The sequence below is a fragment of the Amycolatopsis sp. FBCC-B4732 genome (assembly GCF_023008405.1).
In the GTDB taxonomy this organism is placed as follows: Bacteria; Actinomycetota; Actinomycetes; order Mycobacteriales; family Pseudonocardiaceae; genus Amycolatopsis; species Amycolatopsis pretoriensis_A.
Window position 1 is genome coordinate 5,592,583 of the sequence record NZ_CP095376.1, and the last position, 56,391, is coordinate 5,648,973.

A 56,391-nucleotide genomic window follows, 5' to 3' on the forward strand; every position below is an offset into this window, starting at 1 on the left:
GCCCCGCGGCGCGTCGCCGGCGTCATCCCCGGCCTGACCCGCGCCGGCGAGATCCGGCACCCCAAGGGCGTCGTCGGGATCATCTCGCCGTGGAACTACCCCCTGGCGCTGACCGCGATGGACGTCCTGCCGGCGCTGGCCGCGGGCAACGCCGTCGTGCAGAAGCCGGACAACCAGACCGCGCTCTCGGCGCTGTGGCTGCACGAGCTCGCCGAAGAGGCCGGGCTGCCCGCCGGGACCTGGCAGATCGTGCTCGGCCGCGGCTCGAAGATCGGCACCGCGCTGGTCGAGGAGTCGGACTACCTGTGCTTCACCGGTTCCACGCCGACCGGCAAGGAACTGGCCGGGCAGGTGGCGAAGCGGCTGACGTCGTACTCGCTGGAGCTCGGCGGCAAGAACCCGATGATCGTGCTGCCCGACGCCGACGTCACCAAGGCCGCGACCGGCGCGGTGACCGCGTGCTTTTCCTCGGCGGGCCAGCTGTGCGTGTCGGTCGAGCGGATCTACGTCCACGAGGACATCCGCGAGGAGTTCACCCGCGCGTTCGTGGCGAAGACCGCGGCGCTGCGGCTCGGCGGCGCGCTCGACTACCAGGCCCAGATGGGGTCGCTGACGTCGGAAGACCAGCTCGCGACGGTGTCGGCGCACGTCGAAGACGCCCGCGAGAAGGGTGCTTCGGTGCTCACCGGCGGACGTCCCCGGCCAGACCTCGGCCCGCTGTTCTACGAGCCGACGGTGCTGTCCGGCGTCACCGCGGGCATGCTGCCGTTCGCGGACGAGACCTTCGGGCCGGTCGTCTCGATCTACGGCTACACCGACGTCACCGAGGCCATCGACCGGGCCAACGACACGCCGTTCGGGCTCAACGCCAGCGTCTGGTCCCGCAACGGCCGCGCGGGCTGGGAGGTCGGCGCGCGCCTCAAGGCCGGCACGGTCAACGTCAACGAGGGCTACGCGGCGACGTTCGGCAGCGTCGGCGTGCCGATGGGCGGTATGAAGGACTCCGGCGTCGGCCGCCGCAACGGCGCCGAAGGCCTGCTGAAGTACACCGAATCCCAGTCGATCGCACTGCAGCGCGGGCTGGCGTTGCGGCCGCCGCGCGCGGTGCCCGGTTCGCTGTGGTCGCGCGGGATGACGTTCGGCCTCAAGGCCCTGCGCCGCCTCCCCCGCTGACTCTCGTGAGTGTTCAGGGCGGTTCTAACCGCCCTGAACACTCACGAGCGGCCCTACGCGTGTTCGGCGGCCGGGGCGGTCAGCAAGCCCCGGTCGTAGGCGATCGCCACGGCCTCCGCGCGCCGGCTCGCGCCCAGCTTCGCCATCACCCGGGACAGGTGCACGCTCACCGTCTTCTCGCTGATGTAGAGCTCCTCCCCCACCTGCCGGTTGGTCCGGCCCAGCGCCACGCGCTCCAGGACGTCGCGCTCGCGGTCGGTCAGCGGGTCGGTGACCGACCGCGCCGGGGCCGCGGGTTCGACGCCGGCCAGCTCGACGCGGGCGCGGTGTGCCAGGTCCCGGACGGCGTCGCGCAACGGGATCGCGCCCAGCCGGTTCGCCACCGCGTGGGCCGCTTCGAGCGCGGCACCGGCGTCGGCGTCACCGGCCAGCAAGGCCTCGGCTTCGTGCCAGCGGCAGACCGCCTGCTCGTAGACGGCGCCGTAGCCGAACGCCTCGGCCGCGACCGTCCACTTCGCCGCGTCGCCCCGGCCGGTCAGGCAGGACGCCGCCGCTTCCAGGCGGGCCAGCCAGGCCCGGCCCTCCGGCCCGAGCTCGCCCGAGCGCGGCTGCCCGACGACCGAGCACATCCGCCCGTGCGCCAGCATCCGCTCGCCCGCCGCCACCGCCGCGTCCACCGCCGCCGAGTCCCCGCGGACCCGGGCGTCGGCGGCCAGCGCGGCCGCGGCCGAGACGCCGAGCGCGGCCACCCGGATGCCGGCCAGCAGCCCGGGTTCGATCCGCTCCAGCCAGCCGATGAGGTCTTCGGTCCGGCGCACCGCCTCGGCGTGCTCGCCCCGCCAGTACGCCAGCTCGACGCCGGAACCGCCCACCGCCAGCGGGATCTGCATGTCCGCCGTCCAGTGCTGCCGCAACCCGGCGACGAGCTTCGCCGCTTCGTCGAACCGGCCGCGGCCGACGAGGAACAGCGACCAGATGGCCAGGATCCGCGCGGCGACCGCGCTGGACACCCCGCGCCCGGCCCGCCCGGCGCTCTCGTCCGGCCAGTCGCCCATCAGGTAGCGCAGCATCAGCTGCCGCGCCCGCAGCTCCAGCCCGTAGACGCTCCAGCTCAGCCCGGCTTCTTCGGCGCGGGCGACACCGCGGGCGGCGTGCGCCAGCGCTTCGGCGAACTCGCCCTGGTCGTCGTGGCTCAGCGCCAGGAAGTAGGTCGCGCGGATCTCGGTGTTGAGCGCCCCGGCGTCCCGCGCCTTGCGTTCGGCCTGCCGCAACCGCTCGCGCGCCTCGGCGGCGTCGCCCGCGGAGTCGGCCAGCGTGCCCAGGGTGACCAGCGCCGACGCCTCGGCGCCCGCCGCGCCGGCCGCCTGTGCGTCGGCGACCGCGGACAGCGCGCTGTCCAGCGCCTCCTCGGGCTTGTCGAGGATCCGCAGGAACCCGGCCCGGCTGGCCAGCACCCACGCCCTCGTGCCGCTCGGCCCGCCGTCCTTGACCAGGTCCCACGCCCGGTCGATGGCCGCCGTCGCCTCGTCGAGCGTGCCCTCCAGGGCCAGCAGGGACTCGGCCAGCCGCCGCCACGTCTTCGCCGCGCGGTCCACCGGCGTGTCCGGGGTCAGGGCCCGGGTTGCCGAACGCGCGAAAGCCGCCGCCCGGTCGGGCTCGCCGGAGGTGCCCGCGAAGTACGAGGCCTCGTGCAGCAGCCGCAGCTCGTCGTAGCCCTCGGGCCGGTCCGCGGCCGCGACGGCGTCCCAGATGGACAGTGCCTGTTCGACGTGCTGCAGCGCCGAGCCGGGCGCGCCCAGCTTCTCGGCCTCGTCCATCGCGCGCAGCAACGCCGGCAGCGCGGTGACCAGGTCGCTGCTCTGCAGCGAGTGGTAGGCCAGCTTCGCGTCGTGGCCGCGGCCCTGCGGCCGGGCCTGGATCCGCGCGGCGTAGGCGGCGTGCGTGCGCGACCGCTCCCCCGGCAGCAGATCGCCGTACACCGCTTCCTGCAGCAACGCGTGCCGGAACGTGTAGGAGCCATCCGAGAGCACCACGAGCACGTGGTGCTGGACGGCTTCGCGCAGCGCCTCGTCGAGCTCCAGCTCACCCAGCGCGGAGACCTCGGCGAGCGCGCCGTGCATCACCGGCTCGTTGGCCACCGAGATCACGCGGACCACCCGGCGGGTGTCCGGCGAGAGCCGCTCGAGCCGGGACAGCAGCACCTCGGCCAGCCCGGCGGGCAGGTCGTTGCACTCGGTCTTGGTGGCGAGCAGTTCCTCGGCGAAGAACGGGTTGCCCTCGGAGCGGCTGACGATGTCGGCCACGACGCCGGCCGCCAGCGGCTCGTCGGCCAGCGCCTCGACGAACTTGCGGGCGTCGGCGGTGCCGAAGGGGTGCAGGTCGACGCGCTCGACGGTGGCGAGGCGGACCAGTTCGGAGAGGAGGCCGCGCAGCGGGTGGCGCCGGTGGACGTCTTCTTCGCGGTAGCTGCCCACGACCAGCAGCCGCTGCGCGCGCAGCCGGCTCAGCAGGAAGGACAGCAGGTTGCGGGTCGAGGCGTCGGCCCAGTGGAGATCCTCCAGCAGGATCACCACCGGGCGCGCCTGGGCGACCTCGGTCAGCACCCCCAGTACCGCGTCGAACAACTGCAGCTGACCGAGGTCCTGTTCCGGCCGGGGACGCACCATGGTCTCCCGGTCGTTGGAAGTCATCGGCGGGTGCTCGGCCGCCCGCGGCTCCTCGAAACCCTGCCCCTGCGGCAGCAGCCGCCCGAGCGCGGGCCGGGCCCGCACCGCGGCCGCGACCACCGCGTCCGTCGCCACGCCGAGGGGGGCGAGCGCCTCGGCGAACGGAAGATAAGGAAGACCGCCTTCGCGGACGTCGATGCAGCGGCCGGTGAGCACCAGCGCACCGCAGCCGTCGACGTGCTCGCCGAGCGCGGTCAGCAGCCGGGTCTTGCCGACCCCGGCGTCCCCCGAGAGCAGCACCGCGCCGGCTTCGCCACGTTCAGCCCTGGCGAAGGCGGCGCGGAGCCGCCGCATCTCGTGGGTACGGGCGACGAGCGGGATTCCGGAGCCGAGTCGGGGCACGAGGAGCATTCTGTCTCACCCCACCGACAATCTCGCGGGGGTTTGGGTGGCGAAGCCCCCAACCTGGGGCGAAGCCCCGGATGTCACCGACAGTTTCCGACCGCTTATCGCCATCGACACCATCTCGCCGCCCCCTTACCGGGCGGTCTCGCCGACGCCCGCGGTCTCCCGCGTGGCTTCGCGGCGCTCCTGCGCCGGTACGTCGACGTCGGTGCGCCCGGCCCGGAAGTGGCGGGCGGCGCGGCGGGCGCGGATCGCCCAGGCGCTGCGCCCGGCCTTCCGCAGTTCCTCGGCCCGGTAGGCCGCTTCGGCCCGGACCGCGTCGAGCATGAGATCGCTGTACATCGTGTTCCCCTTGGTTCCCGAGTTCACCGGTTGGTAGGACTCAGGTTCGTCCTGAGGGGGCGGCCCAGGCATCGGGTGATCACGCAGCTCTGGTCGGCAAAAGACCCCTTACTCCCGGTCGAGCCCAGCTCGGCGGGGGTAAGGGGTCTTCGTGGACTGCCTCAGTCGTGCGTGTGGCCGCCGGTCCGCACCGCGGCCAGCAGCCCCCGCCAGCCCGACGCGGGCAGGCGGAAAGCACCACCTTCGGGGTCCTTCGAGTCGCGCACCGCGGCGCCGCCGTCGACGAATGCGACCTCGACGCAGTCGTTGCCGCCCCCGCTGTGGCTGCTCTTGCGCCACCGCGCCCCGGACAGATCTGCTTCCATGGTCCCCACTCCTTACTGTGTCCTCGGTTCCAGATGGTGCACCGGAGCCGGAACGGCAGCCTGTTCGGCGAACCGTCCGGCGGCCTCGGCGATCAGATCCACCGAGTCGTCCGGCTTCAGTGCGGCCGCGCGCAGATGGTCGAACATCAGCCCGTAGCGCCGGACGTCTGTGGGTTCCTCCAGGTAGAGGCCGCTGGACGTGCTGTCGTCGACGTAGACGACGTCCGGGTCGGCCTGTTCGGGGAAGCCCATGATGAGGAAGGGGCCCTCCATACCGGGGTGCGCGCCGGCGCCGAACGGCACGACCTGGACGGTCACGTTCGGTTTCTCGGCGAGCGCGACCATGCGGTAGAGCTGCTCGGCCATCACCTCGGGGCCGTCGACCACCCGGCGCAGCACGGCCTCGTCCATCACCGCCCAGTACTCCGGCGGCGGGGTTTCCGAAAGCAGTTCCTGGCGCGCCATCCGGGCGGCGACGCGGCGGCGGATCTCGGCGTCCTCGGCGTCCGGCCGCAGCGCGCGGATCACGGCGCGGGCGTAGCGCTCGGTCTGCAGCAGCCCGGGCACCAGCAGGGCCTGGAACGCGCGCAACGAACTCGCATCGGCTTCGAGCCCGACGAAGGTGCCGGTGAAGACCTCGTTGTAGGCGTGCCACCAGCCGCGCTTGCGGGCCTCCCTGGCCAGCTGGACGAGCGCTTCCTGCTCGTCACCGGTGATGCCGTAGAGGGCCAGCATGTCCCGCGCGTCACGCGGGGTGACGCCGACGTGGCCGGTCTCGATGCGACTGATCTTGGAGGCGGAGCATTCGAGCTTTTCGCCGACCTCGTCGATGGTCAGGTCGGCGGCTTCCCGCAGCCGGCGAAGCTCGCCCGCGAGCCTCCGGCGGCGAACCGTGGGGCTCTGTCCCCTTGCCATCGCGCACCTCCGGATGTCGACGGCGTCGTAGCCGTTCGGTCGCTGCCAGTATCCAACCACGGCGGTCGTGCAATAACACCGGCACTATTCCCGCCCGGCCGTTCGGGCGGAAATCTGCAATTTGCAGAATGCTCTTGTATGCTCACGGCCTGCACTGCCCAGGACGCGAGCGGGGCCCGGCGGCTCCCGCCCCAGTTCCCGCCCGGCCCTGTTGAGCAGCGTAGACGATGGATCCGCGGCTCGCCGCGTGATCATCGGGAGAAGAGGTCCGGGGCCGTCCCCCGATCGGCCCCGGCCCTCTCCCTCCGGTCGGCTGCCTTTTGCGGCGGGGGAAATTCCGCCAATTTGTCGCCCGTAGGGGTGATTTCCGGGCCGCGTTCAGAGGACGCGCAGAAGTCCTTCTTGGACGACCGTCGCGAGGAGCGTGCCGTCCTCGGCGAAGAACCGGCCCGTGGCCAGGCCGCGGGCACCGGACGCCGTCGGCGAAGCGCTGTCGTAGAGGAACCACTCGTCGGCGCGGAACGGCCGGTGGAACCACAGTGCGTGGTCGAGGCTCGCGCCGAGCACCTTGTCGGTGTCCCAGTAGACGCCGTGGCGCGCGAGCACCGAGTCGAGCAGCGTCATGTCCGAGGCGTAGGTCAGCACGCAGACGTGCAGCAGCTGGTCCTCGGGCAGCTTCCCGTCGGCGCGCATCCACACCTGGTTGCGCGCGGGCCGCTCGCCGGTCTCGCGGGTGACCCACGGCGGCTCGTTGACGTAGCGGACGTCGATCGGTCGCGGCCGGCTGTGCGCGCCGATCGCGTAGCCCTCGGCGCGTTCCATGAGCGTCGGCAGGGTCTCCGGCGCGGGGATGCCCTCGGGCATCGTCTCGGCGTGCTCGATGCCCGGCTCGTCCTTCTGGAACGACGCCGAGAGCGAGAAGATCGCCTTGCCGTGCTGGACCGCGACGACCCGGCGGGTGGTGAACGAGCGGCCGTCCCGGATCCGGTCGACCTCGTAGACGATCGGCACGCTCGGGTCGCCACCGCGGATGAAGTACGCGTGCAGCGAGTGCACCCGGCGTTCCTCGGGGACCGTGCGCCCGGCCGCCACGAGCGCCTGGCCGGCCACCTGCCCGCCGAACACGCGCACCGGCGAGTGGGCCGGCGAGACGCCGCGGAAGATGTTCTCTTCGATCTTTTCCAGGTCGAGCAGGGCGACCAGGCGATCGAGCACGGGCTGGCCGCCACCGGGCTGTTCGAGTTCGGTGGCGGCCGTCCTGGCCATTTCAGTCATGGCTGGAGCCTATGTGCTGCGGGGGCAGGACGTCCCTTATGCGTGGTCGTCTTCACCGAGGCGGTGCACGTGGATGAGGTTCGTCGAGCCCACGGTGCCCGGGGGCGAACCGGCCACGATGACGACCAGGTCGCCCTTCTGGTACTTGCCCATCTCGAGCATGGCGTGGTCGACCTGCTGGATCATCTGGTCGGTCGAGTCCACCCGCGGCACGATGTGGGTGTTGGTGCCCCACGTCATCGACAGCTGGCTGCGGACGCAGTCCTCCGGCGTGAAGGCCAGCAGCGGCAGCCGGGTGTGCAGCCGGGCCAGGCGGCGCACGGTGTCGCCGGACTGCGTGAAGGCGACCAGCGCCTTCGCGTTGAGCCGCTCGCCGATGTCGCGGGCGGCGTAGGAGATCACGCCGCGCTTGGTGCGCGGGACGTGGGTCAGCGGCGGCACGATCGGCGAGTCGGTCTCGACCGCCTCGACGATCCGGGCCATGGTCTGCACGGTCTCGATCGGGTACCGGCCGACGCTGGTCTCGCCGGACAGCATCACCGCGTCGGTGCCGTCGAGCACCGCGTTCGCGACGTCGGAGGCCTCGGCGCGGGTCGGCCGGGAGTTGTTGATCATCGACTCGAGCATCTGCGTCGCGACGATGACCGGCTTCGCGTTCTCGCGGCAGATCTGGATGGCGCGCTTCTGCACCAGCGGGACCTGCTCCAGCGGCAGCTCGACGCCGAGGTCGCCGCGCGCGACCATCACCGCGTCGAAGGCCAGCACGATGGCTTCGAGGTTGTAGACGGCTTCGGGCTTCTCGATCTTGGCGACGACCGGCAGGCGCCCCTTGCCGACGCGGTCCATCACCTGGTGGACCAGGTCGATGTCGGCCGGCGAGCGGACGAAGGACAGGGCGACGAAGTCCACGCCCAGCTCGAGGGCGAACTCGAGGTCTTCGATGTCCTTCTCGGACAGCGCCGGCACGGAGACGTCCATGCCGGGCAGCGAGACGCCCTTGTTGTTGCTGACGGGACCGCCTTCGGTCACCTCGCAGACCACGTCCTGGCCCTCGACGCCCTTGACCACCAGGCCGACCTTGCCGTCGTCGACGAGCAGGCGGTCACCGGGCTTGGCGTCCCGGGCGAGGCCCTTGTAGGTGGTCGAGACCCGGTCGTGGGTGCCGGCGACGTCTTCGACGGTGATCCGGACGATGTCGCCGTTGTGCCACTCGACCGGCCCGCCCGCGAACGTGCCGAGCCGGATCTTCGGGCCCTGCAGGTCGGCGAGGACACCGACCGCCCGGCCGCTCTCGGCGGCGGCGGTGCGGATGAGGTCGTAGACCTCCTTGTGGTCGCCGTGGCTGCCGTGGCTGAAGTTCATCCTGGCCACGTCCATGCCAGCGTCGACGAGGGCCCGCATCTTCTCCGGCGTAGCGGTGGCGGGGCCCATGGTACAAACGATCTTCGCGCGTCGGCTCACGTTCGCACAGCGTAGTCCCTCTTCGGGCGTTCGTCTGTACCGATCCCGAAAAGTTCAGAGAAACTGTTCAGAAACCCGCCCCGTCCAGCTGGTCAACGGCGGGGTTGCTCGCTGGGGCCGACCCGGTCACGGGCCCACTCGTTGAACTCGCGCACTTGGCGCCACGCCTTTTTCACCCGATCGAGCGCCCCTCGTTCGTGCAGGACGTCGTCGGGCTCCCAGCCGCGCACCGCGTAGACCGAGCGGTAGCGCAGCAGGTCGAGGCGGGGGTGCTCGGCGTCGAAGCCGCGGGGCTTGGACTTGAGCCGGTCGCCGCGGACCTCCCAGCCGGTGCGTTCGAGCTTCTTGAGGATCTTCCCGAGCGCTTCGCCGTGCAGCTCGGTGTCGACGGCCTTCCGGAACCGGGCGATCTGGTCGGTGGCCAGGTGGAAGCAGCCACCGCCGACGCGCAGGCCCTCGGGGCCGACCTCGACGTAGTAGGCGCCGCCGCCGCGGCCCTGCTCGATCACGCCGCCGCAGTGGGTCTTGTACGGCGTCTTGTCCTTGGCGAAGCGGACATCGCGGTACGGGCGGAACACCTTGGGCTCGCCGAAGCCGTCCGAGAACTCGGGCGCGAGCTCCGCCAGCAGCGCCTCCATCGGCGCGCGGATGTCGGACTTGTACGTCTCGACGTGGTCGTCCCAGTAGGGCTTCGAGTTGTCCTCGACGAGGCCGTCGAAGAAGTCGACGGCGTACTCGCCGAATCCGCTGAACTTCACGGGGAGGAACGATAAACGGGGACACCGACGGTTTCCGCGCCGGTGTCCCCGGGGTCGGAACCCGGTGCGGCCGGCGCACCGCGCGCGACCGGCCGCACCAGGAGCCCTACTTGGCGACGGCCGTGATCAGCTCGCCGTTGGCCGTGTCGCCCGACAGTTCCCAGAACATCGCGCCGCCGAGGCCCTGCGTCTTGGCGTAGGAGACCTTGCCGGCGATGGTCGACGGGGTGTCGTAGCTCCACCAGTTGCTGCCGCACTTGGCGTACGCGGTGCCGGCGACCGTGCCGGTCGACGGGCAGGACGTCTTGAGCACCTTGTAGTCCTCGATGCCCTGCTCGTACTTGCCGGGCGCCGGGCCGGTCGCGGTGCCGCCCGGTGCGCTCTGCGTGACACCGGTCCAGCCGCGGCCGTAGAAGCCGATGCCCAGCAGCAGCTTGCCCGACGGGACGCCCTTGCTCTTCAGCTTCTGGATCGCCGCGTCGGAGTAGAAGCCCTGCGTCGGGATGCCGCTGTAGCCGGTCAGCGGCGAGTGCGGGGCCGTCGGGCCCTGCGCGGCCCAGGCGCCGAAGTAGTCGTAGGTCATCACGTTGTACCAGTCGACGTACTGCGCGGCGCCGCCGTAGTCGGCCGCGTCGATCTTGCCGCCGCTGGTGCCGTCGGCGGTGATCGCCGAGGTGACGAGCTTCGAGCCGAACTTGGCCCGCAGCGCGCCCATCAGGTTCTTGTACGCCGCCGCGCCGCTGGTGTCGCAGCTCAGGCCGCAGGAGTTGGGGTACTCCCAGTCGATGTCGATGCCGTCGAAGACCCCCGCCCAGCGCGGGTCGTTGACGAGGTTGTAGCAGGAGTTCGCGAACGCCGTCGGGTTCTGCGCCGCCTGCCCGAAGCCGCCGGACCAGGTCCAGCCGCCGAACGACCAGAGCACCTTCAGCCCGGGGTGCTTGGCCTTGAGCTTCTTGAGCTGGTTGAAGCTGCCGGCGAGGGGCTGGTCCCAGGTGTCGGCGACGCCGTCCACGCTGCCCGCGGCGTCGTAGGTCTTCTGGTAGTCGGCGTAGGCGTCGCCGATCGCGCAGCCGCCGTTCGTCACGTTGCCGAACGCGTAGTTGATGTGCGTCAGCTTGCTCGCCGAACCCGACGTCTCGATGTTCTTGACGTGGTAGTTGCGGTCGTAGACACCCCATTCGGTGAAGTAGCCGACCACCTTGCCGACGGAGGCTTGCGCGGTCTCGGTGGCGGCGGTGGCGGCCGGGGCGGTCGCGGCCCCCGCGACCAGGCCCGCGGCGGCCGCCACGGTCAGCAGCGCCGAGAAGCTCTTCCTGCGGAAACGGGACATGCGTTCTCCCTCCGGAGAATTACTCACGGCGACGGTGCCGGAGTGGTGGGGACCACACCACCGTAAATGGACTAGACCACTAGGTCAATGGTTCAGACCAAGCAGCCCGGTGGTCGGTCCGTGCATGCCTTGACAGGAATATGCCCGCCGGAGCACATTCCGGGGGTGATGCAGACCTTCGAGGTGCTGGCCGAGCCCCGCCGCCGCACGATCCTGGACCTCCTGCGCGACGGGGAGCGCTCGGTCGGCGAGCTGGTCGACGAACTGGCGCTCAGCCAGCCCGCGGTGTCGAAGCACCTGCGGGTGCTGCGGGAAGCCGGCCTGGTGACGGTGCGCGTGGCGGCCCAGCGCCGGTGCTACGCGCTGCGGCCCGAGCCCCTGGCGGAAGTCGACGCGTGGCTGGCGCCCTACCGGCGGTTCTGGGGCGAGCGCCTCGACGCGCTGGAGCGGCGCCTGGACTCGACCGACCCGCGCTAACCGGCGGGCGGCTCGAACGTGATGCCGCGCTCGGCCGCGCGGCGCTCACCCCACTCGTACAACGCCGTCAGCGCGGGCCGCAGTTCCTCTCCCACCGCCGTCAGGTGGTACTCGACGCGCGGGACCCGGTCGTCGAACTCCACGCGGCGCACCAGCCCGTCCGCCGCCAGCTCGCGCAGCTGCTGGGTAAGCATCTTCTCGCTCACCCCGGGCACCCGGCGCCGCAGTTCGCCGTAGCGGTGGGCGCCTTCCTTCAGGTGCGCCAGGATCACCGGCTTCCACTTGCCGCCGATCAGGTCGACCGCCAGCTCCGTCGCGCAGTGGTACCGCTTCATGACGCTCTCCCTACGCACCGGAAATTACGTGCTTGCCCCCGCCACCCCGCCGCTGGTTGCCTGGCCGGGTGATCGTCGAATACCTCCGCTACACCGTGCCAGAAGCCGCGCGGGCCGACTTCGAGAAGGCCGCGGCCGGGCACCACGTCGAGCGCGCGCCCGGCCGGTACCTGGTGCGCGCCCCGTCGCCGTTCGGCGGCATCGAAGGCTTCACGCCCGAAGGCGAGCCCGAACGCTACGAAACCACCACCCCTTCCCTCTACGACTGGGCGGGCGGCCGCGAAGCCCTCGTGCGCCTGCTGACGATCTTCTACGGCCACGTCCTCGAAGACCCGCTGCTCGAACCGGTCTTCCGCACCATGGACCCGCACCACGCCGAGCACGTCGCCGACTGGCTCGGCGAAGTCTTCGGCGGGCCGCCCGCCTACACCGGAAGCCACGGCGGGCACGCCCACATGATCGGCCGCCACCTCGGCCGCGCCATCACCGAACCGCAGCGCCGCCGGTGGGTGTCGCTGCTGCTCGATGCCGCCGACGAAGCCCAGCTCCCGGACGACCCCGAGTTCCGCGCGGCCTTCGCCGGCTACGTCGAGTGGGGCAGCAGGCTGGCCGTCGTCTTCTCCGCCCCCGGCGCCCGGCCCAACCCGCACGAACCGGTCCCGCACTGGGACTGGCCGAGGCCACCCTGGCCGACGGACGGCGCCTAGCCGCATAGTGAGGGCAGTCGGAAGGAGGCTGCCCTTGATCCGGGTGGACGGCCGGACCCTCCGGTGCGCGGACGTCGTCACGGCGGCGCGCACCGAGGGCCCGCTGGGCATCGACGTCTCGATCGCCGCGCAGCGCGCGGCCGAGCACGCGTGGAAGCTCGCAGAAGACCTCAGCACGCGCCGCGTGGTCTACGGCCGGACCACCGGTGTCGGGGCCAACAAGGACGACGCCGTCGAGAGCTCGACGGAGCACGGCCTTCGCCTGCTGCGCAGCCACGCGGGCGGCAGCGGCGACGTGCTGCCGCCCGGGCACGTCCGCGGGATGATGCTGATCCGGCTGAACCAGCTGCTCTCCGGGCGGTCCGGGATCAGCCCCGAACTGATCGGCGCGCTCGCCGAAGCCGTCCGCACCGGCGCGCTGCCGCTGGTGCACCGCCTCGGCGCGATCGGCACCGGCGACCTCGCACCCCTGGCGGAGACGGCGCTGGCACTCACCGGCCAACGGCCCTGGGTCACCGGGCACGTGCCGCCGGTCCCGGTGCACGCCGGCGACGCACTGGCGTTCATGAGCAGCAACGCCGCGACACTCGCCGAAGCGACGTTGGCCGCGATGCGGCTGGACACGCTGACCCGCGCGAGCCACGCGGTCGCGGCGCTGACGTACGTCGCGCTCGACGGCAACCCCGAGGCGTACGCCACCCCGGTGCACGAAGCGCGGCCGCACGCGGGGCAGGTCGCGTGCGCCGCGGAGATGCGGCGGCTGCTCGGCATGCACCAGACGCCGAAGCCGGGACGCCGCATCCAGGACCCCTTCGGGCTGCGGGCGTTCCCGCAGGTGCAGGGCCCGGCGCTGGACGCGATCCACTACCTGCGGGACGTCCTCGCCGTCGAGATCAACGCGAGCACCGAGAACCCGATGATCTCGACGGTGCACGGCGACGCCTACCACCACGCGCACTTCCACACGGCGTACGTCTCCACGGCGCTGGACCAGGCCCGCGCGACCGTGCACCAGGTGGCGGAGCTGTCGGTGGCGCGGCTGGGCGACCTGGTCGAGCCGGAGTTCACCGGCCTGCGGCCGTTCCTCGCGGCGGGCCCGGCGGCCAGCTCCGGCGTGATGATCCTCGAGTACGTGGCCCACGACGCGCTGACCGAGCTGCGGCAGGCGGCGCTCCCGGCCACGCTCGGCACGGCCGTGGTGTCCCGCGGCATCGAGGACCACGCGAGCTTCTCGACGCAGGCGGCCCGCGCGGCGACGGCGGCGTGCGCGGCCTACCAGCAGGTACTCGGCTGCGAGCTGGTGGCCGCGGTCCGTGCCCTGCGGATGCGCGACGCGGACCTGGTCGACCTGCCGGTGCGCGACGCGTTCGAGCTGGCGTCGGAGGTCCTGGACCCCAGCACCGACGACCGCCCCCTCACCGACGACATCGCCGCCGCGGTGGGCGTGCTGGACCGGCTGGCCCGGATCTAGCGTGAACCCGAACCGCCCGAGCCGCCGATAACGGGAGCAGGTGACGGACGACAGGCGGGCGGTTCACGAGTTCACCAGGCGCGGCCGACGCGGGGGTCATCGCGGCGTCGCTGCGGCACCCCGAGCGGTTCGCCGCGGTCTTCGACCGCCACGCCGCGCACATCCACCGGTACCTGGCCCGGCGGCTCGGCGGCCAGCTCGCCGACGACGTCATGGGCGAGACGTTCCTGATCGCCTTCACCGGCCGCGGCCGCTACGCCCCGGCTTTCCCGGACGCGCGGCCGTGGCTCTACGGCATCGCCACCAACCTGGTCGGCCAGCGCCGTCGTGAGGAGGCGCGCGAGTACCGGCTGCGCGCCGCGCTCGGGGTCTCCCGCTGCCCAGGAGGGGCATGCGGACCGGGTGGCCGCGCGGGTGAGCCGCAGCTGATCGCCTGGGAAGGCCTGGCCTACGACGAGGTCGCGGCGGCGCTGGGCATCCCCGTCGGCACCGTCCGGTCGCGCCTGAACCGGGCCCGCAAGAAGGTCCGCGCGGAACTCGCGCCCGCCGAGGAGGTTTCGACCCGTGGATGGGATGCAGCTGCTGCGCGACTTCGCCGGACCGGCGCAGCTCCCGGCGCACGACGACCTGGACCGGCAGCGAACCGAGCTGCTCGCCGCCACGACCGCGCGCCGACCGGCTCGGCGCTGGGTGTGGGCCCCGGTCACCGCGGCCGGGCTCACCGCGGCCGCCACCGCCGTCTTCGCGCTCACGCCGGCGGCGGCGCGCGCCCAGCCGGATGTCGAGCCGCGGCCGGACCAGTTCCTCTACACCAGGACGCGGCTCGCGGACGGCCGGGAGAACGAGTTCTGGGCGTCGGCGGACGGCACCCACGACGGGCTCCAGATCCTCTTCGGCCACGAAGCGGAAATCGCGGGCTGCCACGACGGGAAGCGCGTGCAGAAGGAAGGCCGCGGGCGCACGGTGACCAGCCGGTGCGAGCCGCGGCCGGCCACCCACCCGGACCTGCCGACGGACGCCGACGCCGTGCTCGCCTACCTGCACAAGAGCACGTACGGCGAGGGCGACACCCTGCACGACCTCGGCAACGAGGTCGCCGGCCTGGCCGGCGGCCACCTGCGGCCGGCGGCGCGGGCCGCGCTCTACGAGGCGGTGGCGAAGGTGCCCGGGCTGGTCGGCCGCCCCGACGCGAGGGATGCCGCGGGCCGCCCGGTCCTCGGGATCACCTGGAACAGCACGACCGAGCACGGGATCGGCAACCAGGACGAGTTCCTGTTCGACCCGGTGACCTTCGCCTATCTCGGCGACGGGACGACCGGCACCGTCGTGAGCCAGGGCATCGCCGACGCCGTGCGGCAGCGCCCCTGAACGCGCGAAGGGCCGCCCCGGACTCCCGGAGCGGCCCTTCGCGGGAAACTCAGCCGAAGAAGACTTCGGCTTCCTGGTAGCGCTCGGCCGGGACGGTCTTCAGCTCGGCCGTCGCCTCGGACAGCTTCACGCGGACGATGTCCGTGCCCTTCAGCGCCACCATCACGCCGAAGTCGCCGTCGGCCACCGCGTCCACCGCGTGGAGGCCGAAGCGGGTCGCGAGGACGCGGTCGTACGCCGTCGGGGTGCCGCCGCGCTGGACGTGGCCCAGGACCACCGCGCGGGACTCCTTGCCGGTGCGGTGGGCGATCTCGTCGGCCAGCCAGGTGCCGATGCCGCCGAGGCGGACGTGCCCGAAGGCGTCCTTCTCGCCGGTCAGCAGCCGCTCCTCGCCGCCCTCGGGCAGCGCGCCCTCGGCGACGACGATGATCGGCGCGTACTCCTTCTCGAAGCGGCTCTCGACGTAGGAGACGACCTGGTCGACGTTGAAGTGCCGCTCCGGCACCAGGATGACGCTCGCGCCGCCGGCGAGGCCGGAGTGCAGCGCGATCCAGCCGGCGTGGCGGCCCATGACCTCGACGACGAGGGCGCGGTGGTGCGACTCGGCGGTGGTGTGCAGCCGGTCGATCGCTTCGGTCGCGATGGAGACCGCGGTGTCGAAGCCGAAGGTGTAGTCGGTGGCGCCCAGGTCGTTGTCGATGGTCTTGGGCACGCCCACGACGCCGACGCCGTCGTCGGTCAGCCGCTTCGCGACACCGAGGGTGTCTTCGCCGCCGATCGCGATCAGCGCGTCGACGCCCTGGTCGGCCAGGACCTTCTTGATCTTGTCGACGCCGCCCTCGACCTTGTACGGGTTGGTGCGCGAGGACCGCAGGATGGTGCCGCCGCGGGTCAGGATGTCCTCGACGTCGTTGAGGCCGAGCGGACGGCTGTCCCCGGTGAGCGGGCCGTTCCAGCCGTTGCGGAAGCCCACGAAGTCCCAGCCGTGCACCTCGATGCCCTTACGCACCACACCGCGGATGACCGCGTTGAGCCCCGGGCAGTCGCCGCCGCCGGTCAGCACACCGACACGCATGAGAAGCCTCCGTCTGTTCTCTGGAGATGACAGTCACAGTTCGTCGTCCGCCAGCGTAGCGGCTCGCGTCTTGATCGGTGCAGGCCGTACCACCTGCCGAATCGGTCCGACTCCCGCCTGTGCTACCTTGGCGCCGTGCAGCGCTATTTCTGGTTTACGAAGCCGGCCCCGGGTGGGCACGGCGGCGTGAACCTGCGCTGACCACCACCCCGAGCCGGATCTCCAACCGGCTCGGCGAGTCCCCCGCGGGTCGGTGTCCACCAGGAAGGAACACCCCCGCCATGACGCTCTCGGCCGGCCCCGCCACCATCGGTGACCTCGACGCCGCGCGCACCACGTCGATCAGTCCGCTCATTTCGCCCGCCTTGCTGCGCGAAGACCATCCGGTCGACGCCGCCGTGGCCAAGGTCGTGCGCCAAGGGCGCGCCGAGACGGTCGACATCCTCGAGGGCCGCGACGACCGGCTGCTCGTCATCGTCGGCCCGTGCTCGGTCCACGACCCCGCGGCGGCCCTCGACTACGCCCGCCGGCTGGCCGCGAAGGCCGAGGAACTGCGCGGCGAGCTGCACATCGTGATGCGCGTGTACTTCGAGAAGCCGCGCACGACGCTGGGCTGGAAGGGCCTGATCAACGACCCGGACCTGGACGGCACGTTCGCCGTCAACAAAGGCCTGCGGCTGGCGCGCAAGCTGCTGCTCGACGTGTCCGCGCTCGGCCTGCCGGTCGGCTGCGAGTTCCTCGACCCGATCACGCCGCAGTTCATCGCCGACATCGTGACGTGGGGCTCGATCGGCGCGCGCACGGCGGCCAGCCAGGTGCACCGCCAGCTGTGCAGCGCGCTGTCGATGCCGGTGGGCATCAAGAACTCGACCGAGGGCGACGTCCAGGTGGCGATCGACGCGACCCGCGCGGCGGCGGCGAGCCACGTGTTCCCGGGCATCAACACCGACGGCCTCGCGGCCCTGCTGACGACGTCGGGCAACCCGGACTGCCACGTGATCCTCCGCGGCCACAACACGGGCCCGAACTACGACGCGGCGACGGTGACGGAGACGCTGGCCCGGCTGGCGAAGTCGGGCCTGCCGGAGCGCGTGATCATCGACGCTTCGCACGGCAACAGCGGCAAGGACCACGTCCGCCAGGGCGCGGTGGTGAGCGAGCTGGCGGCGCGGATTTCATCCGGCGAGCGCGGGATCTCCGGACTGATGATGGAGAGCTTCCTGGCGGGCGGCCGGCAGGACCTTTCGCTGGGGCACGCGGAGCAGCTGACGTACGGCCAGTCGATCACGGACGCGTGCCTGGCGTGGGACGACACGGCCCCGCTGCTGGACGAGCTGGCCGAGGCCGTGCGCGCGCGCCGCTGAGAGGTCCCCGGCCTGGGGGTCCCCCGGTTTTGACGTTACCGGGGAGCACCGACAATTCCGGGCCCCGTGGAGGCTGGTGGCGCGAACGGTCCGTTCGCGCCACTCGGGGATGTCCGGGAGTGCCGGTGGGGTCGCGAATGACTCATTGGGGACGTGCGTGGTCTCCGATGAGTCATTCGCGGCGTTCGTGAGGCGACCGCGCGGCCGAAGTGAGCGGGCCGGATCGAGCGAGTTGAGCCGGATCAGGCGAGCCTGGGGCGGGCCGGGCGAGCCTGGGGGCGAACCGGAGCGGGACTCGACCGAGCGCGGCCGAAAGCGAGCGCGGTTACGGCAGCCGGGACCCGAGCGGGCCGGGGGGCGGGCCGGGCTGGCGGGCCGGGCTGGCGGGCCGGGCTGGCGGGCCGGGCTGGCGGGCCGGGCTGGCGGGCCGGGCTGGCGGGCGGCCGAACGGGCCCGACCGGGCGGGCTGGGCGGGCCGACCGGCGGGCGGCCGAACGGGCCGGACCAACCGGGCGGGCTGCGCTGGCGGGGCGGGCGGGTCGGACCAACGAGCCGAACCGAAGCAGGGCGAGCGAGCCGTAACGGACCGGCCGAGCAGAGCGAATGCGGGGCCAGAGCAAAGCGAGCCCGTGCCCCTGCCAGGCGGTAAGGGACCAGACCCGGCTCGGCTGGGCCGGACCAGGCCGACCAATCCGAAGCCCGAGGCGGGTGCACCCCCGGGTGAGCCGGACCGGGCAGGGCGAGCCAAGGCCGGGCGCGGGCGGGGGCGGGGGCGGGGGCGGGGGCGGGCAAGGCGAGCCGAAGCCGGGCGGGGCGGGCAGAGGAGCCGAGCCGAAGCCAGGCTGGGCCGGGCCGGGCCGAAGCAGGCAGGCAAACAGGCCAAGGCGAGGGACCCAGACCGAGGCAGGCCAAGGCGAGCAGGGGCGGATCAGGCAGGCCGGACCGGGGTCAGCGGCGCGGGAAGTACTCCTCGATGATCTCCCACCGGGCCAGGTTGTGCTTCGCGTCCGCCAACGCGTCGTGCTGGTCCGTCGGCGCCGCCGGGAGCTTGGGCTTTCCCGCGTCCTCCCAGCGCTGGCGCAGGTCCCTCGTGAACCTCGGCAGCTGGCGGGGCAACGCCGGCATCGGGCCCCACAGCTGGGCCAGCGCCACGTGGTCGTACGCCGCGAACCAGGCCCACAGCTCGATGCCGCCCGGGGGTTTGCCGAAGAACTCCAGCAGGTCGGTGCGGATCTTCTCGCGGCTTCGCCACGCGCGGTCGGCCGGGGACGGGAGCTTGTCCAGGACGTTGTCCCGGACCCACGGGCCCGCCTTCGCCGGGTCGAACTCCGTCGAGACCGCGTAGAACTCGCGGCCCCGCTCGTCGACGACACCGATGGAGACCAGGTCGATCGTCACGCCGTCTTCGATGAACTCGGTGTCGTAGAAAAAACGCACTGGTGAACAGTAGTGGGTCAGCCGACCTTGGAGTCCGGCACCCGGGCCGCGTCGCGGGGAGCGGGCTGCGCCGGCACCTTCGGCTTGACCCCGGCGGCCTCGGCGGCCAGCAGTTCCTTGGCCTTCGCCGCGTAGATGTCGACGTACTCCTGGCCGGACAGCTCCATCAGCGCGTACATGATCTCGTCGGTGATCGACCGCTCGATGAAGCGGTCGCCCGCGAGGCCCTCGTAGCGCGAAAAGTCCAGGGGCTTGCCGAAGCGGACCTCGAGGCGGCGGGGCCACCACATCTTGGAGCCGATGGGGTTGACCTTGTCGGTGCCGATCATCGCCACCGGGACGACCACGCCGCCGGACTCCAGCGCGATGCGGGCGACGCCGGTCTTGCCCTTGTAGAGGCGGCCGTCCGGGGAGCGGGTGCCCTCCGGGTAGATGCCGAGCAGGTGGCCGGCCTTGACCAGGCGGGTCGCCGTGTCGAGCGCGGCCTGGGCGGCGTTGCCGCCGGAGCGGTCGATCGGGAACTGGCCGACGCCGGTGAAGAACCACTTCTTGAGCAGGCCCTTGAAGCCGGGCTCGGTGAAGTACTCGGACTTGGCCGGGAAGGTCACCTTGCGCTTGACCCGCAGCGGCATGAAGAACGAGTCCGCGACCGCCAGGTGGTTGCCGGCGAGGATCGCGCCGCCGGTCTCGGGGATGTTCTCCGCGCCGACGACTTTGGTCGGCCACAGCGTCTTGAGCAGCGGTCCGATGAATACCCACTTCATGAGCCAGTACAGCACCGGTGCCTCAGTCCTCCATCGCAGCTCAGCCCCATTCACCCGCGCGGGACAGCCTACGAACCCGGGTGGCCGCCGCACAACGGAGACCACCCGGTTACCGGCGGGCAGCGATCGATCTCACAGCGAATTCCGGGCCCGGGCGGAGCCCCACAACGCCCGCGACCCGTGAGAGCATGGACGGATCCACCGCTCACACGGAAGGCGATCGCATGGGCGTGCTCGCCGGCGCGGAACCGTTCGGCCACACCGGTTCGGCCGACACCGGGTTCCTGCTCTGCCACGGGTTCACCGGTACCCCGGCGAGCATGCGGGCCTGGGGTGATCACCTGGCCGGCGCCGGGTTCACCGTGCGCTGCCCGCTCCTGCCCGGCCACGGCACCCGCTGGCCGGACCTCAACCGCACGACGTGGGAAGACTGGTACGGCACGGTCCGCGAAGCGCTCCTCGAGCTGCTCTCGACGTGCAAGACGGTCTTCGTCGGCGGTCTTTCGATGGGCGGCACGCTCACCCTGCGCCTCGCCGAGGAGTTCGGTGACCGGATCGCCGGGATCGTCCTGGTCAACCCGTCGGTGACGCGGCTGAAGTGGGACACGAAGCTGCTGCCGGTGCTGGGCAAGATCGTGCCGTCGGTGCCGGCGATCGCGAACGACATCAAGAAGCCGGGCGAGACGGAGCTGGCCTACCCGCGCACCCCGGTGCGCGCCGCCGCGAGCCTGGCGAAGCTGTGGGCCGTCGTGCGCGCGGACCTGGGCAAGGTCACGCAGCCGGTGCTGCTGCTGCACTCGTCGGTCGACCACGTCGTCGAGCCGGTGAACTCGCAGCTGGTGCTCGACGGCGTCTCGAGCACCGACGTCACCGAGGTCGTGCTGGAGAACAGCTACCACGTGGCGACGCAGGACAACGACGCCGAAGTGATCTTCACGCGTAGCGTCGAGTTCGCGAAGGCGCACGCCGCACAGCCTGAGGAGACCGCATGAGCCGGGGGAAGGACGGGCCGGAGGACGTCGACGCGACGTTCGCCGAGATCGTCGCCGACCTGCGTGCCGACGGGTTCGGGCTCCCCGAAAACGACACTGCCGACACGGCAGGCGCCGCGGAGACCCCGCAGACCGGCACGGCGACCGAGCAGCGGAAGGCGCCGGAGCGGCCCGCCGAGCCGCCGGCCGCGGACCCGGCCCCGCCCGAGGCGGGCTGGCGGTCCGGGGGCACGACGTGGGACACCACGATGTTCTCCGACGACCCCGCGGGCGACGACGAGCACTACGTCCCGCCGGAGCCGCCACCGCTGCCGCGGCCGAAGATGGGCGCGTTCCTCATCCTGCTGCTGTTCCTGGCCGGGCTGTTCCTGCTGATCCTGCCCGGCGCGATCGGTGTCGGCCCGACGGTGGCGACCCCGCTCGGCATCCTCGCGCTCGCGACGGCGCTCGCGCTCCTGCTGCTCCGCGTCCGGCAGGGACCGCCGCCCGGCGCCGATCCCAGCAACGGCGCCCAGGTCTGACGCGGACGGCGATGCGCATCGATTTCACCCCTTCGCGGCGATCGACCGTCGGCGCGGAATGGGAGCTCGGCCTGGTCGACCGCCGCAGCGGCGAGCTGTCCTCGGTGGCGGAGCGGATCCTCGACGCCGTCCGCCCGGACGGCGCCGCCGAGCACCCGAAGATCAAGCAGGAGCTGCTGCTCAACACCATCGAGATCATCACCGGCGTCTGCGAGACGATCGCCGAGGTGAAGGCCGACCTCAGCGAGTCGCTCGACGTCGTGCACGGCGTCGCCGACCCGCTCGGCGTCGAGATGTTCTCGGCCGGGACGCACCCGTTTTCGAACTGGTACCAGCAGAAGGTCACCGACAAGGAGCGCTACGCCAAGCTGATCGACCGGACCCAGTGGTGGGGCCGCCAGATGCTGATCTACGGCGTCCACGTGCACGTCGGGGTCGACCACCGCGAGAAGGTCCTGCCGATCCTGGACGGGCTGCTCAACTACGCGCCGCACCTGCAAGCGCTGTCGGCCTCCTCGCCGTACTGGGGCGCCGAGGACACCGGGTACGCGTCGAACCGCGCGCTGATGTTCCAGCAGCTGCCGACGGCCGGGCTGCCGTTCCAGTTCCGGAAGTGGGCGGAGCTGGAGAACTACGTCGAAGACATGTTCACGACCGGCGTGATCGACCACTTTTCGGAGATCCGCTGGGACATCCGGCCCGCCCCGCACCTGGGCACGATCGAGATGCGCGTCTGCGACGGGCTGCCGACGCTGGAGGAGGTCGGCGCGATCGCGGCGCTGACCCAGTGCCTGGTCGACGACTTCAGCGAGCGCCTCGACGACGGCGAGATCCTGCCGTCGCTGCCGCCGTGGCACGTCCAGGAGAACAAGTGGCGCGCGGCCCGCTACGGCACCGATGCGATCGTCATCCTCGACGCGGCCGGGCGCGAACGGCTCGTGACCGACGACATCGCCGACCTGCTGGACCGGCTGGAGCCGGTGGCGCGGCGCCTCGACTGCGTCGCCGAGCTGCGCGACGTCGAGACGATCCTGGAGTACGGGCCGAGCTACCGGCGGCAGCGGGCGGTCGCCCAGGCGCACAAGGGCAGCCTCAAGGCCGTCATGGCGTCGCTGGTCGCCGAGATGCGCGACGGCATCTCGAAGGGTCAGAGCCCGTCGAGCTGACCGCGCAGCGTGCCGGGCCCGAGGGTCGACGCGCCGAGGGCTTCGACCCGGCCGCGCAGCTCGCGGTCCGCCGTCGCGACCAGGATCCGGGCGCCGGGCTGCTTCGCGACGACCTCGACGATCTTCGAGTCGCCGTCGGTGTCCGCGGCGACGACCTCCACGCCGGGCACGCCCGTGACGTGCTTGGCCTTGCCTTCGACGACCAGGACGATCCGCGGCCACCACGTCACGGTGGCGTCGTCCGGGTCCGGGACGCCGGCCTCGGCCAGCTTCGCGAGCTGGTCGCGCAGGCGCTCGGCGGCGCCGTGCCGGTCGCGCCACCAGCCGTCCGGGCGCGAGCCGACGACGTTGGCGCCGTCGACGACGAGGACGAGTTCGCGCCCGACGCGGGCGGCCAGGTCCGGCCAGGCGGCCGCGAAGTCGCGGTGCAGGGGATAACCGGGGACGTCTTCGGGGTCCACCCAGCGCACCTCCGCGCTCTCGGTGTTGGCGACCCGCGCCTCGGCGCCTTCGGCGAGGGCGAGCACGGTGGTGTAGCTCCAGTCCCCGTGGTCGACCACGGAGGCGGAGACGGTCCGGAAGGCTTCGGCGGGCACGGAGGCCTCTTCGAAGGCTTCGCGGGCGGCCGCGGTGAGCGCGGTTTCGCCCGCCTCGATCGCCCCGCCGGGCAGCGCCCAGGTGCGGCCGTGGTGCACCCACCAGGCCCGCCGCTGCAGCAGGACGCCGCGGGCGGGATCGACGAGCAGGAGCCCGGCGGCGCCGTAGCGGCCCCAGTGCAGGTGCCCGCAGGAACACTTGACGAAGACGCTCGCGGACTGGTGACTCACTCGTCCAGCCTGTCACAATTCGCGGCGTGACCCGGTTCGACCAGCTCAAGCCCACCTTCTGGGACCGCGGTCCCGGCGAGCCGCTGAGCGCCCGCACCTTCGCCCACGCCGGCCGCGAGCTGGGCGTCCGCCTGCCGATCGAACTGGGCGAGCTGCTGGGCCTGCGCAACGGCGGCACGGTGGCCGGTGCGTTCGACGCGTTCCCGACGAGCGAGCCGACGTCGTACAGCGGGACGCACGTGCCGTTCGACCGGCTCCTCGGCGTGGGCGGGCGGCTGTCCATCCTGGACTCGCCGTACCTGTGCGCGGAGTGGGGCCTGCCTCGCCGGGTCGTGGTGCTGTCCGGCGACGGCCACACGTGGGTCGCGCTGGACTACCGCCGGTCTTCGGAGCCGTCGGTCGGGTGGTTCGACGTGGAGCTGGAGTCCGAGCTGGCGCTGGCGCCGACGTTCCGGGCGTTCGTGGAAGGGCTGGTGCCGTCGGGGAGCTTTCCGGAGGAGTGACGGCGCCGGCCGCCGATGACCGCGGCCGCCAGGACGCCCACCACCATCACGCCGATCAGCACGTACCCGAGCGCATCGCCGTGGACGAAGGGGGCGATCAGGAACTGCACCGTCAGCGCCGAGCCCAGGCTGGACATCAGCACCGCGCCTGCCTGGTACCAGCCGTTGCGCGGCTTCCACGCCAGGAAGCCACTGGTCACCAGCAGAACAACGCCGGCCAAGCCGACCCCCACGTCGAGCGCCATACCCGCTCCTCCCCTCGGTGACCCTGGAGTACCCGGAGTGAGGAGCTCTCTATCGCGTCAGACCGGGGTCTTGGCCGCTTCCAGGGCCAGCGCCGCCGCGCCGACGATCGCCGTGTCGTCGCCCAGGTGGGCCGTGCGGATCCGGGCCAACGGCCGGTGGCGGGCGCCCGTGATCGCGCCCGCGTAGTGCTCGCGGGCCTCGTCCAGGAACAGGGGCGCCGACTCCGACACTCCCCCGCCGATCACGATGATCTCCGGGTCGAACACGTCCGCCACCAGGGCCAGGCCCTCGCCGAGCCACTTGGCCAGCTCGGCCATCGCCAGCTGGGCGATCGGGTCGCCGTCGCGGGCCGCGCCCGCCACCCGGCGGCCGGTCACCGAGCCCGGGTCACCCGCGACCTGCTGGGCCAGCACCGTCGAGCGGCCCGGGTGGCGGGCCAGCAGCTCCACCGCCGTCGCCGCCAGTGCCGTTCCGCTGCAGTAGCGCTCCCAGCAGCCGTACTTGCCGCACGGGCACGGCCGCCCGCCGCGGACCACCGTCAGGTGACCCAGTTCGGGCGCGACGCCGTACGCGCCGCGGAACAGCTTGCCGTCCAGCAGCAGGCCCGCGCCGATGCCGGTGCCGAGCGCCACCAGCGCCGCCACGTGGGCGCCGCGGGCCGCGCCGAAGCGGTGCTCGCCCACCATCGCCGCGTTGACGTCGTGTTCCAGCAGCACCGGCAGGCCGACGCGCTTTTCGATCCGGTCGGCGACCGGCGCGCCGCGCCACGCCAGGTGCGGCGCGAACATCACCGACCGGCGGTCGCGGGCCACGAACCCGGCCACGGCGAGGCCGACACCGGCCACCTCGTGGCGGTTGCGCAGGTCTTCGACCACGCCGGCGATGGCGTCCTCGAGGGCGCCTTCCTCGCTCGGCGTCCCGACGCGGGCCGTGTCGAGCAAGGAGCCGCGCTCGTCCACCACGCCGGCCCGGACGCTCGTCCCGCCGACGTCCACCCCTATCGTCCGCACTCAGTTCTCCCACTCGTCGCGCCTGCGGACGGCGATGTGCTGCACCCGCACCGACACCGTGGCGTCCGCCGGTGGCCGCGGCGCGGGCCGGAACCCGGGCATGTGCACGCCCTCGTCCGGCTCCCACCGGTCCGCCAGCACCGCGCGCAGCAGGGCGACCAGCTGCGCGAGCTGCTCGGCCACCTTCGCCACCAGCTCGGGGCGCTCACCTCGCACCACGGCGACGATCGCACACAGCGGGCACCAGCCGCACGCCGAGCCGTCCGGTTCTCCCTCGTCAGGGGTGCCGTGGCCGGCCGCGACCACGTCCTGGAGCCAGGGCGCGGCCTTCTCGACGACCATCTCGACGAGCAGGCGGAGCTCCTCCACGAGGCGCGGCCCGTCCGTGGGTTCCTCTTCGCTCACCCGCGTCCCCGGTTCCCGGCCAGGCTCACGACGAGGCCGTCGGCGTCGGATTCCGCACCGGTGATCCGGCACGGCCGCAGCGACTCCGGCAGGGCGATGAGCCTGCGGAAGCCGTCCACGGTGATCGCCAGGTCGTCGTCGACGCGGGCGAGGTCGACCTCGGTGTCCCGCGTGAGCGGGATCGCGACGCGCAGCGTGTACCCGTCCGGCGTCCGGCGGATCCGCAGCAGCGGGGTGACCGGGGTGCCGTCGCCCGCCAAGGGGTCGCCGTCGCGGTACAGCTCCGCGGCGATCTCCAGCAGGGCGGGCAGCCCGACCGGTTCGACGGCGCGGTGCTCGACGCGGGACACCCGCGCGAACCCGGCGCCGGCGAGTTCGGCGAGGACGGTGTCCTGCTGGGCGCGGCGGGTGCGCAGCCAGGAAGCGGCGCCCCCGCGCCAGAACCCGGGCGCCGGCATCAGCCGGTTGGCGATCAGGCCGTCGACGGCGATGCCGCGCAGGGCCAGCGAGCTGAGCGTGCGCCGCGCCTCGGCGATGACCACCCGCTCGGGGGTCAGGACCAGCCGGACCGTGGTCACCGACGGCTCGGTGAGCAGCGCGCGCAGGCCGTCGAGGTGGACGCCGAGCCGGCGCACGGAGTCGGTGACGCGCCGGCCGAACACGCGCGTCAGGTAGCCGGAGACGGCTTCGGGCAGGGCGAGCAGCCGCAGCGTCTCGGCCGTCGGCCCGCAGTCGACGACGATGGTCTCCCACGGCCCGTCTTCGGCCAGCCGGCGGACTTCGGTGAGGGCGAGCAGCTCGTCGACACCGGGCAGCACGGTGAGTTCTTCGGCGTCCAGGGTGTCGAGGCCCGCGCCGGAGAGCGCCGTCCGCAGCTCGGCCCGCAGCCGGTGCCAGGTGGTGTCCACCAGGGTCCGCGAGTCGATCTGGACGGCCGAGAGCAGAGCGTCCACTTCGGACGGCTCCGCGCCCAGGGTGTGGCCGAAGGCGTCGCCGAGCGAGTGCGCCGGGTCGGTCGACACGACCAGCGTCTTCCTGCCGCGAGCGGCCAGGGCGGCGCCGGTGGCGGCGGCCAGCGTCGTCTTCCCGACACCCCCCTTGCCGGTGAACAGCAGGATCCGCACGCGGCTACCCCTCGGCCCGCTTCTTGAGCTCCTTCAACGCGGTGTCCATGACCATCTTCTCGGCCTTGCGGCGCAGCAGCCCGATCATGGGCAGCGCCAGCTCGACCGACAGCGTGTAGGTGACCCGCGTCCGGCCGCCCAGGTCCTCGAGCGCGTAGCGGCCGTTCTGCGCCTTCTGCATCTGGCCCTTGACCAGGTGCCAGCTGACGCCGAGGCCGTCACCGTCCCAGTCGTACTCGAGGGTGTAGACGTCCTTGATCGGGCCCGCGTCCAGGGTCAGCTTGACCTGCTTGGCCCGGCCACCGGCGTCGGTGCCGAGGACCTCGGTCTGCCGGACGGCCTTGGCCCATTCCGGGTAGGCGGGGAAGTCGGCGATCACGGCCATCACCCGGCTGGGCTCGGCGTCGACCTCGATGGACTGTGTGGACTGCTCGGCCATGGGTCGAAGCGTAGCCGCCGCGGTCGGTCACCAGCGCAGCACGTACGGCTGCCCGGTCTCCTTGAAGTGACCCACGTTGCGGCACTCGGTCAGGCCGACCCGGACGCGCGAGGACAGCGGCTGGTGGACGTGGCCGAACACCGACCAGCGCGGCCGCTGTTCCCGGATCAGCTCCAGCAGCGCCGTGGAGCCGATCTCGTTGCGGCGCGCGACGACGTCGTAGGTCAGCTCCGGCAGCGCCGGCGGGCCGTGCGTGCAGAGGACGTCGACGTCGGTGAGCGCGGCGACGCTCTTGTCGTAGTCCTCGCGATCCCGCAGGTAGGGACGCCAGGCGGCGCCCTTGCGGCGGCGCGGGACGACGCCGTCGGGCAGCAGCGCGCCGCCGACGAACCCGAACCGCAGGCCGCCGATCTCGGTGACCTCGCCGTCGAGGACCTGGATGCCCTCGCCGGTGAACTCGGGCCACAGCGACGGCGTGTCGACGTTGCCGGGGGTGGCGTAGGTGGGCGAGGTCATCGCCGCGAACAGCGTCGCGTACTGCTCGCGGATGGCCTCGTCGACCGCACCGGCCGGGTCGTCGAGGCTCGCCCAGAGCGTCCGGGAGAAGGCAACGGTTTCGTCACGGGTGCCTTCGCGGCGCAGGCGCGCGAACTCCCCGACCTTCTCGGCGCCGAACAGCGCGCCCATGATGCCCTTGTCGTGGTCGCGGTAGTCGACGAAGTCCAGCAGGTCGCCGAGCACGACCAGCGCGTCGGCCCCGTCCCCCGCCCGCTTCAGCGCGTCCGCGTTGCCGTGCACGTCCGAGACGACGTGTACCCGCACCCCTGGTCCCTTCAGTCTTCGCCGCGCGGAGGCACTCCGGGCTCGCGCCCGTCCTCCAGGATCTCCTTGAGCCCGAGCGCGATCGCCTTGGCCGCGCGGGCCCGCCGGTCGAACTCCCGGCGCAGGTCGCGCGGCGCCAGCGCACGGGGCGCGCCCGCCGCGTCGGCGGGGGTCGCCCGCAGGAAGTAGTGCAGCAGGGTGCCGTCGAGCACCGGCTCGAGCCAGACCTCCATCGTACCGACGAGGGCGCCCCGCACGGTCCAGCGCAGGCCCTTGTCCCCCCGGTCGGTGTAGACCTCGAGGACCAGGTCGGGCCAGTAGCGCGGCCAGGAGCGGGGATCGGCGAAGACGGCGGCCACGGTGGACGGCGGGACCGCGAGGAACGTCTCGTCGACGACGTCGATGGCGGGCGGTGCGTTCACGTGCGAAGAATGTCACGCCCTCGCCGTGCGACGCCGATCAGCATGGTCTTAAGGTGCTCACCACGCTAAGTTGACTGGCGGGTAACAGCGGTGTCGCCTGCCGCACGCGTTGAACACGGAGGTCCACGTGCGCGAATACAGCGCTCCCGCCGGCAAGCCGGTGGCCGACGACGAGAACATGTCCGATGTCGTCTGGGCGAACGCCGAGCGGTTCTCCGACGTGGTGAGCTTCCGCCGCCAGGTCGAGGGCAGCTGGCTGGACGTGACCGCCAAGGAGTTCGCGGCCGAGGTGCTGGCCGTCGCCAAGGGCATGGCCCAGGCCGGGATCGGCCGCGGCGACCGCGTCGCGATCATGTCGAAGACCCGCTACGAGTGGACGCTGATCGACTTCGCGATCTGGGCCGCGGGCGCGGTCACGGTGCCGATCTACGACACGTCGTCGCCCGAACAGGTGTACTGGATCCTCTCCGACTCGGCCGCCAAGGGCGTGTTCGTCGAGACGAACGGCCACCGCGGGGCGGTCGAGGAGATCCGCGACCGGCTCACCGAGCTGGACCACACGTGGCAGATCGAGGGCGACTCCCCCGCCGTCGAAGAGCTGGCCGCGCTGGGCGCGTCGCTGTCCGACGACGAGCTGCACGAGCGCCGCCGCGAGGTCGGCGCCGACGAGCTCGCCACGATCGTCTACACCTCGGGCACCACCGGCCGCCCCAAGGGCGTCGAGCTGACCCACCGCAACCTGCTGGCCGAGATCCGGGCCGACATCGAGGCGTTCCCGCAGCTGATGGAGCAGGGCAACTCGCTGCTGGTGTTCCTGCCGCTGGCGCACGTGCTGGCCCGCGCCATCGCCGTGACCGCGCTCACCGCGCGCGTCACCCTCGGGCACACCCCGGACGTCAAGAACCTGGTCGCCGACCTGGGCACCTTCCGGCCGACGTTCGTCGTCGCGGTGCCGCGGGTGTTCGAGAAGGTCTACAACTCGGCGAAGCAGAAGGCCCACGGCGACGGCAAGGGCAAGATCTTCGACGCCGCCGAGGCGGTCGCGGTCGAGTACAGCCAGGCGCAGGACAGCGGCGGCGCCGGGCTCGGCCTCAAGCTCAAGCACCTGGCGTTCGACAAGCTGGTCTACGGCAAGCTGCGCGCGGCCCTCGGCGGCCGGTGCGTGGCGGCGGTGTCCGGCGGCGCTCCCCTGGGTGCGCGCCTGGCCCACTTCTTCCGCGGCATCGGCGTCCCGGTGTTCGAGGGCTACGGCCTGACGGAGACGTCCGCGGCGGCGAACGTCAACACGCAGTCGGCGTTCCGCGTCGGCACGGTCGGCAAGCCGGTCAACGGCACGTCGGTCCGCATCGCCGACGACGGCGAGGTCATGCTCAAGGGCGACGTCGTGTTCCGGGCGTACTACAACAACCCGCAGGCGACGAAGGAGTCGCTCACGGACGGCTGGTTCCACACCGGCGACCTGGGCGAGCTGGACTCCGACGGGTTCCTGAAGATCACCGGCCGCAAGAAGGAGATCATCGTCACGGCGGGCGGCAAGAACGTCGCCCCGTCCGGCCTCGAGGACACGATCAAGGCCGCCCCGCTGGTCAGCCAGGCGATGGTGGTCGGCGACCAGCGCCCGTTCATCGCGGCGCTGGTGACGGTGGACGAGGAGTACTTCCCGGCGTGGAAGTCCCAGCACGGCAAGCCTTCGTCGGCCACGGTCGCGGACCTGGCTTCGGACCCGGACCTCCTCGCCGAGATCCAGGCGGCGGTGGACGAGGCGAACAAGCAGGTGTCGAAGGCCGAGGCGATCAAGAAGTTCACGGTGCTGTCGAACGACTTCACCGAGGCCGGCGGCGAGATCACGCCGAGCTTGAAGCTGAAGCGGAACGTGGTGTCGAAGAACTACGCCAACGACATCGAAGGCCTGTACAAGAAGTAGCCCGACGTCCGTGAAGGCCACCTTGAGGAGCTCAAGGTGGCCTTCACGGCTTTCAGGGGCGCTGGGCGGCCAGGAAGTCGCGGTACCAGCGGTAACTCGCGCGGGGGGTGCGCTGCTGGGTCGCGTAGTCCACGTGGACCAGGCCGAACCGGTGCTTGTAGCCGTGGGCCCACTCGAAGTTGTCCAGCAGGGACCAGCAGAAGTACCCCCGCAGGTCCACCCCCGCCGCCGCGGCCGTGCGCGCCGCCTCGATGTGCTCGCTCAGGTACGTGATGCGCTCGTAGTCCGCGAAGTCGCTGCGGTCCGGGTACACGCACCCGTTCTCCGTGACGTAGACCGGGGGCAGGCCCGGGTAGCGGTTGTGCAGGCCCACCAGCGCTTCCGTCAGGCCCTCCGGCTCCACCGGCCAGCCCATGCCCGTGCGGGGGACGTCCGGCAACCTCGTGGTGTCCACGCCGATGTCGGCCGCCGTCCGGAGGGACGGGTCCGGCTCGCGGTGGGGAGCGTCCGCCACGTGCAGGCGGTAGTAGTAGTTGACGCCCAGGTAGTCCAGGGGCTGGCCGATCGTGCCCAGGTCGCCGTCGAGGCGGAAGGCGAAGTCCGACGCGCCGCTGAACATCGCCGCCAGGCCCGGGGCGTAGCGGCCGCCGAAGAGCGGGTCGGTGAACTGGCGGCGCAGCAGGGTGTCCTGGCGGGCGGCCGCCGCCGCGTCCGCCGCCGACGCGGTCACCGGGACCACCGGGGACTGGTTGAGGACGATGCCGAACTGGTGGTGCGGGGGTGCCTGCGCCCGCATCGCCCGCACCGCCAGGCCGTGGCCGAGCAGCAGGTGGTGGGCCGCGGCGAGGGCGCCGTCACCCTCCTTCGCACCCGGGGCGTGGCGGCCCTCGCCGTAGCCCGCGACCGCGCACGGGTACGGCTCGTTCACCGTCGTCCAGTGCTCGACCAGGTCGCCGAGCTCCGCGTGGACCAGCGCCGCGTAGTCGGCGAAGCGGAACGCCGTGTCGCGCGAGCGCCAGCCGCCTTCGTCCTCCAGCGCCTGCGGCAGGTCCCAGTGGTAGAGCGTCAGGAACGGCTCGATCCCCTTCTCCCGCAGCCCTTCCGCGAGCCGGCGGTAGAAGTCGAGGCCCCGGCGTTCGACGCGGCCGCGGCCGGACGGCTGCACGCGCGGCCACGACACCGAGAACCGGTAGGCGTCCACGCCCAGGCCGGCCAGCAGGGCGAGGTCCTGCGGCCAGCGGTGGTAGTGGTCCGCCGCCGGTTCCCCGGTGTCGCCGCCGGCCACCGCGCCGGGGACCGCGGCGAAGGTGTCCCAAATGGACGGTCCGCGGCCGTCCGCGGTGGTGGCGCCCTCGATCTGGAACGCCGAAGTGGCGATGCCCCAGCGGAAGCCGGGCGGGAAACTGGTGGTCACGATGGTCTCCGTGGGGTCAGCCCTTGAGCGCGCCCTGCATGATGCCGCCGACGATCTGGCGGCCGAACAGCAGGAACACGAGGAGGACGGGGACGGTGCCGATGGTCGCGGCGGTGAGCACGAGCGTGTAGTCGGTGGTGTAGCCACTGGCCAAACTGGACAGCGCGGTCTGGACGGTCGGGTTCTCCGGCACCAGCACCACCAGCGGCCAGAAGAAGTCGTTCCACGCCTGCATGAACGTGAACAGGCCGAGCACCGCCGCGGCCGGGCGGGCGGCGGGCAGCGCCACGTGCCAGAACAGCCGCAGCGAGCCGCAGCCGTCCATCCGCCCGGCCTCCAGCAGTTCCAGCGGCAGCGCGCGTTCGAAGTACTGGCGCATGAAGAACACGCCGAACGCGGTGACCAGGCCGGGCACGATCACCGCCTGCAGCTGCCCGGCCCAGCCGAAGTCGGCCATCATCATGTACAGCGGGACGACGCCGAGCTCCGTCGGGATCGCCTGGGTGGCGACCACGAGCAGCAGCAGGAACGTCCGCCCGCGGAAGCGCAGCTTGGCGAAGGCGAACCCGGCCAGCGTCGAGAACAGCACCACCGACACGGTGATCGTGCCCGCGACGATCAGCGAGTTCCCGAGCGCCAGCGCGAAGTTCGTCTCGTCGAAGACGCGGGCGATGTTCTCGAACAGGTGCCCGCCCGGCACGAGCACCGGCGGCACGCTCCCGACCGCCTCCGTCGTCTGCGAGGAGACGACGAACGACCAGTACACGGGGAACGCCGAGCCGGCCAGGATCGCGATCAGCGCGGCATAGGTCCACGGGCTCGCGATCCGCCGGACCAGCCGCCGGGTCCGCCCGGGCATGACCGGCGGCGCGGGCGCGGGCGGGGTCAGCACGGTAGTCATGTCCGCTCCTCAGTCCGTTTGGATGCGCCGGGTGACCAGGTACGACACGCCCGCGACGAGCATCGTGGCGACCGCCAGGATCAGCGCGATCGCCGAGCTGTAGCCGAAGTCGTACTTGGTGAAGCCCTGCTCGTAGAGGTAGAGCGCGGCGGTCTGGAACTGCCGGTCCGAGCCGCCGGTGGCCGCGGCCGTGCCGGGGTTGAACAGCAGCGGCTCGGCCAGCAGCCGCATGTTCCCGGTCGTCGCGATCACCGTGGAGAAGATGATCTGCGGCCGCAGCAGCGGCACGGTGATCCGCCAGAACTGCTGCCACCCGCGTGCGCCGTCGAGCGTGGCGGCCTCGTACATGGTCGACGGGATCGCCTGCATCGACGCCAGGAAGATCAGCGCGTGGTAGCCGGTCCAGCGCCACACCACCATCGCCGCGATGGCGGTGTGCGAGCTGGCGGTGCCGGCCTGCCAGTCGACGTGCCCGCCACCGAACCAGCTCAGCACCCAGTTGACCAGGCCGAAGTCCCGGCCGAACAGCTGCGCGAAGATGATCGTGACCGCCGCCACCGAGGTGATGTTCGGCAGGATCATGCCCATCCGGAACAGCGTCCGCCCGCGCAGCCGGCGGTTGAGCAGGTGCGCGATGCCGAGCGCGAACAGGATCTGCGGGATCGTGGTCAGCAGCCAGAGGCTGACCGTGTTCCCCATCGCGTTCCAGAAGTACGGGTCGTGGAACAGCAGCTGCTCGTAGTTGCCGAGCCCGATGAACTTCGCGCCCTCGGCGTCGAGCAGGTTCCGGTCCTGCAGCGACACGAAAGCCGTGTACAGCAGCGGGAACAGCCCGAAGACGCCGAAGATGAGGAAGTACGGGCTGATGAAGCCGAACGGCGACAGCTTGACGTCCCACTTGTGCCGCCGGTCGGCCCAGGTCAGCGCCATTACTTGATCTTCTTCACGTCACCGACCAGCTGCTGCCACGCCGCCGCGCCGTCCTGCTTGCCCTGCTCGACGCGCTGCATCGCGTTGCCGAACTCCGTCTGCACGTCGCCGGCCTTGGGGCCCTGGTACTGCGGGTTGAGCTTCTTCGCCGCGTCGGTGAAGAGCTTGCCCACGGGGGCGTTGGTGAAGAACGGGTTGGTGTAGCCGGTGATCTTCGGGTCGTCGTACAGCGACGGCGTCGAGGGCAGCAGGCCCTGGCTGGTGAACACCTTCGCCTGCTGCTCGGGCGCGGTCAGCCAGGCGGCGAGCTCGGCGGCTTCCTTGGTGTGCTTGCCCTGCTTCGGCACGGTCAGGTACGACCCGCCCCAGTTGCCGCCCCCGCCGGGCACGGTCGCGACGTCCCACTTGCCCGCGGTGTCCGGGGCCTGGTCCTTGATCTTGGTCATCATCCAGGCCGGGCAGGTCACCGTGGCGAACTGGCCCTGGGTGAAGCCGGTGTTCCAGGTCGGCGTGCTGTAGAGCAGGCCGGCGCTCAGGTTGGCCTTGACGGCGCCGACGACCTGGTCCCAGCCGGTCCGCAGCGCCGGGTTGCTGTCGACGACGATCTGGTCGTTCTGGTCGTAGTAGCCCACGGGCGCCTGGCCGAAGATCGCGTTGAGCACGGTCGGGCCGCCGTCCATGAACTTGACGCCGTTCGGCGCCTTGGCCTGGAAGCGCTTGCCGGTCTCGAAGAACGCCTGCCAGGTCGGCCAGAGCGCGGAGACGGCGTCGCGGTCGGCGGGCAGCTGGGCCTTCTCGAACAGGTCACGCCGGTAGCAGATGGCCAGGCCGCCGACGTCGGTGCCGTAGCCGATCTGCTGGCCGCCCTTGCCCAGCGACGCCGACCACTTCCAGCCCAGCCAGCGGTCCTTGAGCTTGTCCCCGCCGACGGTGTTGAGGTCGAGAAACTTGTCCGGGTTCGCCTTGAACTGGGCGACGTAGCCGGTGTCGATCGCTTCGATGTCCGCGGCGCCGCCCCCGGTGGCCAGGTGCGCGGCGAGGTTCTTGTGGTGGTCGGAGTAGGCCGCGGTCCGCTCGGTGATCTCGATGTCCGGGTGGGCCGCCTGGTACTCCTTGATCAGGTCGGTGTAGCCGAAGTTGCCGAACAGGCCGAGGCTCAGCTTGACCTTCCCGCCACCGCCGGCGTCGCTGCTCCCGCAGGCGCTCACGGCGGTGACCGCGGCCAGCGCGGCGCACGCCACCGCGATCAGGCGGATCCGGCGGTTTCTCGTTTTCGGGCGCATGAGATCTCCGTTGTTCTGCGGGCCGGTCGGAAAACGCGGGACCCATGAGAGCGCTCCCAGGCGCCATTCGTCAAGTAACAAAAACATAACACGCGTCCGCGTTTACGCAGCCTGAGATCATGTGCTACAGATGTAACCGGTTACAGCACAGGAGGTCGCCATGGTCACCGCTCGCGAGATCGCGCAGCTCTGCGGGGTTTCCGTCGCGACCGTGTCGCGGGTGTTCAACCGCCCCGCGACGGTCAGCGAGGCGACCCGCAGCCACGTCGAGCGCGTCGCCCGGGAGCTCGACTTCTCGCCGAACGAGTCGGCGCGGGCGCTGTCGCGGCAGCGCTCGGCGATGGTCGGGCTGGTCTGGGACACCGACCACCGGCGGCCCGGCTGGCGGCACCCGTTCCTGCAGGACCTGTTGCTGGGCCTCAAATCCGCGCTCAGCTCGCACGGCTACCACCTGCTGCTGCTCGCCACCAGCGACGACGCCCGCAACCGCCACCCCGGGGTGTCGCTGGCCGACCCGATCGCGTACGTCGGCATGACCCGGCGGCACCACCTGGCCGGGCTGGTGCTCATCGACAGCGGGACCGACGCCGAGGCGTTCGGCACGTTCGCCCAGTCCGGGCTGCCGTGCGTGGCGCTGGACGTAGCCCTCGCCGGCCCGCGCGCGACCTACGTGACCTCGGACAACGCCGCCGGCGCGGCCGAAGCCGTCCGGCACCTGGCCGCGCTCGGGCACCGCCGGATCGCCACGATCACCGGCCCGCGCGGCAACGCGCCCGCCGCCGCCCGCACCGAGGGCTACCGCCGCGGGCTGGCCGAAGCGGGGCTGCCGGTGCGCGAGGACTACGTGGTGACCGGGGACTTCTACCGCGAGAGCGGCTTCGTCGGCATGCGGCGGCTGCTCGCCCGCAAGGACCCGCCGACGGCGGTGTTCGCGGCCAGCGACGAGATGGCGGTCGGCGCCCTGCTGGCGGCCCGCACGGCCGGGCTGCGGGTGCCGGCCGACCTGGCGGTGGTCGGGTTCGACGACATCGAGGTGGCGTCGCTGGTGGACCCGGCCCTCACGACGGTGGCCCAGGACAAACCGGGCTTCGGCACGGCGGCGGCCGGCGCCCTGCTCGCGATGATCGAGACCGCGGCGGCCCCCGAACCGGTCCGGCTGCCGACGAAGCTGGTCATCCGCGATTCGTGCGGCGGCTGACCTGGTACTCGGTGCGGATTTCGTCGAGGACGCGCTGGGCCTCGGTAGCTTCAGGGCCGCCTCGGGCGAGCGTGCCGAGGGTCTTCCACAGCGCCCAGCCGCGGCCGCGGGCCCAGGTCGCGTCGTCGATCGCCAGCCGCTCGCGGAACACCCGGCGGCCCTCGGCGGTCAGCAGCGTCCACGCGATGGCGACGTCGCACGCCGGATCGCCGGCGCCGCACGTGCCGAAGTCGATGACCGCGGCCAGCTTCCCGTTGTCCAGCAGGAGGTTCCCCGCGGCGACGTCGCCGTGGAACCAGCGCACCACCCCGTCCCACGGCGCGTCGAGCGCGGCCTGCCAGATCTCGCCGGTCCGGTCGTCGAGCAGGTGCCGGACCAGCTCGTCGTAGGTGCGGAGGGTGCCGCCCCGGAACCAGTTGTGCTTCCCCGGCCCGGGCGCGCCCGCCGGGTCGACGTCCTGCAGCGCCGCCAGGAACCCGGCCAGGCCGGCCGCGAACGCGACGGGATCGTCGATGCGCTCCGCGGTCGCCGGTTCGCCGTCGAGCCAGGGGTACACCGACCACGGGAACGGGAAGTCCGCGCCCGGTCGGCCTTCCGCCAGCGGGACGGGGATGGGCAGCGGCAGCCGAGGTGCGAGCACCGGGAGCCAGCGCTGTTCCTTCCCGACCGCCAGCGCGTACTCGGCCGCGGTGGGCAGGCGCGCCGACATCGCGTCGCCGAGGTGGAAGGTCCGGTTGTCCCAGCCGCCGTTCGCCACGGGCCGCACCACGAGCCCGGCCCAGTGCGGGAACTGCTCGGCGACGAGCCGCCGCACCTGGTCCTCGGTGACGTCGATGCGCCGGGGCGGCGGGCCGAGGCTCATCGGGCGCCGGCCTTCGCGTCCCAGTCGATGTGGTGCGCGTAGACCCAGCCCGGCTTTTCCCCGACGTCCTCGCCCGCGCTCGACGCGACCAGCTTCTCGACCCGCTCACGGCGGAGTCCCTCGTACGCCGCGAACGCCGACTCCGGATCCGGCAGATCACGGAGGCACTGCGCGAGCACGACGCTGTCTTCGATCGCCATCGACGCCCCCTGGGCGTCCGCCGGGGCCGCGGCGTGGGCGGCGTCGCCGACGAGCACCATTTCCGGCGTCGACCAGATCCGCGTCCGCGGGACGTCGTAGGAGTGGCCGCCGAACACCTCGTCGCCCGTCGCGGCGATGATGTCCGCGCAGGGCACCGGTTCCCCGGCGAACGCCGCGTGCGCGAACTCGCGCCACCCCGCCGGGGTGACCGCCGCGATCTCCTCGCGGGAGCGCTCGGCGTCGGGGATGCGGGCGAACCAGAACGTGGCGCCGTCCGGGTCGGTGGTGAAGCCGAAGGCCGCCTCGCGGCCGCGGACCATCCGGTAGATCCCGGCCGCCGACGGCAGCCCGGGCGCCCGCGTGTAGCCGTAGACGATGGTCTGGCCGGTGTAGCGCGGCGCGTCGGCGTCCGGGTCGATCAGCTTCCGGACCACCGAGTGCAACCCGTCCGCGCCGACCAGCACGTCACCCGTTTCGGTGGTGCCGTCGGCGAATTCGGCCGCGACACCGCCCCCGTCCGGCTTCGCGCCGACCAGGCGCTTGCCCCGTTCGAGCGGGACGGCGCGGCGCGCGGCTTCGTCCTGCAAGACGCGGTAGAGCGTCGCGCGGGTCAGGGTGCGTGGCCCGTCGGGGCCTTCGGTGCCGAACTCGCGGCGCCCGGCGGTCTCCCCGGTCGGGAGGACCAGCTCGACGCCCTGGGCGGCGAACGAGCTGTCGATCACCGGCCCGTCGGCGCCGATCGCGCGCAGGGCGTCCATGCCGTTGTGCATGATCGTGAGGAACGCGCCGATGTCGTCCCCGCCCGCCGGGTAGGCCTCGAACACGACCGGCTCGTGCCCGGCGAGCTTGAGCGCCATCGCCGTGACCGTGCCGGCGATCCCGCCACCCGCAACCAGTACCCGCACCCTGCTCCCCCTCGTGGACTCCGCGTGCCGCCGGCCACGACGTTACCGTGGCGGCGGCACGCGGGGTTCACTCCTTCGCGCCACTGGTGGCGATGTCGCCGTTGAGACCGCGCGGGAAGAAGCCGCCCGAGGACACCTTGTCCGGGTTGAGGTAGGCGATGTTGAGCACGCGGTCGGCCGAGCGCCCGAACGCGATGCCGTTGGCGTCCGCCGGGACGAGGTTCGCCTTGCCGTCCTTGAGCACGCCTTCGTCGTCGTCGGCCTTGCCGTCGAGGCTGTCGCGGGCGTCGGAGATCTTGTTCGTGACGTCGCCGAGGCCGCGTTCGAACAGCTGGCCGCGCACGATGCCCGCGTGGTAAGCCTCGACCGCGAGGATGCCCGCCGCGGCGTCGAGGAACGTCTTGTTGTTGACCAGCGGCGCCGCGCCCTTGTAGGCGGACACGCCGACGTCTTCGAACAGGTACGCGGCGAGCAGGAAGTTGTTCTCGCTCGCGAACGGGTCGAAGGTCTGGCCTTCCTTGATCAGCCCCGCGGCCTGCATGGCGGCGGTGAAGCTGTTCTGGAAGTCGATCTCCGGCTGCGCGACGGCGGCCTTGTCGAGCGCCTTGCGCAGGAAGGTCACGTGCGCGACCTCGTCGCCGGCGATCTCCTGCACGATCTGCTTGGTGTGCTCGCTCTTGAACTTGACCGCGTGCCCGCCGGAGACCTTGCCGAGGTTGCCGATGCCGTTGACGTACTTCTCGTTCAGCCCGTAGCCGTAGACGGCGAACGAGTAGAGGTTCGCCTCCAGGTACTCCAGGTTGAGCGCGAAGTTCAGCACGGCGGCGTCGCTCGCCGCCTCCTTGGCGGCGTCGCCGCCCTGCGCGCCGTACTGCTGCGTGGCACCGGCCGAGCCGAGGCCCAGCGACAGCGCTGTGCCGAGCGCACCGGCGCCCGCGACGCCGAGCCCCGCCGCTCCCGCAGCCTTGAGGAAGCGGCGGCGGTCGGTCGCGTTCTCCGCGCTGCGCTCGATCAGCTGCCGTGTGTAGCGTTTTCCGAACACCGGGGGACGTCCTCTCGTGACGAGTTCGTCCACCTCACCCACCGGTCATACGTACGAGGACGGCCCCCGGCTCGGTCAAATCGGGAAAAAGTTCTTGCCGATTCTATTCGTGCAGGTCACAGCCCCTGTTCAGGCGCGCTCGGCGACGGCGAGCCGGACGCAGACGGCCAGCGCGCGGACGGCCTCTTCGACCTCGGCGAGCTTCGGGAAGGTCGGCGCGATCCGGATGACGGCGTCGGCCGGGTCGTTGCCGTGCGGGTGCGTCGCGCCGGCGGGGGTCAGGGCGACCCCGGCCTCCTTGGCCAGCCGCACGACCTCCTTCGCGGTGCCCGCGGGGACGGTCAGCGTGATGAAGTACCCGCCGGTCGGCTTGGTCCAGGACGCCAGGTCCGCGAGCTCCTCGGTGAGGATGCGGTCGACGGCCGCGAACTTCGGCCCGATGATCTCGGCGTGCTTGCGCATGTGCGCGCGGACGCCGGCCTCGTCCTTGAGGAAGTGGGCGTGGCGCAGCTGGTTGACCTTGTCCGGGCCGATGGTGCGCTTGCCGATGTTGCCCGTCCACCAGGCGAGGTTGGCCTCGGAGGCGCCGAAGAACCCGACGCCGGCTCCGGCGAGGGTGATCTTGGAGGTCGAGCCGAAGACGAACACGCGGTCGGCGTTGCCGGCCTCGGTGGCCAGCGCCAGCAGGTCGGCCAGCTCCGGCTCGTCGTCGGTGAGGTGGTGCACGGCGTAGGCGTTGTCCCAGAAGATCCGGAAGTCCGGCGCCGCGGTGCGCATGGTGGCGAGCCGCTTGACGACGTCGTCACTGAACGTGACCCCGGTGGGGTTGCTGTACTTCGGCACGCACCAGATGCCCTTGACGGTCGGGTCCTCGGCGACCAGCGTCTCGACGGCGTCCATGTCCGGGCCTTCGTCGGTCATCGCGACCGGGACGAGCTCGATGCCGAACCGCTCGGTGAGCGCGAAGTGCCGGTCGTACCCCGGAACGGGCGCGAGGAACTTGACCTGCGGCTCGTCGGCCCACCGGCGCTCGGCCCCGGGCAGCTTGCTCAGCAGCGCCTGGACGACGGCGTCGTGCATGAGCTCGAGGCTGGAGTTCCCGGCGGCGAGCAGCTGCTCGGCGGGAACCTGCAGCGCACCGGCGAAGACGCGGCGCAGCTCGGCCAGGCCCTTCAGGCCGCCGTAGTTGCGGACGTCGGTGCCGTCCTCGGCCTTGAAGGAGCTGTCGCCGGGAAGGCTCAGCAGCGCGTTCGAAAGGTCGAGCTGCTCGGGCGACGGCTTGCCACGGGTGATGTCCAGGGAGAGGCCTCGGCCGACCAGGGCCGCGTAGTCGCTGCGGGCCGTGTCGACGTCGACGGAAGCAGTGGTCATGGCGTCAACGCTAAACCCGGCGTCGATACCATTTCGGGGCGGGTCCTGGCTAGGGTGGATCGTGTGCACCTAGTAGTCCACGCCGACCAGCGCCAGTTCTCGTTGCGCGACTCCGGTTCCACCCTGACGGGCAGCGGCTGGACCCCCGAGGCCCTCGACCACCGGATCGCGGCGGAGCCCGGCGGAATCGCGATCGTGACGGCCCGCTCGGACGTGGTGGAGTCTTCGGTGACGCTGTGCCCTTCGGCGCCTTCGGTGGTTGCGGAGGCGGAGCACGTGGTGGAAGCGGATCTTCCGGTCGCGAGCGGGAAACTCGTGATTTCCGGGCCTGCCGACTATCCGTGGCAGGAAAAGTTCTTTTCTGTGTTGCCAGGGTTGTACCGGGCTCGGGTTTCGTATGTGCCGGCTGGGCCGCCGTCGGTTACTTGGAACGAGCACGAGTTCGGGGAGCACTACCGGTACGTGGTGGAGTTGTGGCCGGTGTCGTCGGCATCCGGGGTCGAGGTGCTGCGGCAGGGAGCTTCGGTTTGGGACGGGTAGGGGTGCCGGCCGGGGTTGGGGTGGGCGGGCGGGAGTTCGCGGGTAGGTGCCGGGGCGGTCGGTTGGCTGGGGCTGCGCTGCTGGGTCGGGCATTGCTCGGGCGGGCGATGCTCGGACGGCAGCGCTGGGACGGGCAATGCCCGAGCGGAAGGCGGGCAGAGCTCGGAGCGTATTGCTCGGGCGGGCGGCGCCCGGGAGGCAGTGCTCAGGCATCGTTGAGGTAGGCAGTATTGGGGCAGGCAACGCTTGGCGGGCACCGCTCGGGCGAACGTGCTCGGGCAGGCAGCACTGAGGCAGCACCGGCTTGGGCAGGCACCCGGTCGGGTGAGCAGCGCTGGGGCGAGAAACGCTGGGGCGGAAGCACCGCGGGAGGACCAGCGCTCGGGTGGGCACCGCCGGAGAGGCCAGCGCTCGCGGGGAAAGCACAGGGGCGCGCAGTGCTCCGGGGTGCAGTGCTCGGGTAGCAACGTTGCGCGGACACCGCGGGGTACGGCCGAGGTAGACAGCGTTCGGGCGGAAGCACTGGGGACCGCGCTCGAACGGAAACCACTCGGAGAGGCGCGCCGGAACGGGCAGTGCTCACGCGGAAAGCATTGGGCGGCGATGCTTTCGCGGAAAGCGCTCGGGTGCGCAGTACGGGCAGACACCACTGAGGTGGGCAGAACGGGGGCGGAAACCACTCGGGTGAACAGCACAGGCAGAGACCGCTGAGGTGGGCCAAAACTGGAACGGAAAGCACGCGGGCGGGCAAGTCTGAGTAGACACGCTGGAGTCGGCAGCGCTCGGAGACAGTGCTGGGGCGGGCTGCGCTCGGGGACAGTGCCCGGACGGGCAACGCTCGGGCGAGCTGCGCTCGGAGACTGCGCTCGAGCGGGCAGTACTGGGGCGAGCTGCACTGGGAGACAGCACTCGGGCGGCCAATGCTCGGGCGAGCTGCGCTCGGGGACAGTGCCCGGACGGGCAAAACTAGGGCCAGATGCGCTCCGAGACCGTGCCCGGGCAGGCAATGCTGGGCCAGATGCGCTCGGAGACCCTGCTCGGACGGGCAGTGCTGGGGCCAGCTGCGCTCGGAGACCCTGCTCGGACGGGCGGGCTGGGGGCGAGCTGCGCTCGGAGACTGTGCTCGATCCGGCAATGCTGTAGCGAGCTGCGCTCGGAGACCGTGCTCGGACGGGCAGTACTGGGGCCAGCTGCGCTCGGAAACCGTGCCCGAACAGGCAAGAGCTGTGGCGAGCTGCGCTCGAAGACTCTGCTTGAGCAGCAATGCTGGAGCTAACTGCGCTCGGAGACCCTGCTCGGACGGGCGAGCTGGGGACGAGCTGCGCTCGGAGACTGTGCTCGATCCGGCAATGCTGTAGCGAGCTGCGCTCGGAGACCGTGCTCGGACGGGCAGTGCTGGGGCCAGCTGCGCTCGGAAACCGTGCCCGAACAGGCAAGAGCTGTGGCGAGCTGCGCTCGAAGACTCTGCTTGAGCAGCAATGCTGGAGCCAACTGCGCTCGGAGAGCGTGCCCGGGCAGGCAAGTGCTGGAGCGAGCTGCGAGGGGGACGGTGCTCGGGCGGGCAAATGCGGGGGTTGGACGTGCCGGGGCGGCGATAGTCCTCGGATATCCAACGGGGTGCGGTGTGGGGTCGGGGGTGGAGGGCGATTGGTGGTCGCTGGGGAGTGTTGGCGGAGGCACGTTGTGGGGGCGTGGGTGTAGGCCCGTAGCCGGTGGCTGCGGGCCTTTCCCATATGTGGTTGTGTCAGGCTGCGAATGGGAGTGGCTGGTGGATGTTGTTGCGCCTGGGTTTTCGGTGCTTGTCCAGGAACACCGGGGGTAGGAACTCGGGGTGGCCGTCGGCCGCGAGGCGGACTTGCCAGCCGGAGCGGTGCATCAAGCGGTGGTGATGCGCGCAGAGCAGGACCAGGTTCGCGAGATCGGTGGGGCCGCCGTCGGCCCAGTGGCGGATGTGGTGGCCTTGACAGTGCCGCGGTGGGTGGTGGCAGCCGGGGAAGGCGCAGCCTCGGTCGCGGAGGAACAGGGCTCGGCGGAGGCCGGGTGAGATCAGGCGGCGGGCTCGGCCCAGGTCCAGGGGTTCGCTGGTGGCGCCGAGGACGGTGGGGATCAGTTTGCAGTCGCAGGCGTGGATGCGGGCCTCGACCGCGGAGATCAGGCCGGTGTCGCCCAGGGTCGCCTGGCCGAGGCCGGATTGCAGGTCCGACAGGGAGACGGCGACTAGGACGTGGGCGCGTTCACCGGCCTGCGTCGGGAGCTCTGGGGAGTTGAGGGCGAGGTCGATGGCGTCGGAGAAGGCGTCGCCGTAGCGTTCCTGTAGGGAACGGAAGTCTCCGCCGTCGTCGGCGGTGCGGCGTTCGGCCAGGGCGTCGAGTAGGGCGCTGGCTCGGGTGCCGGTTTCGTCGTCGAAGCGGCCTGTGAGTTCCCAGGTTCCGGTGCGCCTGCGGCGTAATGAGAGTTCGCGGGTCGGGGTGGCGGGCTCGACATCGACCGGCTCGGTGCCGTCGGGGTCGAGGTGGGCCAGGATTCGGGTGCCGAGGGCGGCGACTTGTTTGTGACCCGCGTCGGCGGCGAAGGCGAGCAGGTCCTGTTCGACGGAGTCGCGGTGTTCGAGCGGGATGGGAGTCAGGGCGGTGATGATGGTGTCGATCATCGGGGTGCTCAGGGCGCCCGTCAGGGCGGCAGCGCCGGTGGCGGGGGCGAGAGCGGGCGGCGAGTCGAGGGTGTGCGCAGAGGTGAGGGCCTGGGCTCGGGTGACCGTGCGCTGGGCAGCCGTATGGGGAATGTCCGCGAGGTGTTCCAGCAACCGGGCAACCGAGCGGTACCCGAACAGTTCCATGACGCCGCGGGATTCGATTTCCGCCAGCAGAGTCCCGATTTCCGCCTCGGCAGACCGCACGACGGTGAGCAGCCCACGGAGACGGTCGGCCAAAGCCTCCGCGTCTGTCTGCCACACCGCTTCTCTTTCCACACAACAAGATTACCTGAGTCCGAACGCGTGTTCATCACTCGATCAGGTGGCGATGATCGTTGCGTGGGGAATCGGCGCTGCCGACCACCACACAAAGGCAACCACCACGAGCGCCGATTTCCCACGCACCGGCGAAGCCGCATCAGTAAAGCCTAGAGAGCAGTAAGAGAAGAAATCTTCCAGTGACCATCAACCCGACGAGCCGTCACCGCCAGCTGAGCGACAGAAGACGAAAGCGCCCCACCCGAACCCACCGTCTGCTGGTCCAGGAACAACAACAACGACGCGTCATCGCCAACCAGAGACCGAACCCCGACAGCCCGAACAGTAGTGGTCCGGACCAGCTTCTCAGCCGCCGCCCGGGTCCGTGCCGAAGTGAACTGCGCCTGATACTGACCCACCGCGTCGCCGGTCAGGACCTCGGCGGCCGCCCGCTCGGTTCGGGCCAGATTCGCGTAGTCGTAAGAAAAAACCGACTTCACCGCATCACTCACCTCGGCCGACACCGAAGCGGTCGCAGCCGAATCCACCAGAGCCTGGTTCGAACCGGGAGAAAGAGAAGCCGCCTCCACGCCGAACCACACCGCACAGCCCAAAGCGACCACGACGATCGCCGTCAGCACCCGGATCACGAGCCCGCCGCCTGGACACCGGCGATCTTCCAGCCGGACGCGGACCGCGAGACGTCCACCGTGAGCCGGTTCAGGCGCGGGGTCACCGCGGCGCCCGCGGTCGACACCCGGACGTCCAGCACCGCCAAGAGCCGGGCCGAACCCACGGCGACGTCGATCTCCGTCACCGCTGCCTGGACCAAAGACGCCGTGGAAACCGTACGCGCAGAAGTAGCCCGGTCGATTTGCAGCTGCCGATCCCCGGAGAGGTCCTTCCCGTACTGGCCCGTCGCCGAAGAAATCCAGCGGTCGACGTCCGCCGCCGCCGAGTGGTAGTCGATCGTGTTCAGGGTGACCAGCTGGGGGCCGGCCGCGGCCAGTACCGCGTCGCGCTCGCGGCCGCGGGCCGATGCGTCGTCGGACGCCGCTCGCCACCACGACCAGCCCGAAAAACCCGCCGCCAATAACGAGAAGACCGCGAGGACGATCAGGAGACGGAGTTTCACGGCGCGCCCAGTAAGCGGCCAAGGCCGCCTGAAGACGGACCCGTCAGCAGGCTCAGCATGCCCGGCAGCGGCTGCGGAGCCGAAGCGGCGGTCTGCGAAGGCGCCGCGGGAATCGCGGGTGGTTTGCCGGCGTAGGGGGCGTTTTGGGAGCCGCGGACCCCGGTCGGGCTCCCGGGCGGCTCCGCGCAGTAGGCGTTCATGTTCACGGGGGCTTCGGACTCATCGTTCGCCGGACGCTGTTTCGTTCCCTCGTAACCCTTCGTGCACGAAGCCGGATCGAAGAAGTTGAACACCACGCCCAGGTGACCGGTGCCGTCAGGAGACGTCGACGGCGAGAACGCCCCGATGATCGGGTACGCCACCAGCAGTTCCTCGATCGAGTCCTTGCGGGACGTCGTGATCTGCGCGGTCGTCAGCAGGTTCGCGAACAGCACGCCCAGATCGGTGCCGGACGCCGCGAGCACGTCGCTGATCTGCCGGCTCAGCTTCGGTGCCTCCGCGATCACCCGCCGCAGGTCCGGGTCGGACTTCTTGAGCTGGCCGGAAATCGTGCGCAGCCCCGAAGCGAAGTCGGTGATGTTCGCCGCCTGCCGCTCCTGCGTGTCCAGCACCACCCGCGAGTTCGCGAACAGCCCCTGCGTCTGCGGGACGTACTGCGTGGCGACGGCGGTCAGCGAACCCGTGCTGTCCAGCAGCTGCTGCAGTTCGGGGCCGGCGCCGGCGAACGCGTTGTACGTCTCGTCGACGACCGTGCGCAGCGAGTCCGGGTGCACGCTCGCCACGAGGTCGTCCAGGTGCGAGAGCACGGTGTCCGGCGACGGTGGTAGCGACGTCTTCTCCGGCGTGATCACCGAACCGTCCTTCAGGAACGGGCCGCCGTCGTGCTGCGGGAGGAGGTCGACGAACTGCTCCCCCACCGCCGAGCGGTTCGCCACCTGGGCGTGCGCGTCGGCCGGGATTTCCGGGGCGCCGGCGTCGATGTCGAGTGCCACGTCGACGCCGTGCTCGGTGAGCGTCATGCCGGTCACGCGCCCGACCGTCACGCCGCGGTAGGCGACCTCGGAGTTGACGAAGATGCCGCCGGAGTCGGTGAGCTGCGCGGTGACGACGTAGCCGCGGTTGCCGAACAGCCGGTCCAGCCCGGCGTACCGGCCGCCCGCGTAGACGACCGAAACCACCGCGATGACGACGAACGCGAACAGCTGGATGCGGATCTTGCGGGTGGTCACCGGCCACCCCCGATCAGCCCGAGCAGGCCGCCCAGCAGGTCGGGCCCGGCGGCTTGCGGGCCCGAACCCGAGTCGGGCAGCGGCAGCGGCGGCGCGACCGGTGCCTGACCGCCGATCCCCGGCGGCAGCGCGATCGGCGGCTGCGACGAGTTCGTGAAGTTCTGGATCAGCGTGTCGAGGTCGAGGTTCACGTTGGCCTCGACGTTCGCGTAGTCGCCCTTGATCACGTTGCCCGCGTAGTCCGGGAACGGGTACGTCAGCAGGATCTGCAACGCGTTCGGCAGGTTCGACCCCGCCTCGCCGAGCTTGGTCAACGTCGGCTGCAACGCCTTGAGGTTCGCGACGAGCTGGTCGCGGCTCTTCGTCACGGTGTCGACCGCGACGCCGGACAACGCGTTGAGCGCGTTCAGCATCCCGACGAGCTGGTCGCGCTGGTCGGTGACGATCTTCAGGCCCGGCGCCAGGTTGTCGAGCGCGTTCGACAGGTTCTCCGTCTGCCCGGCCAAGGTGTGCGACAGCTTCCCGAGGCCGTCGATCGCGCGGAGGATCTCCGTGCGGTGCCCGTCGAGCTGCGTGGCCAGTTCGTCCACCCGCGACAGCAGCGCGCGGATCTCCGGCTCGTTGCCCGACAGCGCGTCGTTCAGCTCGTGGCTGATCTTCTGGATCTGCTCGACGCCGCCGCCGTTGAGCAGCAGGGAAAGCGCGCCGAGCACCTCCTCGACCTCGGGGTTGCGGTTGGTGCGCCCGAGCGGGATCCGCGCGCCGTCACCCAGGCGCCCCGACGCCGGTTCGGCCGTGGGCACGCTCAGCTCGACGAACTTCTCCCCCAGCAGCGAAGACTGCTTCAGCTCGGCACGGGCGTTGGCGGGCAGCGCGATGTCGCCGTTGACCGTCATCGCGACCAGCGCCGAGCGCGTGTCCGGGGTCAGGCTGATCTTGTCGACCCGCCCGACGGCGACGTCGTTGACCTTGACGCTCGACTGCGGCACCAGGTCGAGGACGTCGGTGAACAGCGCGCTCACGTGGTACGGGTGGTCGCCGACGTCGGCGCCGCCGGGCAGCGGCGTGCCGTAGAGGCCGTTGAACCCGCCGTCGCTGCAGGCCGCCAGCACGAGCACCCCGGCGAGCACTCCCGCGAGCCGCTTCACTTCGCACCGCCCGAAAGCTGCTCCATGACGTCGACCAGCGGGAGCGGCAACGGCGGCAGCGTCCCGTTCTGCAGGGAGTTGAGCACCTGCGGGATGGTCGGCAGCTTGAGCGCCCCGTCCAGCACCGGCGCCAGCTGCTTGCAGATGTTCCCGAGCGCGTCCGGGAGCTGCTTCGGCGTGAACGAGCTGATCAACCGGCAGACGGTGAGGATCGGCGGGTTGGTCAGCTCGTTGAGGTTGTCGCGCACGGCGATCGTGCCGGACGCGGCGTCGTAGGAGTTGATGAAGTTGGTCGCGCCGGTCGGGGCGATGTCGAGCACCTCGGCGAGCGCGGCCCGCTGGTCGACCAGGACCTTCGACAGCGACGCCAGCTTGTCCACATTGGACTCCAGGGCGCCCTTGTTGTCGTTGACGAACGTCTGGACGTCGCCGAGCGCCCCACCGAGCGACTGCAAAGCCGCGCCGACTTCGGAGGAATCCGCCGCGAGGAACCGGCTGACGTCGGCGACGCGGCCGTAGAACTCGTTGAGCTGCTGGTCGCTCTGGGCCAGCGCGCCGGTGAAGGAGTTGAGATTCTGCACGGTCGAGAACAGGTCGTCCTTCGAGCCGTCCAGGGTTTTCGCCAGTTCGGCCAGCTGCCCGACCGTCGAATTCAGCGAAGCGCCGTTGCCCTTCAACGTGTTCGCGGCGGTGTCCAGGACCCCGGACAGCGCGCCGTCCTTGTTGGCGCCGTTCGGGCCCAGCGCCGTCGACAGCTTGTCCAGGCTCGAATACAGGTCGTCCAGTTCGACCGGCGTAGCCGTCCGGTCACGCGGGAGCACCGTGCCGGAAGCCAGGACCGGGCCGCTGTCGTAGGCCGGGGTCAGCTGGACGTACCGGTCGCTGACCAGGCTCGGCGCGACGACCACCGCGCCCACGCCTGCCGGCAGCGAGACGTCGTCGACGCGCATGTCCACGCGCACGGCGTCGCCCTGCGGCGTCACGTCGGTGACCTGCCCGACCGGCACGCCGAGCACGCGCACCGACGAACCGGCGTAGAGCCCGACCGTCTTGCCGAAGTACGCGGACACCACGGTTCCGGTGGACGCGCGGAACACCAGCCACAGTCCCGCGGTGACGATCAGCGCGAGCACGCAGGCGAACGCCAGCCACGTCACCAGGCTGCGGCCGCGGTAGGTGCGGATGGTCATCGGCCGCCCACCCCCTGGTTCGGCGCCGCGATCGGCGGGGTGCAGCCTTCGGGGTTGATGGTGATCACGCCGGCGTTGATCGTCGGCGGCAGCAGCCCGCACAGGTAGCCCTCGAACCAGCGGCCGTTGCCGGTGGCGTTGGCGCCGACGCGGGCGAAGGGCGCCATCAGCTGCAGGCTCTTGTCGAGGTTGCCCTGGTTGCGCTGCAGGATGTCGGTCACCTTCCCGAGCTTGTCCAGCGTCGGCTTGAGCTGCGCGCGGTTGTCGGCGACGAGCCCGCTCAGCTGCTGCGAGAGCTGCTGGGTGCCGGTGAGCAGCGCGTTGATCGCCTTCTTGCGGTTCTGCAGCTCGCCGAGCAGCAGGTTGCCGTCGCTGATCACGCGCTGCAGCTGGGCGTTGCGGTCGGACAGCGTCTTCGACACCTGGCTCGTGTTGGCCAGCAGCGTGTGCAGGTCGGCGTCGCGGGACGAAACGGTGCGAGCCAGCGACGACAGCCCGGTCAGCGTGTCCTTCAGGTACTGGGGGCTGTCCTTGAGGCTGTCGGACAGGGCGTTGAAGCTGTCCGCGAGCTGCTTCGTGTCGATGTCGCCGACCGTCGTCGACAGCTGCTCGAAGGCGTCCTGCAGCTGGAACGGCGTGCGCGTGCGGGCCTGCGGGATCGTCGCGGCCGGCTCCTGCGTGCCGCCGCCCTTCGGGTCGAGCGCGAGGTACTTCTCCCCCAGCAGTGTCTTGATCTCGATGGACGCCGTGGTCGCGTCGCCGACCCGGACGTCCTTCACGCGGAAGCGGACGAGCACCTGCCTGCCGGCCAGCTTCACCGACGACACCGTGCCGACCTTGACGCCCGCGACCTCGACCTCGTTGTCCGGCGCCAGCCCGGCGGACTCGCCGAAGTACGCCGAGTACGTCGTGCCGTTGCCGAAGAACGGGAGCTGGTCGGAAAAGTACGTCGTGGCCGTGACGAGCACGATCAGCACGAGCGCGACCGCGCCGACCCCCGCCTGGTTGCGATCCTTCAGCCGCTTCACGGACCACACCTCTCCGCGCGCTGCGTTCCGGGGATGGGGACGATCGGCAGGGTGATGTCGAGCGAGGAGATGCCGATGGTGCCGGTGATCCCGCACAGGTAGTAGTTGAACCAGCTGCCGTAGCTCAACGTCCGGGTGAACTTCTGCAGGTTGCCCGGCAGCACCTCGAGGAGGTGGTTGAGCAGCACGCCGGAGTCGCCGAGGTTCTGCGACAGCACGCCGAGCCGGGCGACGTCGTCCTTGAGCGCCGGGCGCGCGTCGGCGAGCAGGCCGGTCGTGGACACGGCGAGGTCGCCGAGCGCGCTGACCGCGTCGCCGATCGGCTTGCGCTGCTCGGCCAGCCCGCTGACCAGCTTCTGCGTCTGCTCGATGAGGTCGCCGAGCTGCGGGCCGTGGGCGTTGACCGTGCCGAGCACGGTGTTGAGGTTGGCGATGACCTGGCCGATCACCTGGTCCTTGCTCGCGATCGCCGTCGTCAGCGACGCGGTGTGCTGCAGCAGGCTGGTGATCGTGCCGCCTTCGCCCTGGAAGACGCTGATGATCTCGGCCGAGAGCTGGTTGACGTCCTTCGGGCTCAACGCCTTGAACAGCGGCTTGAAGCCGTTGAACAGCACGGTCAGGTTCAACGCGGGTTTGGTGCGCTCGGGCGGGATCGTGCCGCCGTCCTCCAGCGCGCGCTGCCCCGGGACGTCGGTGCCGAGCGCGAGGTAGCGCTGGCCGACGAGGTTGCGGTACTTGATCGTCGCGGTCACCGTCTCCGGCAGCCGGTAGGCGTGCTCGACGTCGAACCGGACCTCGGCGAAGTTCCGGTCGCCCTCGACGACGCCGATCGCGTCGACCTGGCCGACCTTGACCCCGGCGATGCGGACGTCGTCGCCTTCCTTGAGCCCGGACGCGTCGGTGAACTTCGCCAGGTACCCCGACGTCTCGCCGAAGTTCGTGTTCGCGATGGTGGCCGCGAGGACCCCGGTGAGCAGCACGGTGACGACGGCGAACACCGCGAGCTTGACCAGGGACGGCACGAAGGTCCTCACTTCAGCTCCACCTCCGCCCCGCGGTAGAGCGGCCCGACGAGCAGGCCCGCCCAGCCGGGCACGTCACCCGGCGCGGTGCCGAGCGCGGGCGAGGCGAGCAGGTCGATCAGGTCGCGTTCGTAGCTCGACCCGACGATCGTGCCGGAGCCGCCGAGGGCGCCCCCGCCGGCGGGCAGCTCCTCGGGCGGGTTCTTCGGCGGGGCGGGCTTGCTGGAGCCGTCCTCGATCGCGCCGTCCGGCGGGTACTGCGGCCAGACGCCCGGCTTCGGGACCTGCGGGTAGCAGCGCGGGCCGCGCTTGTCCTCGTACTTCGGCTCGTCGACGCCGGGGAGGTACTTGCCGCGGCTGGCGGCGAACTCGATGGTGACCCGGCTGACCTCGGGGTGCGCGGTGCCCTTGCCGAACGCCAGCTCCGCGCGCGGCACCGACTCGGCGAGCTGCCGCATCAGGCACGGGTACTCCGGCGCGTACTTCGCGAGGACGTCGAGCGTGGGCTGGATCGCCGTGGTGAGCCGGATCAGGTTGTCCTTGTTGACCTGCAGGAAGTTCGTCAGGTCGACCGAAGCCGCGGTGACGGTGGCGTAGAGGTCGCTCAGCTGCGCGCGCTGGTCGACGATCGTCCGGCTCGTAGTCGTCAGGTCGGACAGCGCCTGCAGCAGGTCCGGCGCCGCCTTGTCGTAGGTCTGCGCGACGTTGGCGAGCCCGGTGATGTCGGCCTTGACGTCCGGCAGCGACGGGTTCAGCTTGCCGAGGTAGTCGCTCAGCTGCACGAGGGTCCGGCCGAGCTGCTTGCCGCGGCCTTCGAGCGCGGTCGACACCGCCGTCAGCGTGCTCGACAGCTTTTCGGGCTGGACCGCCTGCAGCAGCGGCAGCACGTCGTCGAGGACCTTCTGCAGCTCGATCGCCGCGCTGCTGCGGTCCTGCGGGATGACGTCGCCGGCCTCGATCGGGCCTTGCGGCGCCTCGGGCAGCTGCAGGGCGACGTACCGCTCGCCGAACAGCGTCTTCGGCAGCAGCCGCGCGGCGACGTTCTTGGGGATGACGTGCGTCTTGTCCGGGTCGAGGGCCAGTTCCAGCTCGGCGTGGTCGCCCTTCGCCAGCACCGACCGGACTTCGCCGACGATCATGCCGCGGACCTTGACGTCGCCGCCGGTGCGCAGCTGGCTGCCGACGCGGTCGGTCTCCAGCTTCACGAGCGTCACCGGCGTGAAGGCCTTGTTGTATACGGCGAGCGTGCCCGTGATGAACAACGCGGCCACGAGCAGGAAGGCGAGCCCCAGCACCTGGTACCGGAGCCGCTGCCAGAGCTCGCGCGTCATCCGGAGATCCTCACCGTCGTGTTCGCGCCCCAGATCGCGAGGGACAGGAAGAAGTCCAGCACCGAGATCAGCACGATCGACGTCCGCACCGCGCGACCCACCGCGACACCGACACCCGCCGGGCCGCCGCCGGCGTTGAAGCCGTAGTAGCAGTGGGACAGGATCACGAGCACGCTGAAGACGATCACCTTCCCGAACGACCAGAGGACGTCACCGGGTGGCAGGAACAGCGTGAAGTAGTGGTCGTAGGTGCCCGCGGACTGCCCGTAGAGCCAGATGGTGATCTGGCGGGACGCGAGGTAGCTCGACAGCAGGCCGACCGCGTACAGCGGGATCACCGCGGCGACGCCGGCGAGCACCCGGGTGGTCACCAGGTACGGCATGCTCGGCACGCCCATGACCTCGAGCGCGTCGATCTCCTCGGAGATCCGCATCGCGCCGAGCTGGGCGGTGAAGCCACACCCGACGGTCGCGCTCAAGGCGAGGCCGGCCGAGAGCGGCGCGACCTCGCGGGTGTTGAAGTAGGCGGAGATGAACCCGGTGAGCGCGGCCGTGCCGAGCTGGTTCAGCGCGGAGTAGCCCTGCAGACCGACGATGAGACCGGTGAACAGCGTCATCCCGATCATCACGCCGAGCGTGCCGCCGATGACGGCGAGGCCGCCGGTGCCGAAGCAGACCTCGGTGAGCAGCCGCAGCGTTTCCCGGCCGTAGCGGCGGATCGTGCGCGGGGACCAGGCGAGCGCCTTCGCGGCGAACGCGAGCTGCTTGCCGAGGCCTTCCAGGCTCTGGCCCGGGCGCGCGATGTACTCGAGCGTCCGCTCGTGGTCGATCGGTTCCGCCGTCATCACATGGCCTTCGGCGGGACGATCCGCAGGTAGATCGCGGTGAGCACGACGTTGATGAGGAACAGCAGCAGGAACGTGATGACGACGGCCTGGTTGACCGCGTCGCCGACGCCCTTCGGCCCGGGTGGCGGGTTCAGCCCGCGGAACGCCGCCACGACACCGGCGACGAAGCCGTAGAGCAGCGCCTTGATCTCGCTGACCCAGAGGTCGGGCACCTGGGCGAGGGCGTTGAAGCTGGCCAGGTACGCGCCGGGCGTGCCGCCTTGGAGGACGACGTTGAAGAAGTAGCCGCCGAGCACCCCGACCACGCTGACCAAGCCGTTGAGGAGCACCGAAACGACCATCGCGGCCAGCACCCGGGGCACGATGAGACGCTGGATCGGGTTGACGCCCAGCACTTCCATGGCGTCGATCTCTTCGCGGATCTTGCGCGCGCCGATGTCCGCGCAGACCGCGCTGCCGCCGGCGCCCGCGACGAGCAACGCCGTGATCAGCGGGCTGGCCTGCTGCACGATGGCCAGCGCGCTGGCCGCGCCGGTGAACGACTGGGCGCCGATCTGCGCGGTCAGCGAGCCGAGCTGCAGCGCGATCACCGCGCCGAACGGGATGGCCACCAGTGCCGTGGGCAGGATCGTCACGCTGGCGAAGAACCAGCACTGCTGGATCCACTCGCGGGCCTGGAAGGGGCGCTTGAAGATCGCGCGCAGGACCTCCCACGAGAGCGTCGCCAGGCGGCCGACCTGGGTCAGGGCCGCGGTTCCCGGGAGCGTGCCCGTGCTCTCGCTCACCACACCTCCCAGTAGGTCGTCGCTGACCTCCGAGTGTTCTCCATACCCGGCGCCCGATTTTCGTTAGCGGTGTTCACTGCCTAGAAGTTGAGCGCGTGGGACGCCGTGGCTCCCCCGTCCGCGACGAACTCCGCCCCGGTGCAGTACGCGCTCTCGTCGCTGGCCAGGAACAACACCAGCTTCGCGATGTCTTCGGGCTGCCCGACGCGGCCGAGCGCGACCTTCTTGCCGACGTAGGACATGTCGACTTTCTGGCCGCCGGCCGCGGTCGAAACCATCTGGGTATCGATCGCGCCGGGGTGCACGGAATTGACGCGGATGTGCTTCTTGCCGAGTTCCATCGCCGCGACCTTGGTCATCCCGCGGATCGCGAACTTGCTCGCGGTGTAGGCGATCAGGTACGGCATCCCGGCCAGACCCTCCACAGAGGACACGTTGACGATGGAGCCACCGCCGGCGGCGGTCATCGGTTCAACGACCGAGCGCATCCCGAGAAACGCCCCGATCTGGTTCACCCGGATCACGCGTTCGTAATCGGCCAGCGTCGTCTTGCCCAGCTCGGAGAAGTGCAGGATGCCGGCGTTGTTGACCAGCACGTCCGGGGCGCCGAACTCGGTGCCCACGCGCTCGACGGCGGTGGCCCAGTCGTCCTCGCTGCCGACGTCGAGGTGCTGGTAGACGGCCTGCTCGCCGAGTTCGGCGGCGAGCTGCTTGCCCTCGTCGTCCAGGATGTCGGCGACGAGCACCTTCGCGCCTTCGGCGACGAACGCGCGGGCCGCGGCCTCGCCTTGGCCGCGCGCGGCCCCGGTGACGATGGCGATCTTCCCGTCCAGCCTCACGACTCCTCCAGGATTTCGGTGGCGGCGAACATCCGGCCGGGATCGCGTTCGGCGAAGAACGCGCTGACCGAGGTTTCCAGCTCGTCGAGGCCCCAGCGCCGCTCGATCCGCGGCGCTTCGACCAGCGCGACGGTGCCGCCGTGGACGACGAACACCTGGCCGTTGACGTGCTCGGCGGCCGGCGAGGCGAGGTAGGCGACGAAGGGGGCGACGTGCTCGACCGAGAGCGGATCGGCGCCTTCGGCAGGGGCGGCGCCGAACACGCCCTCGGTCATCGCCGTCCGCGCGCGCGGGCAGATCGCGTTGGCGCGGACGCCGTACTTGGCGAGGCCGCGGGCGGCCGACATGGTGAGCGCGGTGATGCCCGCCTTCGCCGCGGCGTAGTTGGGCTGGCCGGGCGAGCCGATGAGGAACGCTTCGGACGCCGTGTTGACCAGCCGACCGTAGACGGGCTTTCCGTCCGCTTTGGACTTTTCGCGCCAGTGCTTGGCGGCGTTGCGGGACAACAGGAAGTGCCCGCGCAGGTGCACGCGCAGCACGGTGTCCCAGTCGTCGTCGGACATCGAGAACAGCATCTTGTCGCGCAGCACGCCGGCGTTGTTGACCACGACGTCGAGCCCGCCGAGGTCGAGCGCGGCCTGGGTGAGCGCGTCGGCCGTGGCCCGCTCCCCCACGTCGCCGGCGACCGCGACGGCGGTGCCGCCCGCCGCTTCGATCTCCGCGACGACGTCCTTCGGCTCGCCGATGTCGTTGACGACGACCGTGGCGCCGCGGGCGGCCAGGGCGAGCGCTTCGGCCCGGCCCAGGCCCGCGGCGGCGCCCGTGACGATCGCAATCCTGCCGGTCAGGCTCACCGCGAGGCCTCCTCGTCGAGTCCCAGATGTCGGGCCTAGACTAGAATCTGTTCTCGGTTTGAGCAAGCCTTTCAGTGAACGGCGCTAACCGACGATGAACAGGGCGTTCTTCGGACAGCCCTTGACCGCATCGGAAACACGTTCTACCTGATCGGCCGGGACCGGACCCGGCCGGACCACCAGGTTCTCGTCGTCGTCGAGGTCGAAGACGTCCGGGGCGAAGCCGACGCACACCGCGTTCGCTTCGCAAGCCAGCCTGTCGACGCCGATCTCCATGCTTCCTCCACCACGCGAGCCCTGGTACAACTAGAACAGGTTCTATTGTAACGCCGGATCGGGGTGACGGGTGCGGATCGACTACACGCCGGAGCAGCGCGAGCTGGCCGCCGAACTTCGGGAGTACTTCGCCGAACTGATGACGCCCGAACGCCGTGACGGCCTCCGCTCGGGCGGTGGCGAGTACGGCGACGGCGCCGCCTACAAGGAAATCGTCCGGCAGCTGGGCAAGGACGGCTGGCTCGCGCTGGGCTGGCCGAAGGAGTACGGCGGACAGGGCCGGCCGATGCTCGACCAGCTGATCTTCACCGACGAAGCCGCCGTCGCCGGGGTGCCGGTCCCCTTCCTGACGGTGAACACCGTCGGGCCGACCATCATGCGCTACGGCACCGACGAGCAGAAGGCGTTCTACCTGCCCAAGATCGCCGCCGGCGAGCTGCATTTCTCGATCGGCTACTCCGAGCCCGAAGCCGGCACGGACCTGGCCTCGCTGAAGACGCGCGCGGTCCGCGACGGCGACGAGTACGTCGTCACCGGGCAGAAGATGTGGACGAGCCTGATCGAGTACGCCGACTACGTCTGGCTCGCGGTGCGGACCGACCCGTCGGCGAAGAAGCACCGCGGGCTGTCGATGCTGATCGTGCCGACGTCGGCGCCGGGGTTTTCGTGGACCAAGGTGCACACGGTCGCGGGTGCGGGCACCAGCGCGACGTACTACGACGAGGTGCGCGTGCCGGTGTCCGCGCGCGTCGCCGAGGAGAACGCGGGCTGGCCGCTGATCACCAACCAGCTCAACCACGAGCGCGTCGCGCTGACGTCGGCGGCGCCGGTGCGCAAGGCGCTGGCCGACGTCCTGGCGTGGGCGAAGGAAACCGGCGCGATCGAGCAGGAATGGGTGCGGCTGCACCTCGCGCGGGTGCACGCCGGCGCGGAGTACCTGAAGCTGCGGAACTGGCGGATCGCCTGGGCGGCCGCGGCGAGCGAGCTCGGCCCGGCGGAGGCGTCGGCGACGAAGGTGTA

At 71.3% G+C, this 56,391-nt stretch carries 55 protein-coding genes and 1 pseudogene (2 of these 56 cut by a window edge); 15 read left to right on the forward strand and 41 right to left on the reverse strand.

Features of this window, described 5'->3' with window-relative positions:
- Window positions 1-1,173: the 3' portion of a succinic semialdehyde dehydrogenase gene (locus MUY14_RS24080; RefSeq protein WP_247012069.1), read on the forward strand. The gene continues 438 nt to the left of window position 1, outside the view; 1,173 of the gene's 1,611 nt are visible here — the last part of the coding sequence; its start codon lies off the left edge, out of view; it ends in the stop codon at window positions 1,171-1,173.
- A gap of 53 nt (window positions 1,174-1,226) precedes the next feature.
- Here MUY14_RS24080 and MUY14_RS24085 read toward each other — a convergent pair whose 3' ends face one another.
- The 8 genes from MUY14_RS24085 to MUY14_RS24120 form a co-directional block, all read right to left on the reverse strand.
- Entirely contained in the window at window positions 1,227-4,250 is a 3,024-nt protein-coding gene (locus MUY14_RS24085; protein ID WP_247012071.1) for a helix-turn-helix transcriptional regulator, read from the reverse strand.
- 126 nt (window positions 4,251-4,376) lie between these two features.
- Window positions 4,377-4,586: a hypothetical protein gene (locus tag MUY14_RS24090; protein WP_247012073.1), complete on the reverse strand. Its 210-nt coding sequence runs from the start codon at window positions 4,584-4,586 to the stop codon at window positions 4,377-4,379.
- Window positions 4,587-4,747: 161 nt separating this feature from the next.
- On the reverse strand, window positions 4,748-4,951 hold the full coding sequence (locus MUY14_RS24095; RefSeq protein WP_247012075.1) for a DUF397 domain-containing protein: 204 nt from the start codon (window positions 4,949-4,951) through the stop codon (window positions 4,748-4,750).
- A 12-nt stretch (window positions 4,952-4,963) separates the two neighbouring features.
- A complete protein-coding gene (locus MUY14_RS24100; RefSeq protein WP_247012077.1) occupies window positions 4,964-5,866 on the reverse strand; it encodes a helix-turn-helix transcriptional regulator in 903 nt (300 codons plus the stop codon).
- 378 nt (window positions 5,867-6,244) lie between these two features.
- The gene (tesB, locus tag MUY14_RS24105) at window positions 6,245-7,141 is read right to left on the reverse strand and encodes an acyl-CoA thioesterase II (protein WP_247012079.1); all 897 of its coding nucleotides are present in this window, start codon (window positions 7,139-7,141) and stop codon (window positions 6,245-6,247) included.
- A gap of 36 nt (window positions 7,142-7,177) precedes the next feature.
- Window positions 7,178-8,602, reverse strand: coding sequence for a pyruvate kinase (gene pyk, locus MUY14_RS24110; protein WP_247012081.1), 1,425 nt, complete (start codon window positions 8,600-8,602; stop codon window positions 7,178-7,180).
- A 92-nt stretch (window positions 8,603-8,694) separates the two neighbouring features.
- The gene (locus MUY14_RS24115; RefSeq protein ID WP_247012083.1) at window positions 8,695-9,360 is read right to left on the reverse strand and encodes a DUF2461 domain-containing protein; all 666 of its coding nucleotides are present in this window, start codon (window positions 9,358-9,360) and stop codon (window positions 8,695-8,697) included.
- Window positions 9,361-9,466: 106 nt separating this feature from the next.
- Window positions 9,467-10,690, reverse strand: a complete 1,224-nt coding sequence (locus MUY14_RS24120) for a glycoside hydrolase family 18 protein (protein ID WP_247012086.1) — start codon at window positions 10,688-10,690, stop codon at window positions 9,467-9,469.
- A gap of 165 nt (window positions 10,691-10,855) precedes the next feature.
- Between MUY14_RS24120 and MUY14_RS24125 the strand changes: the two genes are divergently transcribed.
- Entirely contained in the window at window positions 10,856-11,167 is a 312-nt protein-coding gene (locus MUY14_RS24125; RefSeq protein WP_247012088.1) for a helix-turn-helix transcriptional regulator, read from the forward strand.
- Here the strand turns inward: MUY14_RS24125 and MUY14_RS24130 are convergent.
- The gene (locus MUY14_RS24130; RefSeq protein WP_247012090.1) at window positions 11,164-11,502 is read right to left on the reverse strand and encodes a helix-turn-helix domain-containing protein; all 339 of its coding nucleotides are present in this window, start codon (window positions 11,500-11,502) and stop codon (window positions 11,164-11,166) included. The genes MUY14_RS24125 and MUY14_RS24130 overlap by 4 nt on opposite strands.
- Window positions 11,503-11,570: 68 nt before the next feature.
- Between MUY14_RS24130 and MUY14_RS24135 the strand changes: the two genes are divergently transcribed.
- From MUY14_RS24135 to MUY14_RS24150, 4 genes and pseudogenes are all read left to right on the forward strand, one after another.
- A complete protein-coding gene (locus tag MUY14_RS24135; protein ID WP_247012093.1) occupies window positions 11,571-12,209 on the forward strand; it encodes a group II truncated hemoglobin in 639 nt (212 codons plus the stop codon).
- Window positions 12,210-12,243: 34 nt separating this feature from the next.
- Complete coding sequence (locus tag MUY14_RS24140; protein WP_247012095.1) at window positions 12,244-13,680, forward strand: aromatic amino acid ammonia-lyase; 1,437 nt, start codon at window positions 12,244-12,246, stop codon at window positions 13,678-13,680.
- A 110-nt stretch (window positions 13,681-13,790) separates the two neighbouring features.
- Window positions 13,791-14,198: pseudogene (locus tag MUY14_RS24145) on the forward strand (RNA polymerase sigma factor); the annotation flags it as partial.
- Between the two features lie 55 nt (window positions 14,199-14,253).
- Complete coding sequence (locus MUY14_RS24150) at window positions 14,254-15,048, forward strand: CU044_5270 family protein (RefSeq protein WP_247025220.1); 795 nt, start codon at window positions 14,254-14,256, stop codon at window positions 15,046-15,048.
- A gap of 49 nt (window positions 15,049-15,097) precedes the next feature.
- Here MUY14_RS24150 and MUY14_RS24155 read toward each other — a convergent pair whose 3' ends face one another.
- Window positions 15,098-16,123 (reverse strand): 6-phosphofructokinase, encoded by a 1,026-nt coding sequence (locus MUY14_RS24155; RefSeq protein WP_247012097.1) that lies wholly within the window; start codon window positions 16,121-16,123, stop codon window positions 15,098-15,100.
- Between the two features lie 281 nt (window positions 16,124-16,404).
- Here MUY14_RS24155 and MUY14_RS24160 point away from each other — a divergent pair, with 281 nt between their 5' ends.
- Window positions 16,405-17,487: a 3-deoxy-7-phosphoheptulonate synthase gene (locus MUY14_RS24160; RefSeq protein ID WP_247012099.1), complete on the forward strand. Its 1,083-nt coding sequence runs from the start codon at window positions 16,405-16,407 to the stop codon at window positions 17,485-17,487.
- Window positions 17,488-18,435: 948 nt separating this feature from the next.
- On the opposite strand, the gene MUY14_RS24165 is transcribed toward MUY14_RS24160, so the two are convergent.
- Together MUY14_RS24165 and MUY14_RS24170 are read right to left on the reverse strand one after the other, a co-directional pair.
- Window positions 18,436-18,924 carry a polyadenylate-specific 3'-exoribonuclease AS gene (locus MUY14_RS24165; RefSeq protein ID WP_086856855.1) on the reverse strand — a complete coding sequence of 163 codons (489 nt, stop codon included), beginning with the start codon at window positions 18,922-18,924 and terminating at the stop codon, window positions 18,436-18,438.
- Window positions 18,925-18,941: 17 nt separating this feature from the next.
- Window positions 18,942-19,703: a 1-acyl-sn-glycerol-3-phosphate acyltransferase gene (locus MUY14_RS24170; protein WP_247012101.1), complete on the reverse strand. Its 762-nt coding sequence runs from the start codon at window positions 19,701-19,703 to the stop codon at window positions 18,942-18,944.
- A gap of 209 nt (window positions 19,704-19,912) precedes the next feature.
- Here MUY14_RS24170 and MUY14_RS24175 point away from each other — a divergent pair, with 209 nt between their 5' ends.
- Genes MUY14_RS24175 through MUY14_RS24185 form a run of 3 tightly spaced genes read left to right on the forward strand, consistent with a single transcriptional unit; the run spans window position 19,913 to window position 22,367 of the window.
- Window positions 19,913-20,680 carry a carboxylesterase gene (locus MUY14_RS24175; RefSeq protein WP_247012103.1) on the forward strand — a complete coding sequence of 256 codons (768 nt, stop codon included), beginning with the start codon at window positions 19,913-19,915 and terminating at the stop codon, window positions 20,678-20,680.
- Window positions 20,677-21,201: a hypothetical protein gene (locus tag MUY14_RS24180; protein ID WP_247012105.1), complete on the forward strand. Its 525-nt coding sequence runs from the start codon at window positions 20,677-20,679 to the stop codon at window positions 21,199-21,201. Before MUY14_RS24175 ends, MUY14_RS24180 begins: the two co-directional genes overlap by 4 nt.
- An 11-nt stretch (window positions 21,202-21,212) precedes the next feature.
- Window positions 21,213-22,367 (forward strand): glutamate--cysteine ligase, encoded by a 1,155-nt coding sequence (locus MUY14_RS24185; RefSeq protein ID WP_247012107.1) that lies wholly within the window; start codon window positions 21,213-21,215, stop codon window positions 22,365-22,367.
- On the opposite strand, the gene MUY14_RS24190 is transcribed toward MUY14_RS24185, so the two are convergent.
- Window positions 22,349-23,194, reverse strand: a complete 846-nt coding sequence (locus MUY14_RS24190) for an NUDIX domain-containing protein (RefSeq protein ID WP_247012109.1) — start codon at window positions 23,192-23,194, stop codon at window positions 22,349-22,351. The genes MUY14_RS24185 and MUY14_RS24190 overlap by 19 nt on opposite strands.
- Before the next feature lie 26 nt (window positions 23,195-23,220).
- Here MUY14_RS24190 and MUY14_RS24195 point away from each other — a divergent pair, with 26 nt between their 5' ends.
- Window positions 23,221-23,697 carry an SMI1/KNR4 family protein gene (locus MUY14_RS24195; protein ID WP_247012111.1) on the forward strand — a complete coding sequence of 159 codons (477 nt, stop codon included), beginning with the start codon at window positions 23,221-23,223 and terminating at the stop codon, window positions 23,695-23,697.
- 302 nt (window positions 23,698-23,999) lie between these two features.
- Here the strand turns inward: MUY14_RS24195 and MUY14_RS24200 are convergent, their stop codons facing one another.
- Genes MUY14_RS24200 through MUY14_RS24225 form a run of 6 tightly spaced genes read right to left on the reverse strand, consistent with a single transcriptional unit; the run spans window position 24,000 to window position 28,165 of the window.
- Window positions 24,000-24,938 carry an ROK family protein gene (locus MUY14_RS24200; protein WP_247025221.1) on the reverse strand — a complete coding sequence of 313 codons (939 nt, stop codon included), beginning with the start codon at window positions 24,936-24,938 and terminating at the stop codon, window positions 24,000-24,002.
- 15 nt (window positions 24,939-24,953) lie between these two features.
- Window positions 24,954-25,358, reverse strand: coding sequence for a hypothetical protein (locus MUY14_RS24205; protein WP_247012113.1), 405 nt, complete (start codon window positions 25,356-25,358; stop codon window positions 24,954-24,956).
- Window positions 25,355-26,482, reverse strand: coding sequence for an ArsA family ATPase (locus MUY14_RS24210; RefSeq protein WP_247012115.1), 1,128 nt, complete (start codon window positions 26,480-26,482; stop codon window positions 25,355-25,357). Before MUY14_RS24210 ends, MUY14_RS24205 begins: the two co-directional genes overlap by 4 nt.
- Window positions 26,483-26,486: 4 nt before the next feature.
- Complete coding sequence (locus MUY14_RS24215) at window positions 26,487-26,921, reverse strand: SRPBCC family protein (RefSeq protein ID WP_086856845.1); 435 nt, start codon at window positions 26,919-26,921, stop codon at window positions 26,487-26,489.
- Between the two features lie 27 nt (window positions 26,922-26,948).
- A complete protein-coding gene (locus MUY14_RS24220; protein WP_247012117.1) occupies window positions 26,949-27,743 on the reverse strand; it encodes a metallophosphoesterase in 795 nt (264 codons plus the stop codon).
- Between the two features lie 11 nt (window positions 27,744-27,754).
- A complete protein-coding gene (locus tag MUY14_RS24225) occupies window positions 27,755-28,165 on the reverse strand; it encodes a polyketide cyclase / dehydrase and lipid transport (RefSeq protein ID WP_247012119.1) in 411 nt (136 codons plus the stop codon).
- 127 nt (window positions 28,166-28,292) lie between these two features.
- Here MUY14_RS24225 and MUY14_RS24230 point away from each other — a divergent pair, with 127 nt between their 5' ends.
- A complete protein-coding gene (locus MUY14_RS24230) occupies window positions 28,293-30,089 on the forward strand; it encodes a long-chain fatty acid--CoA ligase (RefSeq protein ID WP_247012121.1) in 1,797 nt (598 codons plus the stop codon).
- A 52-nt stretch (window positions 30,090-30,141) separates the two neighbouring features.
- On the opposite strand, the gene MUY14_RS24235 is transcribed toward MUY14_RS24230, so the two are convergent.
- From MUY14_RS24235 to MUY14_RS24250, 4 genes are read right to left on the reverse strand one after another with little or no spacing between them, the layout of a single operon-like run.
- Window positions 30,142-31,503, reverse strand: a complete 1,362-nt coding sequence (locus MUY14_RS24235; protein WP_247012123.1) for a GH1 family beta-glucosidase — start codon at window positions 31,501-31,503, stop codon at window positions 30,142-30,144.
- A 16-nt stretch (window positions 31,504-31,519) separates the two neighbouring features.
- On the reverse strand, window positions 31,520-32,404 hold the full coding sequence (locus tag MUY14_RS24240) for a carbohydrate ABC transporter permease (protein WP_247012125.1): 885 nt from the start codon (window positions 32,402-32,404) through the stop codon (window positions 31,520-31,522).
- 9 nt (window positions 32,405-32,413) lie between these two features.
- Entirely contained in the window at window positions 32,414-33,334 is a 921-nt protein-coding gene (locus MUY14_RS24245) for a carbohydrate ABC transporter permease (RefSeq protein ID WP_247012127.1), read from the reverse strand.
- The gene (locus MUY14_RS24250; RefSeq protein WP_247012129.1) at window positions 33,334-34,617 is read right to left on the reverse strand and encodes an extracellular solute-binding protein; all 1,284 of its coding nucleotides are present in this window, start codon (window positions 34,615-34,617) and stop codon (window positions 33,334-33,336) included. The genes MUY14_RS24245 and MUY14_RS24250 overlap by 1 nt, the downstream gene beginning before the upstream one ends.
- A 160-nt stretch (window positions 34,618-34,777) precedes the next feature.
- Here MUY14_RS24250 and MUY14_RS24255 point away from each other — a divergent pair, with 160 nt between their 5' ends.
- Complete coding sequence (locus MUY14_RS24255) at window positions 34,778-35,815, forward strand: LacI family DNA-binding transcriptional regulator (protein WP_247012131.1); 1,038 nt, start codon at window positions 34,778-34,780, stop codon at window positions 35,813-35,815.
- Here the strand turns inward: MUY14_RS24255 and MUY14_RS24260 are convergent.
- The 4 genes from MUY14_RS24260 to MUY14_RS24275 form a co-directional block, all read right to left on the reverse strand.
- Entirely contained in the window at window positions 35,790-36,677 is an 888-nt protein-coding gene (locus MUY14_RS24260) for an aminoglycoside phosphotransferase family protein (protein ID WP_247012133.1), read from the reverse strand. The two genes, MUY14_RS24255 and MUY14_RS24260, sit on opposite strands and share 26 nt — an antisense overlap.
- Window positions 36,674-37,783 (reverse strand): FAD-dependent monooxygenase, encoded by a 1,110-nt coding sequence (locus MUY14_RS24265; protein WP_247012135.1) that lies wholly within the window; start codon window positions 37,781-37,783, stop codon window positions 36,674-36,676. The genes MUY14_RS24260 and MUY14_RS24265 overlap by 4 nt, the downstream gene beginning before the upstream one ends.
- Window positions 37,784-37,850: 67 nt before the next feature.
- Window positions 37,851-38,825, reverse strand: coding sequence for a ferritin-like domain-containing protein (locus MUY14_RS24270; protein ID WP_086865058.1), 975 nt, complete (start codon window positions 38,823-38,825; stop codon window positions 37,851-37,853).
- A 129-nt stretch (window positions 38,826-38,954) separates the two neighbouring features.
- Complete coding sequence (locus MUY14_RS24275) at window positions 38,955-40,196, reverse strand: aminotransferase class I/II-fold pyridoxal phosphate-dependent enzyme (RefSeq protein WP_247012137.1); 1,242 nt, start codon at window positions 40,194-40,196, stop codon at window positions 38,955-38,957.
- A gap of 63 nt (window positions 40,197-40,259) precedes the next feature.
- Between MUY14_RS24275 and MUY14_RS24280 the strand changes: the two genes are divergently transcribed.
- Complete coding sequence (locus tag MUY14_RS24280; RefSeq protein WP_247012139.1) at window positions 40,260-40,736, forward strand: hypothetical protein; 477 nt, start codon at window positions 40,260-40,262, stop codon at window positions 40,734-40,736.
- A gap of 1,744 nt (window positions 40,737-42,480) precedes the next feature.
- On the opposite strand, the gene MUY14_RS24285 is transcribed toward MUY14_RS24280, so the two are convergent.
- The 14 genes from MUY14_RS24285 to MUY14_RS24350 all read right to left on the reverse strand — a co-directional run bounded on the left by MUY14_RS24285 (window position 42,481) and on the right by MUY14_RS24350 (window position 55,371).
- Window positions 42,481-43,704 (reverse strand): HNH endonuclease signature motif containing protein, encoded by a 1,224-nt coding sequence (locus MUY14_RS24285; protein WP_247012141.1) that lies wholly within the window; start codon window positions 43,702-43,704, stop codon window positions 42,481-42,483.
- Window positions 43,705-43,856: 152 nt separating this feature from the next.
- Window positions 43,857-44,336, reverse strand: coding sequence for a hypothetical protein (locus MUY14_RS24290; protein WP_247012143.1), 480 nt, complete (start codon window positions 44,334-44,336; stop codon window positions 43,857-43,859).
- Window positions 44,333-44,821, reverse strand: coding sequence for a hypothetical protein (locus tag MUY14_RS24295; protein WP_247012145.1), 489 nt, complete (start codon window positions 44,819-44,821; stop codon window positions 44,333-44,335). The genes MUY14_RS24290 and MUY14_RS24295 overlap by 4 nt, the downstream gene beginning before the upstream one ends.
- On the reverse strand, window positions 44,818-46,050 hold the full coding sequence (locus MUY14_RS24300) for an MCE family protein (RefSeq protein ID WP_247012147.1): 1,233 nt from the start codon (window positions 46,048-46,050) through the stop codon (window positions 44,818-44,820). The genes MUY14_RS24295 and MUY14_RS24300 overlap by 4 nt, the downstream gene beginning before the upstream one ends.
- Window positions 46,047-47,198 (reverse strand): MCE family protein, encoded by a 1,152-nt coding sequence (locus MUY14_RS24305; RefSeq protein ID WP_247012149.1) that lies wholly within the window; start codon window positions 47,196-47,198, stop codon window positions 46,047-46,049. Before MUY14_RS24305 ends, MUY14_RS24300 begins: the two co-directional genes overlap by 4 nt.
- Window positions 47,195-48,388, reverse strand: a complete 1,194-nt coding sequence (locus tag MUY14_RS24310) for an MCE family protein (protein WP_247012151.1) — start codon at window positions 48,386-48,388, stop codon at window positions 47,195-47,197. The genes MUY14_RS24305 and MUY14_RS24310 overlap by 4 nt, the downstream gene beginning before the upstream one ends.
- A complete protein-coding gene (locus MUY14_RS24315) occupies window positions 48,385-49,416 on the reverse strand; it encodes an MlaD family protein (protein WP_247012153.1) in 1,032 nt (343 codons plus the stop codon). Before MUY14_RS24315 ends, MUY14_RS24310 begins: the two co-directional genes overlap by 4 nt.
- On the reverse strand, window positions 49,413-50,450 hold the full coding sequence (locus tag MUY14_RS24320) for an MCE family protein (protein WP_247012155.1): 1,038 nt from the start codon (window positions 50,448-50,450) through the stop codon (window positions 49,413-49,415). The genes MUY14_RS24315 and MUY14_RS24320 overlap by 4 nt, the downstream gene beginning before the upstream one ends.
- On the reverse strand, window positions 50,447-51,769 hold the full coding sequence (locus MUY14_RS24325) for an MCE family protein (protein ID WP_247012157.1): 1,323 nt from the start codon (window positions 51,767-51,769) through the stop codon (window positions 50,447-50,449). The genes MUY14_RS24320 and MUY14_RS24325 overlap by 4 nt, the downstream gene beginning before the upstream one ends.
- Window positions 51,766-52,614 (reverse strand): ABC transporter permease, encoded by an 849-nt coding sequence (locus MUY14_RS24330; RefSeq protein ID WP_247012159.1) that lies wholly within the window; start codon window positions 52,612-52,614, stop codon window positions 51,766-51,768. Before MUY14_RS24330 ends, MUY14_RS24325 begins: the two co-directional genes overlap by 4 nt.
- Window positions 52,614-53,402 carry an ABC transporter permease gene (locus tag MUY14_RS24335; RefSeq protein WP_086674213.1) on the reverse strand — a complete coding sequence of 263 codons (789 nt, stop codon included), beginning with the start codon at window positions 53,400-53,402 and terminating at the stop codon, window positions 52,614-52,616. Before MUY14_RS24335 ends, MUY14_RS24330 begins: the two co-directional genes overlap by 1 nt.
- A gap of 80 nt (window positions 53,403-53,482) precedes the next feature.
- Entirely contained in the window at window positions 53,483-54,241 is a 759-nt protein-coding gene (locus tag MUY14_RS24340; protein WP_247012161.1) for a glucose 1-dehydrogenase, read from the reverse strand.
- Window positions 54,238-55,095: a 3-oxoacyl-ACP reductase gene (locus MUY14_RS24345; protein ID WP_247012163.1), complete on the reverse strand. Its 858-nt coding sequence runs from the start codon at window positions 55,093-55,095 to the stop codon at window positions 54,238-54,240. Before MUY14_RS24345 ends, MUY14_RS24340 begins: the two co-directional genes overlap by 4 nt.
- An 84-nt stretch (window positions 55,096-55,179) precedes the next feature.
- The gene (locus MUY14_RS24350; protein WP_247012165.1) at window positions 55,180-55,371 is read right to left on the reverse strand and encodes a ferredoxin; all 192 of its coding nucleotides are present in this window, start codon (window positions 55,369-55,371) and stop codon (window positions 55,180-55,182) included.
- Window positions 55,372-55,441: 70 nt separating this feature from the next.
- Between MUY14_RS24350 and MUY14_RS24355 the strand changes: the two genes are divergently transcribed.
- Window positions 55,442-56,391, forward strand: partial view of an acyl-CoA dehydrogenase family protein gene (locus MUY14_RS24355; protein ID WP_247012166.1) — the 5' portion only. 214 nt of this gene lie beyond the right edge of the window; the window shows 950 of its 1,164 coding nt (coding positions 1-950); its start codon is at window positions 55,442-55,444; its stop codon lies off the right edge, out of view.

What these genes read in the sequence shown, in the direction of transcription:
- MUY14_RS24160 (WP_247012099.1), top strand. Translation starts at nt 16,405, where the DNA reads ATGACGCTCTCGGCCGGCCCCGCCACCATCGGTGACCTCGACGCCGCG.
- tesB (WP_247012079.1), bottom strand. Translation starts at nt 7,141, where the DNA reads ATGACTGAAATGGCCAGGACGGCCGCCACCGAACTCGAACAGCCCGGT.
- MUY14_RS24330 (WP_247012159.1), bottom strand. Translation starts at nt 52,614, where the DNA reads ATGACGGCGGAACCGATCGACCACGAGCGGACGCTCGAGTACATCGCG.
- MUY14_RS24155 (WP_247012097.1), bottom strand. Translation starts at nt 16,123, where the DNA reads ATGCGTGTCGGTGTGCTGACCGGCGGCGGCGACTGCCCGGGGCTCAAC.
- MUY14_RS24095 (WP_247012075.1), bottom strand. Translation starts at nt 4,951, where the DNA reads ATGGAAGCAGATCTGTCCGGGGCGCGGTGGCGCAAGAGCAGCCACAGC.
- MUY14_RS24260 (WP_247012133.1), bottom strand. Translation starts at nt 36,677, where the DNA reads ATGAGCCTCGGCCCGCCGCCCCGGCGCATCGACGTCACCGAGGACCAG.
- MUY14_RS24350 (WP_247012165.1), bottom strand. Translation starts at nt 55,371, where the DNA reads ATGGAGATCGGCGTCGACAGGCTGGCTTGCGAAGCGAACGCGGTGTGC.
- MUY14_RS24255 (WP_247012131.1), top strand. Translation starts at nt 34,778, where the DNA reads ATGGTCACCGCTCGCGAGATCGCGCAGCTCTGCGGGGTTTCCGTCGCG.
- MUY14_RS24250 (WP_247012129.1), bottom strand. Translation starts at nt 34,617, where the DNA reads ATGCGCCCGAAAACGAGAAACCGCCGGATCCGCCTGATCGCGGTGGCG.
- MUY14_RS24175 (WP_247012103.1), top strand. Translation starts at nt 19,913, where the DNA reads ATGGGCGTGCTCGCCGGCGCGGAACCGTTCGGCCACACCGGTTCGGCC.
- MUY14_RS24130 (WP_247012090.1), bottom strand. Translation starts at nt 11,502, where the DNA reads ATGAAGCGGTACCACTGCGCGACGGAGCTGGCGGTCGACCTGATCGGC.
- MUY14_RS24240 (WP_247012125.1), bottom strand. Translation starts at nt 32,404, where the DNA reads ATGACTACCGTGCTGACCCCGCCCGCGCCCGCGCCGCCGGTCATGCCC.
- MUY14_RS24150 (WP_247025220.1), top strand. Translation starts at nt 14,254, where the DNA reads ATGCAGCTGCTGCGCGACTTCGCCGGACCGGCGCAGCTCCCGGCGCAC.
- MUY14_RS24275 (WP_247012137.1), bottom strand. Translation starts at nt 40,196, where the DNA reads ATGACCACTGCTTCCGTCGACGTCGACACGGCCCGCAGCGACTACGCG.
- MUY14_RS24120 (WP_247012086.1), bottom strand. Translation starts at nt 10,690, where the DNA reads ATGTCCCGTTTCCGCAGGAAGAGCTTCTCGGCGCTGCTGACCGTGGCG.
- MUY14_RS24180 (WP_247012105.1), top strand. Translation starts at nt 20,677, where the DNA reads ATGAGCCGGGGGAAGGACGGGCCGGAGGACGTCGACGCGACGTTCGCC.
- MUY14_RS24100 (WP_247012077.1), bottom strand. Translation starts at nt 5,866, where the DNA reads ATGGCAAGGGGACAGAGCCCCACGGTTCGCCGCCGGAGGCTCGCGGGC.
- MUY14_RS24185 (WP_247012107.1), top strand. Translation starts at nt 21,213, where the DNA reads ATGCGCATCGATTTCACCCCTTCGCGGCGATCGACCGTCGGCGCGGAA.
- MUY14_RS24215 (WP_086856845.1), bottom strand. Translation starts at nt 26,921, where the DNA reads ATGGCCGAGCAGTCCACACAGTCCATCGAGGTCGACGCCGAGCCCAGC.
- MUY14_RS24085 (WP_247012071.1), bottom strand. Translation starts at nt 4,250, where the DNA reads ATGCTCCTCGTGCCCCGACTCGGCTCCGGAATCCCGCTCGTCGCCCGT.
- MUY14_RS24310 (WP_247012151.1), bottom strand. Translation starts at nt 48,388, where the DNA reads ATGACCATCCGCACCTACCGCGGCCGCAGCCTGGTGACGTGGCTGGCG.
- MUY14_RS24325 (WP_247012157.1), bottom strand. Translation starts at nt 51,769, where the DNA reads ATGACGCGCGAGCTCTGGCAGCGGCTCCGGTACCAGGTGCTGGGGCTC.
- MUY14_RS24245 (WP_247012127.1), bottom strand. Translation starts at nt 33,334, where the DNA reads ATGGCGCTGACCTGGGCCGACCGGCGGCACAAGTGGGACGTCAAGCTG.
- MUY14_RS24090 (WP_247012073.1), bottom strand. Translation starts at nt 4,586, where the DNA reads ATGTACAGCGATCTCATGCTCGACGCGGTCCGGGCCGAAGCGGCCTAC.